Here is a 54,881-nt window from a genome sequence, read left to right as displayed (position 1 = left end):
GGCCCGACCCCTCCCGGCACCGAACCCCCCGAGGGGCCGCGCCCGGTCATGTGACCCACCTGGCGTGGCCCCTGGCAAGGGGCCGCGCCCCACCACCGGGGTGCTCAGCCCGTGACCGGCCATTCTGCAGGATCAGTCCCGGTGATGGCCGTCCAGGTTTCGTCCCCTTCAGCGGGGTGCTCGCGACAAGCGTCCATAATGCGGACCTTGTCGCCCGCGCGAGGGGTCCATCCCCCATGTCCAGGGCGATGCCAAGCCCCTCGATCGTCCACCGCCAGGTTGTGGAGTGAGGTGGCGAGGCCGGGGACCCCCTCGAACTGCAGCCGCGTGTCCGCGTGCTCCATCGCCGCGGACGGTTCCTCCCGCACGCCGCGGATCGCATCCGCGAGACGGACCCCGCGCCCTCGTCCACCGGCGCTCACCTCCAGCCCGTTGCCCTTGATGACTGATCGCGTCGCTACGAAGAACGCGACACCGGGCACGGCGGCCAGGAATAAACACCTGTTTCGGTCCTGTTAAGATGGCGATTCATCCCATGATTAGATGAGTGGAGGACATCGCCCGCCATGAGCGTGCTCGCCCAAGAGTCCAGAGGCAGAACAACCCCCCTCGCCTGGCTCCTCGTGCTGGGAATCGTCCTCGCCGCACTCAACCTCCGCACCGCCGTCACCAGCGTGGGCCCCCTCCTCGACCAGCTGTCCGGTGCGCTCGGCATGTCGAGCGTGGGCACCGGCCTGCTCACCACCCTCCCCGTGCTGGCCTTCGCCGGCGTGGGCGTCGTCACGCCGGCCCTCGCCAGGCGGGTCGGCGAGCACCGGCTCCTCCTGCTGGCGCTGCTCACGCTGGGCGTGGGCATGCTGGTCAGGGTGCTGGTCGAGTCCGCGCCGGTGTTCCTGCTGAGCAGCGCGGTCGCGCTGTCCGGCGGGGCCGTCGGCAACGTGCTCATCCCGACGCTGATCAAGCGGCACTTCCCGGCCCGTACCGGGATCATGACCACCGTCTACACCACGGCCCTGGCGACGGGCACCATGCTGGCCGCCGCCGCGACCGTGCCGATCGAGCGTGCCTCGGGGGACTGGCACATCGCGCTCGGCGTGTGGGCGGCCCTGGCCGCCGTCGCCGCCATTCCGTGGCTTGCGCTGCTGCGCAGTGAGCCGGAGCGGGACGCGGGCAGCAGGGATTCGGGCATCCGCCGGATGCTCGGCAGCAGGATGGCTTGGGTGATCGCGGTCTACTTCGGCACCCAGTCGATGATCGCGTACATCATGTTCGGCTGGCTCGCCGCGATCCTCGTCGACGGCGGCTACAGCACCTCGCAGGCCGGGCTGATCCTCGGGGTGTTCACCGCGCTGAACATCCCGGTCTCGGCCCTCGTGCCCGTCGTCGCCGCCCGGTTCCAGGACCAGCGTCCCGTGGTGGTCGGGCTCGTGGTGTTCTACGCGGCAGGGTTCCTGGGGCTCTGGTTGGGGCCGATCTCGTGGGCGATGGTGTGGGCGGTGCTGATCAGCGTCGGGATGGGGTCGTTCCCGCTGGCGCTGATGATGCTGGGCCTGCGCACGCGTACGCCGGAGACCACGGCCGCGTTGTCGGCGTTCGGCCAGAGCGGCGGCTACCTGATCGCCGGTGCCGGGCCGCTGCTGGTCGGCGTGCTGCACGAGCGGACCGGCGACTGGACGCTGCCGTACCTGCTGATCTTCGGCGTGCTCGTCGTCCAGCTCCTCACCGGCCTGTACGCCGGCCGCGACCGCTACCTGGAGGACGAGCGGCCGCTGGGACAATGACGAGGTGATATCCACTGCCGTCACCTTTCCGAGCGGCCGGGTTTCGGGCCGCTCCACGATCGTCGGGACCGTGCCGTCGGGGGACCGGCACGGCCTCGTCGTCGCCGAGACGCCGTTCCACCCCCTCGACCACACCTGGCCCGACCAGCCCGCCGATCGCGGCACGATCGGCGGCGTGCCGGTGGCCGACTGCGTGACCGGGGCGCGATCGAGCTCCGGCGACCTCTTCCTGGGTGACGCCATCCCGGTGCGGCGCGGCGCCGAGGGCTGGGAGTGGCTGGTCGTCCACGTGACCGAGACACCGCTGCCCGTGGGGGCCGAGGTTGAGCTGGAGGTGGACGCCGGATTCCGTGCGGCGCTCTCGGCCGGGCATACCGCCTGCCACCTGGCCGCGCTCGCGCTCAACGCGGCCCTCGCCGGCCGGTGGCGCAAGGAGGCGCCGCTGGACGCGCTCGGGCATCCCGACTTCGACCAGGCGGCCATCACCTCCTCGCGGATCGCCGAGTACGGCAGCGTGGACGTCTACCGCCTGGGCAAGTCGCTGCGCAAGAAGGGGTTCGCCACGGAGGACCTGGACCTCGAGCCGGTCGCTCAGCAGGTGAACGACCGGCTCAAGGCTTGGGTGGCCGCCGACGCGCCCGTCTGGCTCGACGTGCCGGGGCCCGGTCTGACGGCCCGCCGTACCTGGCACTGCGCATTGCCCGAGGGCGAGGCGTCGATCCCGTGCGGCGGCACCCACGTCGCTCGCACGGCGGAGCTGGGCCGGGTCGAGGTCACGCTGTCCCTGGAGGAGGCGGCCCTGACCATGCGCACCACCACCTTCCCCGGCTAGACGCGGACAGGCCGTCAGCGCCTCACCGAGCGGCGATAAATCGTCAGCATATGCTGACAAGCGGTCCGTGTCAGCATATGCTGACGCTATGGAAGTCACCGAACTGGCCGAGGCGGCCGCCGATCACGATCCCGGGGTGGGTCTGGCCGCGGTGGCCGCGCTCAGGACCCTGCTGGAGGAGCTGGAGGCGATGCACGTGTCGAACGCCCGCGCTCAAGGGTGGTCGTGGGAGCAGATCGCCGACTCGCTGGGGGTTCGGCGGCAGACCGCCCATCGTAAGCACGCTCGCCGGACAAGGGGGTAGCACGTTGTTCGCCAGGTTCACCGAAGACGCACGCCGGGCCGTGGTCAGGGCCGGGATCCTCGCGCTCGACGCCGGACGGCCGGCGCTCGACGCCGACCTGATGCTGCTGGGAGTGACCGAGGTACGGCCCTTCACGCTCTCGTCGTTCACCGCGTCCGCACACGACGTGCGGGAGCGGGTGGACGTCGGCGACGCGCGGTCGCTGCTCGCCACGCTGGGGATCGACCTCGACCAGGTGCACCGCCGCACCAGGACCGGCGCCGACACGCCCGCGGCGTGGCGGCTGCGGCGCTCCCGGCTGCGGCCGCTCCTGGTGACGTTGTACGGGCCGCTCGGCGAGATCCCGCTGGCCATGCACGCCAGGAAGGTGATCGAGGTGGCCCAGTGTCGGCCAGGACCGGTCACCGGGGAGCGCCTGCTCTGGGGACTGCTGGCCGACTGCTCCAACGGCGCCGCCAGGATCCTTTGCGACTCCGGAGTCGACCTCCCGGAGTTGGTACGCGAGATCGGCATGCCGGTCCGCCGGGCCGCCTGACGTTCAGCCCGCCGGACTGAGGTGAGCGATCTTCTCCGGGTTGGCGAGAAGGTAGATGGTCTCGATCTTGCCGTCCGCGACCAGCAGTGAGATCACCGTGATCACCTTGCCGTCCACCGAGATCACGATCGCCGGCCCGTTGTTCACTTCGGCCACCCCGAAGGACAGGCCGGCGATCTCCGCCATGCCGATCGAGGCCATGAAGCGGGCGATGCTTGCCGGTGTGTTGATCGACAACAGGTAGCGGCCGACCTTCTCCACGCCGGTGATGACCCGCAGTGCCGCCCTGGCCTTGCCGCCGCCGTCGCTGACCATCGTGACCTCGCTGGACAGCAGCTCGATCAGCCCGTCGAGGTCGCCGTTGGCGGAGGCGTCGATGAACCGCTCGGTGATCCGCCTCCGCTCGCCCCTGTCCACCTCGAAGCGCGGCCGCTTCTCCCGCACATGATCCCGCGCCCGCCGCGCCAGCTGCCTGGTGGCCGGCTCGCCCCGCCCGATGATCTCGGCGATCTCCGCGAACGGCAGGTCGAACGCCTCCCGCAACACGAACACGGCCCGCTCCAGCGGCGACAGCGTCTCCAGGACCACCAGCAGCGCCAACTCCACCGAGTCGGCCAGCTCGGCGTGCTCGGCGGCGTCGGGCTCGGTGCTGATCGGCTCGGGCAACCACGGGCCGACGTACGACTCCCGCCGCGACTTCGCCCACCGCAGCCGGTCGATGGCCAGCCGCGAGGTCACCCTGATCAGATAGGCCTTGGGGTCGTCGACCGTCGTCTCATCCACGCCCGACCAGCGCAGCCACGCCTCCTGGACGACGTCCTCGGCGTCGGCGACGCTGCCCAGGATCCGGTACGCGACTCCGGTCAAAAGGGCGCGATGGTCTTCAAAGGTGGACATGAAACCTAAGACGTACCACATGGCCTTCGGCGTGACACGGGCGCTTCAGGATTCCGATACACTTGGTGATCGCAAGGGGCTATGGCGCAGTTGGTAGCGCGCCTCCATGGCATGGAGGAGGTCTGGGGTTCGAATCCCCATAGCTCCACTCGATTTCTCAAGAGCCACGGCCGCGAGGCCGGGGCTCTTTTCGTCGGGCCTGAAGGCGTGAGGGGTCGGCCGGCGCCGGCCGCAGCGCTCTCGTGAGGGCCGCCCGGTGCTGAGCGAGGCGTCCCCTGATGATCGTGGGTTGACGGGGCATCTCGTAGGCTTCCGGCGTGAAAGAGCCGGCAAAGGTGATCGTGGCCGTGGTGTTCGCGGCTTTCTCGAGCGTTTACGTGGTGGCCGGGTCGCCCCTGGCGCTGGTCACGTTCGGCGTGCAGGTCGCCTTCGTCACACGACGGTCGTGGTGGTTGCTCGCCGTCCAGACCGTCGTGGCGTACGGCTCGGTGCTGGTCTTCGACACCTCCGTCGGGATCCTCGGCTTCGTCGGCGGGGCGCTGCTCCTGACCAGGCTGTGGCCCCTGGCCGTGGGGGTGGCGGGCAGCGCCGCCCGCGCTGCCACTGACGGCGGCGGTGGTGGCGGTCGTCGCGGTCGCGGCCACCTGGCTCGGCCTGCCGGTCCCGCTGACCGTGAACTACGCGATCAGCACGGTCGTGACCGGCCTGGTCGTGTACGGGCTCGTCAGGCTGGCGCAGCTGGCCAGGGAACTGCGCGAGTCCAGGGACGGCCTGGCCCGCGCGGCGGTCGTCGAGGAACGGCTGCGCGCCGCCCGGGATCTGCACGACCTCCTCGGGCACACGCTGGCCGCGATCCTGCTCAAGAGCGAGCTCGCCCGCCGCCTGGAGCCCGCGCGAGCCCGGCAGCAGCTCGACGACGTGCTGACGATGACCGAACGGGCGATGGAGGACCTGCGGACGGTGTCGGGCGGGCACGGGAAGTTGTCGCTGGGCGTGGAGGCGGAGTCGGCACGTTCCGTGCTGGCGGCCACAGGCATCGAGGTCTCGCTCAGCCTCGGTCATTCCGCCCTCGGCCAGGAGGTCGAGACCACGCTCGGCGCCGTGCTGCGCGAGGCCGTCACCAACGTCCTGCGGCACAGCTCGGCACGCCACTGCTCGATCACGACATCAGAGGAGGACGGCGTGGTACGGCTGAGCGTGCGCAACGACGGAGCGCGCTCGTCGAAGGGGCGCCATGGCTCGGCCGGCATCGGCAACCTCACCACCCGCCTGGCGGCTCTGGACGGGCGGCTCTCCGTCTCCCAGGAAGACGGCTGGTTCGAGCTGACCGCCACGGCCCCGACGCTCGCCTGGGTCCCCGCGTCCGTTTAGATCCACCCGGCTTCGGCGGCGATGCGGGCCGCGTCCGTGCGGTTGCGGGCGTTGAGCTTGGCGACGATCGCCGTGAGATAGTTCCGTACGGTGCCCGCGCTCAAGAACAGCTGGGCGGCGATCTCCGGCGCCTCGGCGCCTGCCGCGGCGAGCCGCAGCACGTCGGCTTCCCGTGGTGTGAGCGGATTGTCGGCCAGGTTCCACGCGGTGACGGCGAGCGAGGGATCCAGCACCCGCTCGCCCCGCGCGACCTTCCTGATCGCGGAGGTCAGCTCATCCGGCGGGGCGGTCTTCAGCAGGAACCCATCCACCTGGGACGCGAGCGCGCGGCGGAGGTGCCCCGGCTTGCCGTGCCCGGTGAGCATGAGCGTGCGGCACTCCGGCAGCCGCGTACGCAGCTCGCCGGCCGCGTCGAGGCCGTCCCTCGCGCCCGGCATGTCGATGTCCAGCACGGCCACGTCAGGCCGATGGGTCAGGGCGGCGGCGAGCGCCGCGTCCCCGGAATCGACCGCCGCGACCACCTCGATGTCGGATTCCAGGCTCAGCAGGGTCGCGAGGGCTTCCCTGATGACGTGCTGGTCCTCGGCCAGGAGTATGCGAATCACAAGGTGAAGTTCTACCAGTTTGTCCGGATCATGATGACGTCATGGCCGGATCGTGATCGGCTCTCTGGTGCCGGAAAGCCCAGATCAGCAGGCTTGTCCGCATGACAGAAGCGGTGCGGTTGAACGCGGCGAGCAAGGTGTACGGCAAGGGCCAGAGCGCGGTGGCGGCCCTGCGTGAGGTGTCGCTGGGCATCGAGAGAGGGACCTTCGCCGCGGTCATGGGCCCGTCGGGCTCGGGCAAGAGCACGTTCCTGCATTGCGCGGCCGGTCTCGACCTGCCCAGCTCGGGATCGGTGCGGCTGGGCGGCACCGAGCTGACGGGCATGAACGAGACCGCGCTGACCGAGCTGCGCAGGCAGCGCGTCGGATTCGTGTTCCAGGCGTTCAACCTGGTCTCCTCGCTGACCGTGATCGAGAACATCACGCTGCCGCTCTGCCTGGCGGGTGCGAAGGTGGACCGGGCCTGGCTGGCGGAGATCGTGCGCCGGGTGGGGCTCGAAGGGCGCACCGGACATCGGCCCGCCCAGTTGTCCGGCGGTCAGCAGCAGCGGGTGGCGCTGGCCAGGGCGTTGGTGACCAGGCCGGAGGTGGTGTTCGGCGACGAGCCGACGGGCGCCCTCGACACCATGACCGCGCGTGAGGTGCTGGTCCTGCTGCGCGAGGTCGTCTCCACGCTCGGCCAGACCGTGGTGATGGTCACCCACGACCCGGTGGCCGCCTCGTACGCCGACACCGCGCTGTTCCTGGCGGACGGCAGGATCGTGGACTCGATGAGCACGCCCGCCGCCGAGAAGGTGGCCGAGCGGATGACCAGGCTCGGGGCGTGGAAGTGATGATCTCCATCGCGTTGAGGACGCTCAGGCACCGCAGGGCGGGCTTCGCCGGCGCGTTCGTGGCCCTGCTGTTCGCGGCCGCGCTGGTGACGGCGTGCGGGATGTTGCTGGAGACGGGCTTGCGCGGCTCGGTGGCGCCCGAGCGGTACGCGGGCACGCCGGTGATCGTCGCAGGCGACCAGTTCGTCAGGCAGACGAAGGCCGGCGGGAAGTCCAAGGCCAAGCCGGTCTCCGAGCGCAGGTGGATCCCCGCCTCGATCGCCGAGGAGGTCAGCCGGATCCCCGGCGTCACCAAGGTCGTGACCGAGGTCACCTTCCCCTTTGCCGGCTTCACCGCACACGGCTGGGAATCGGCCCAGCTCACCCCGTTCACGCTGGCCGGCGGCCGGGCACCGAACGCGGCCGGCGAGGTGGTCGTGGACGCCAGAAACGCGACGGCGAAGATCCCCGGCTACCGGGTGGTCGGCGTCACCGCGCAGGCGCTGCCCAGCCAGGACACGATCTTCTTCACCACCCGCGAGGCCCGCCGCCTGGCCGGGCACGCCGGCCTGGTCACGGCGATCGGGGTTTTCCCCCAGGTGGACGTCACCGTCAAGGGCGCGCTCGCCTACACCGGCGACGAGCGCGGCGCGCTGGAGTTCCTCGACGCGGAGAGCGCCAGGGTCAAGCTGATCAGCCTCGGCGGCGCACTCGGTGGCACCTCGCTGCTGGTGGCGATCCTCGTGGTGGTGGGCACGTTCGCCCTTTCCCTTCAGCAGCGGCAGCGCGAGCTCGCCATGCTGCGGGCGGTCGCCGCCACGCCCAGGCAGGTCAGAAAGCTCATCGGCGGTGAGGCGCTGCTGGTCAGCGTGGCCGCCGGGCTGCTCGGCTCAGTCGCGGGGATGCTGGTGGGCTTCTGGTTGCAGGCCAGATTCGTCGCGCTGGGCGCCATGCCGGCGAACCTGCCTCTGGTCGTCAGCCCGTTCCCGGCGCTCGCCTCGGTCGCCGTCACCTTGGTGGCCGCGTGGACGGCGGCCCGCGTCTCCGCCCGCCGGATCACCAGGATCAGGCCGGTCGAGGCGCTGGGCGAGGCGGCGCTGCCCGGCTCCAGGCTGCCGTGGGCGCGGACGGTCGCGGGCGTGGTCGTCCTCGCGGGCGGCGTGGTGCTCACGATCGTGCTCTCCTCCCTTTCCACAGAGGCGGCCGCGAGCCCCGTCACCATGCTCACCGCGCTGGTCTGGACGATCGCGGTGGCCCTGCTGGGCCCGGCGATCGCGCGGGTGGCCGCCGCGGTGCCGCCGCGAGCCGCGGGCGCCGGCGGATACCTGGCGCTGAAGAACCTGCGCGCCGGCACCAGGCGGCTGGCCTCGGTGATCACGCCGCTCGCCCTGATGACCGCGATGACGTGCACGATCCTGTTCGTCCAGACCACCATGGGGCACGCCGGCCAGAACGAGGTGAACGCCGGCCTCAAGGCCGACTACGTGCTCGGCCCCGGCGCGTCCGCCGCGGGCGTTCGCGAGGTGCCGGGTGTCCGGGCGGCCACGGAGGTGCTGCGCACCACGGCGCGGATCGGCCTCGAGAAGTTCAGCGTGCAGGCGGTCACGCCCGACGGGCTGGACCGGACCATGGACCTGGACGTGACCGCGGGCTCGCTGGCCGGGTTCGGCACCACGTCGGCCGCGCTCAGCCGGACCGCCGCCGAGCGTCTGGACGCCGGCGTGGGCGACCAGATCGAGCTGGCCCTCGGCGACGGCACGCCCGCCGTGGTGAAGGTCGCGGCCATCTACACCCGCGGTCTCGGCTTCGGCGACCTCACGCTCTCGCACCAACTGGTCGCGGCACACGTGGACGACCCCCGCGGCACCGTGCTGGTCTCCGGTGGCGACCGCGCGGCGCTGGAGCGCGCGCTGCCCGGCGTGACCGTCCGCGCCCAGGCCGAGGCGGGCGAGATCGGCACGTCCAACGCCGCGGTGAACTATGTCGCGATGGGCCTGATCATCGCCTTCTGCGCCATCGCCGTGGTCAACACGCTGGCCATGTCCACTTCGGCCAGGTCACGGGAGCTCGCCCTGCTGCGCCTGGTCGGCGCCACGCGACGGCAGATCCTGCGGATGTTGCGCACGGAGACGCTGGTCGCGACCGTGGTGGCGGTGGTGATCGGGACGGGGATCTCGCTGGTGACGGTGACGGCGTTCAGCGTCGGGATGACCGGGTCGGCCGCGCCGTACCTGCCGCCGCTCACCTACCTCGCGGTGATCGCCGCACCGGCGGCGTTGGCCCTGATCGCCACCGTCATCCCGGCCAGGTTCGCCCTCCGGGTACACCCGACCGAGGCACTCGGTGCCCGGGAGTGACGTCAGGCGCACGCCTGATCGAAGCCCGAGGGCGGCAGCGCGGCCCCGACCCTCCGCGTCAGGGTCCGGACCTCCGCATCGAGATCGGACATGCTCCGGCGAGAAAGGACCCTAAGCGTCGTACCGGGCCAGCTCCTCGGGCATCGGAGGCTCGAAGATCGTCGCGTAGTGGTCGAGCATCTCGCGGGTGATCGGCGCCGTGCCCCAGTCACCGGCCGCGTTGCGGCTCTCCAGGCGGCGATGCAGCTCCTCCAGCGGCACCGCGAGGTAACGCAGCTGGACGGCCGCGCCCAGAGCACGCGCGCCGAGCCGCATCGCCTCGCGTTCCGCACGCGACCAGAAGCCGTACTCCAGGATCACGGTCTGGCCGAGTCGCAGCAGGTCCTGCGCGTGCCGCCAGAGTTGCTTCTCCAGCCGGTCGCGGGCCGGCTCGTCAAAGAGGCCGAGGCCGAGGTGGAACAACCATTCGTCGGGGCAGAGACGGACCGCGGGGAGTTCGGCGGCCAGTCGCCGGGCCAGCGTGGTCTTCCCCGAGCCGGGCAGTCCGCACAGCAGGATCAGCCGTCCCGGCGGTGTCGTAGGCACTGGCTAGGCCGACAGCAGGCGGCTGAGCGTGCGGGGCAGCTCGTCGCGGTTCTGCGCGGTGACGGTGATCAGCTCCGCGTCGACACGCGACTTCAAGGCCGGCCGGCTGCGCTGGTGGATGGTGGCCACGACGGGGACGTCGGCGGCGAAGAGCGTGACGCACCGGGGCATGAACGCGGGTGACAGCAGCTCCATCGGCCCGATCTCGTCGATGAGCGCGACCGCGCCCTTCGTGGTCAGCGCACGCTCCATGGCGGGCAGCGCGATGCGTTCGAACTCGAGCACGTTGACGCCGTACTGCCCGACCCGCGGCCCGGACACCCACGAGACGTGGGCCATGACCGCCTTCTCCCCGTCGAACTCCTCGATCGTGAAGCCGACCCGGTGGCCGTGCTCGCGTATCTCGTCGCTGACGAACCCGCGCACCGGCACGCCCGCCTCCCGCAGCAGCTCGGCCAGGCGGCGGATCACCGTGGTCTTGCCGGTGCGGGGAGGAGCGGTGAGCAGGATGTGCGGGTGCGACACGGGTCAAGGATGTCAGACCGGCCGCGTGCGGGTCAGCACCTCGAGGTAGTGCGGGTTCCGCATGATGCCGAGGATGTTGCCGAACGGATCCACTACGGACGCGGTGATGAACCCCTTGCCCTCACCCTGCTCGGTGATGGGCTGGTACTCCTGGGCCCCCATGCTGAGCAGCCGGTCGAACGCGGCCTGCAGGTCGTCCACGTGCCAGTACATGATCGAACCCGCGGGCCCGGACGTCGCGCCCCCGGGGGCGAAGCGGCTGTTGATCAGGCCGAGCTCGTGCTGGTAGTCGCCGAGGCGGAACTCGGCGTAGGCGCCCGGGACCTGGTAGTACGGCTCGATGCCGAGCAGCTCGGCATACCAGTTCTTGGCCGCCTCGAAGTCGGCCGCGTAGAAGTTGAGCGTCGCGAAGCCCCGCAGCATGTCGGTTCCCTTCTCCGGTTCCTGATACGGCGATTCTTCCAGCCAAAGTGCTCACCGAATGAGCACTTTCATCGGCCAGAGCGGCACGCTCGCGGCGGATCCAAAGGGGACGGGCCGGAGGTTCTCACCTCCGGCCCGTTTCTATTTGGAGCGGTCAGTGACGACCGCCGAGGGTCTTGCGCCAGTGGAAGCCGCCGGGCAGGTTGACCGACAGCGTACGGCGGCCGTCCGCCGTCCGCGTCACCCGGAACAGCCGGTTACCCCAGCTGTGCCCCACACCGCCGCGGGAGAGGTTCAGACGGAACGGCCCGAGCTTGATCGACTTTCGGTAGCCCCAGCCCATCGCATTCACTCCTCGTGTGAGATCGCGAGAACCTTCAGCTACCCCGACAAAGCGCGATATATCGGGTTTAGTAATGCCGGTAGTACTTGCGCTTGCCGAACGTCTTACCGACGTGGAAGCCCCCGGGCAGGCGCAGGGACACGTGCCGGCGGCCGTCGGGGGTGGCCGTCACGTGGAAACGCCGGTTGCCGAAACTGTGGCCGACTCCGTGTCTCGACAGGTTGATCCGGAACGGTCCTACCTTGATGGACTTGTTGTAGTGCCAGCCCATGTCCCTCCTTCGGTGCTCATAGAGAAGAACGACCGTCCGGTCCGCCGAGTTCCGCCAGGGTCTCCAGCGCGGGAGAGCTCCAGATGCACGTCCACTCCGGGACTGGCCCAACCTTTCCGCAGGGAAGCGGATCTTACGGTTGGTCCGGTCATTCGTCGTACGGTAGGGGAGCTCGCTCCAAGGGAAGGACCTCCAGTCATGATCGTGATCGCCCATCTGAGCGACATCCACATCGGCGCCACCCCTGGCAGCGTCGACCGTGCCAACGCCGTGATGCGCTATCTCGACGCGGTGCCCGGCGATCTCGACGTCGTCCTCGTCACCGGCGACATCGCCGATCACGGGGTCGCGGAGGAGTACGAGGAGGCCCGCAAACTGCTCACCTCACGGCATCCCGTCCTGGTCGGGCCGGGGAATCACGACGTGCGGGAGGAGTTCCGCCGGGTGCTGCTCGGCGCGTCCGATCCCGGCGGCAGGCCGATCAACCAGGTCTACCGCAGCTCCAAGGCGGTCTACGCGATGTGCGACTCCTCCATCCCGCCCCGCCAGAACCCGGGGCATCTGGACGACGAGACGCTCGCCTGGCTCGAGGGCGTGCTGGAAGGGGAGCGCGAGCTGCCGGTGTTCGTGGCCTTCCACCATCCGCCGGTCGTGTTGCACAGCCCGATCGTCGACGCCATCAGGTTGCATCGGCACGAAGCCCTGGAGTCGTTGCTCGCCCGGCACCCGAACGTGGCCGCCGTCCTGGTCGGTCACGCCCACACGGCGGCGGCCACCACCTTCGCCGGACGTCCGCTGCTGGTCGGGCCGGGGGTCATCTCGACACTGAAGTTGCCGTGGGAGGAAGGAGGCACGTCCACGGACACCTGCGCCGACTACGACGTGCCTCCGTCGATCGCCTTCCACGTCTTCGACGACGACGGCCGCATGACCACCCACTACCGGGTGATCATGTAGCCGCGGGCGGCGCCGTCCGACCGGACGGCGCCCCCGCGTCACCGTTCCGTGAGCGTCACGAACGTCACCGAGTGGGCCGGGAAGTCGTAGGTGAAGGACGACGAGAAGCCGTTCGCCCGCCACTCCACCGGCGCCACCCGCTCCGGTTCCGCGATCGAGTTCATGTCCGATGGCGTCCCGGTCAGCGATGTGACCTTGGCCGTGGGACGGACCCGGAGCCCGCCGAGGTCAACGGTGCTGCGGACAGCCGTGTCCTGGGCGTTGACGACCTTGAGCGTCACCGTGTCGCCGTCCCTGGACACCACCTCGCCAGGCCCCGAGGCCCACCGCGCCCTTGATGTCCTCCACCGGCCTGGCCTCGGCCTCGAAGGTGCTCGGCACCACCCGGTCGCCGACGTTCGTGGAGAACAGCCGCTGCACGTAGTAGCTGGGCGAGCCGTACGCCTGGTCGTTGTCGAACCAGATGAGGTCGGGCGTCCAGTCCACGTAGTCCACGTTGGCCAGCAACGGCGCGTACGAGGCCATCTCGACCACGTCGGAGTTGCCCGTCATGTACGACGCCTCCGACAGCGCGTTGTGGAACGTGTTGCCCCGCGAGGCGTACTCGCCCACGAACACCTTCGGCCCGTTGCGGTCATAGGAGTCGTACCGGTGGTTGTTGGCGAGGAACCAGGCGGGGTTGTTGTAGTAGTGCTCGTCGACCAGGTCGGCCTTCTGGTCGCGGGCGAACTGCCACATCCGGTCGAACCAGGCGCCTCCCGACGTCTGCCCCGAGTTACTGATGATCTTGATGTCCGGGTACTTGGCCCTGACGGCGTCCGCGAACTTCGGGTAGTTCGTGAAGAACTCGGGGTAGATCTCCTCGTTCCCCAGCCCGATGTAGTCAAGGCCGAACGGCTTGGGGTGCCCGAGCGAGGCCCACTCGTCCCCGGTCCGCGCCAGCTTGATGATCTCGGCCGACGAGCCGGGCCGGGCCGCGAAGTTCGAGGTGAACGCGGCTCCGGCCTCGGTGGCGGTCTCGATCACCGGGCCGCCGGCGAAACCGACGTGGGCCAGCCCGGCGCGTACGTAGTTGTCCCAGTCCTGCCAGGCCAGCAGGCCCGCGCTCTGGTAGTCGAGCGTGACCGGCGCGCTGAGCTTGGTGACCACCTCGAAGTCGCCTGCGGGGACGTCGACGAGGAAGAGGTTCCTGGCGTTTTTCGTGCCCTGATGGGTGTCGCCGGTCAGGGTGTCCACATGGAGCGTGCTCGCGGACACCGACCAGCGCGAGTCGTCGGGCGACAGGACCGTCCAGTCCGCACCCAGCGTGGTGCCGTCGAACTGGTCGACGACCGCGCCTTCCGGGATGGGCTCCGCCAGCGCGGCGGCCGGCGGCGGCGCCAGCAGGCCTGCCATGAGCAGCGCGGATAAGGCGATGCGCATCATGAGTGGGGGGCTCCTGAGGTCTTGTTAGCGCTAACAATTTAGTGAGCGTTAACAACTGCGATGCGCGACAAGTTAAGGACTGCCATGTGGGCACGTCAAGTGGCCGCCGAGATGGATCTCCCGGCGAAGCGAGGACATCCATCTCGGCTCGCCGAGCGGAGCTCGGGGAGAGAGCTCGCGTAACCCGACCGTAATCCGGCGACCTCTTGACGAGACCCGTTGTTAACGTTCACAGTCGTGGCCAAGCCAGGAAAGGAGTATGGCAGTGGGACCTACCCTGGGGCGTCGCCTGCCGGTGATGGCCGACGTGGCCAAGGAAGCCGGGGTGTCGCATCAGACGGTCTCGCGCGTGCTCAACGATCACCCGAACGTGCGTAGCGAGACCCGCACCCGGGTGCTCGAAGCGATCGACAAGCTCGGCTACCGCCGTAACCTCGTCGCCCGCGCCCTGGTCACGAAACGGTCGAGGACGCTCGGCGTGGTCAGTTTCGACACCACGCTGTACGGCCCGGCCAGCACGGTGTACGGCATCGAGCAGGCGGCCAGGTCGGCCGGCTACTTCGTCAGCATCGTCAGCCTCAAGTCCATCGACAAGGGCGGCGTCCGCGACGCCCTCGACTACCTGGCCGACCAGGGAGTGGACGGGGTCGTGGTGGTCGCGCCGCAGCGCTCGGCCGCCCAGGCCCTGGCCGACCTGCCGCTCGGCATCCCCACCGTCGCCGTCGAAGGCGGCCAGGCGGGGGAGGTGTCGGTGGTCTGCGTGGACCAGATCGCGGGCGGCAGGCTCGCCACCGAGCACCTGCTGTCGCTGGGCCACGAGACGGTCTGGCATGTCAGCGGCCCCTCCGACTGGCTGGAGGCCGAGGGTCGCGTGGCCGGGTGGCGGGCCGCGCTGGAGCAGGCGGGCCGCGAGGCCCCGCAACCGCTCGCCGGGGACTGGAGTCCGCGCTCGGGATACGAGGCGGGTCGCAGCCTGGCGCGCATGAAGAACGTCACCGCGGTCTTCGTCGCCAACGATCAGATGGCGCTCGGAGTGCTGCGGGCGTTCACCGAGCAGGGGGTGAGAGTGCCCGGCCAGGTGAGCGTCGTCGGCTTCGACGACATCCCCGAGTCGGCGTACTTCTCGCCGCCGCTCACGACCATCAGACAGGACTTCGACGCGGTGGGAAGACACAGCATCGAGGTGCTCGTACGGCAGCTCGAAGGCGGGCTGGAGGAGCGGCAGCGGCTCGTGGTGCCGCCGACGTTCGTCCCCCGGGTCAGCACGGCCCGGGTCTGAGTCGTACTTGAAGGCAGCAGGCGCCGGCGTCCGGTCTCCGGATGTTAGCGTTCACACCAGAAGGGAAACCCCCCAAGTGTTCAAGAGGATCTCGGCGTTGGTGGTCGTCGGGCTCGCCGCGATGTCGGTGGCGGCCTGTGGCGGTGGCGGCAGCACCACAGCCGGCACCAGCGGTGGCGGCGACAGCACGATCACCATGGGCTTCTCGCAGGTCGGCGCGGAGAGCGGCTGGCGTACCGCGAACACCAAGTCCGTGCAGGACGCGGCCAAGAAGGCGGGCATCGAGCTCAAGTTCTCCGACGCCCAGCAGAAGCAGGAGAACCAGATCAAGGCCATTCGCTCCTACATCCAGCAGAAGGTGGACATCATCGCCTTCTCGCCGGTGGTGGAGTCCGGCTGGGACACGGTGCTCAAGGAGGCGCAGAACGCGAAGATCCCGGTCATCCTGACCGACCGCGCCGTGGACTCCAAGGACACCTCCCTCTACAAGACCTTCCTGGGCTCGGACTTCGTGGAGGAAGGCAAGAAGGCCGGTCAGTGGTTGGTGGAGGAGTACAAGGACTCCACCGACCCGGTGAACATCGTCGAACTGCAGGGCACGACGGGCTCGGCCCCGGCCAACGACCGCAAGGCCGGGTTCGCCGAGGTCATCGCGGCGGAGTCGAAGTTCAAGATCGTCGCCTCGCAGACCGGTGACTTCACCCGCGCCAAGGGCAAGGAGGTCATGGAGGCCTTCCTGAAGGCGCAGCCGGACATCGACGTGCTCTACGCGCACAACGACGACATGGGTCTGGGCGCCATCGAGGCCATCGAGGGCGCGGGCAAGGTGCCCGGCAAGGACATCAAGATCATCACGGTGGACGCCGTCAAGGACGGCATGCAGGCGCTCGCCGACGGGAAGATCAACTACATCGTCGAGTGCTCCCCGCTGCTCGGCCCGCAGCTGATGGACCTGGCCAAGAAGGTCGTCAAGGGCGAGCAGGTGCCGCCCCGCGTGGTGACCGAGGAGACCACGTTCACCCAGGAGCAGGCCAAGCAGGTCCTCTCCACCCGCCAGTACTGATCGCCTGACCAGGCCGATCGCCGCACTGCGGCCGGGGTCCTCGGGAAGCGGACGCCGGCCGGGGTGCGGTGGTGCGGGAGGAGAGAGCGGCGAGACCACCGATACCCCCGCACTTCGCTGGGTCCCTGTCAAAGGACTCAGCCGGAGTGCGGGCGGCGCGTGGCGACCGAGCCGGCCTCACGGAGTGAGGCCATCAACACAGAAAGGGGCGACATGGCAGTTCCCGCGCCGGTCCTGACGATGGGCGGGATCGGCAAACAGTTCCCCGGGGTGAAGGCCCTGGACGGCGTGGATCTGCGGCTGCTGCCCGGCGAGGTGCACGCGCTCATGGGAGAGAACGGCGCGGGCAAGTCCACCCTGATCAAGGTGCTCACCGGCGTTTACCCCGCCGACGCGGGCACCATCGAGCTGGGCGGCGCGCCGGTCGCGTTCGGCAGCCCCCTGGAGGCGCAGCAGGCCGGCATCAGCACGGTCTACCAGGAGGTCAACCTCTGCACGAACCTCTCCGTGGCCGAGAACATCTTCATCGGCCGCGAGCCGCGCCGGTTCGGGCGCATCGACTGGAAGCGCATGCGGGCCAGGGCGAAAAAGCTGCTGTCGCGGCTGGAGCTGAGCCTGGACGTGTCCGCGCCGCTGTCGACGTACTCGCTGGCCATCCAGCAGATGGTGGCCATCGCGCGGGCGATCGACGTCGAGGCCCGGGTGCTGATCCTGGACGAGCCCACGTCCAGCCTGGACGCGGGTGAGGTCGAGCAGCTGTTCAGGGTGATGAGGCGGCTGAAGGAGGAAGGCATCGCCATCCTCTTCGTCTCCCACTTTCTCGACCAGATCTACGAAATTTCGGACCGTATGACGATTCTTCGCAACGGCACACTCGTCGGCGAGTACCTCACCCGCGAGCTGAGCCAGGTCCAGCTGGTCGCCAAGATGATCGGCCAGGAGCTGGCCGCGCTGGAGCGGCTGCACGGCGAGGCCAAGGTCTTCGACCGCCCCCTGATCGAGGCCCGCGAGCTGGGCCGCACCGGCGCGATCGAGCCGTTCTCGATGACCATCCATGAAGGCGAGGTCGTCGGCCTGGCCGGGCTGCTCGGCTCCGGTCGTACGGAGATCGCCCGGCTGCTGTTCGGCGCCGACCACGCCGGCAGCGGCGAGATCGTCGTCAGCGGGTCAGTGACGTCGTTGCGCACGCCACGCGCCGCCATGGGCCACAAAATCGCGTTCTGCTCGGAGAACCGCAAGGCCGACGGACTCATCCCCGACCTCACCGTCCGCGAGAACATCATCCTGGCACTCCAGGCCACGCGGGGCTGGACCAGGCCGGTGCCCCGCGAGCAGCAGGACGAGCTGGTCGGCAAGTACATCAAGGCACTGAAGATCAGCCCGCCCAACCCCGAGCACCTCGTCCGCAATCTCAGCGGCGGCAACCAGCAGAAGGTCCTGCTGGCCAGGTGGCTCATCCTCGAGCCCAGGCTGCTCATCCTCGACGAGCCCACCCGGGGCATCGACGTGGGGGCCAAGACCGAGATCCAGCGGCTCGTGGCGGAGCTGTCCGACGGCGGCATGGCGGTGCTGTTCATCTCCGCCGAGCTAGAGGAGGTGCTGCGGCTCAGCCACAAGGTCGGGGTCCTGCGCGACCGGCGGCTGGTGGCGGAGCTGCCCAACGACGACTCCCTGACGACGGACGTGCTGATGGAGACCATCGCGAGCGGAGCGAGCCAGATGAACGCGAGCGAAGCGAGCAATGTGGACGCGAGCGGAGGGCGAGCCTCATGAGACGCCTGCTGTGGCCGGTCGTGGTCCTCGTGCTGCTGCTGGCGCTGAACGTGTTCTTCACGCCCAGCTTCTTCTCGATCGAGGTCAAGGACGGCCACCTGTACGGCAGCCTGATCGACATCCTGCGCTTCGGCGCGCCGCTGATCCTGGTCTCGCTCGGCATGACCCTGGTCATCGCCACCGGCGGCATCGACCTGTCGGTCGGCTCGGTGGTGGCGATCTCGGGCGCGCTGGCGTGCCTGCAGATCAGCCAGGACACGAGTGTGTTCACGGCCGTGGTGTCGGCGCTCGTGCTCTGCGTGGTGCTGGGGGCATGGAACGGGTTCCTGGTCGCCGCCGTCGGCATCCAGCCGATCATCGCCACGCTCATCCTCATGGTGGCCGGGCGCGGCCTGGCCCAGCTCATCACCGGCGGGCAGATCATCACGATCAACAGCCCGGCGTACAAGGTGATCGGCGGGGGTTACTGGCTGACCGTGCCGTTCGGCATCCTCATCGTGATCGCCGTGCTGGCGATCACCGCGTTCCTGACCCGGCGGCTGGCGCTGGGCATGCTGCTGGAGTCCGTCGGCGGGAACGCCGAGGCCAGCAGGCTCGCGGGGATCCGGGCGCGCGGGATCGTCATCATGGTGTACGCCTTCGCCGCCCTGTGCGCGGGCGTCGCCGGCTTGATGATCAGCTCGAACGTCTCCAGCGCCGACGGCAACAACGCCGGCCTGTGGATCGAACTGGACGCCATCCTGGCCGTCGTGATCGGCGGCACGTCGCTCTCCGGCGGCCGGTTCTCACTCAGCGGCACCGTACTGGGCGCGCTGATCATCCAGACGCTGACCACGACCATTTACTCGATCGGCGTGCCGCCGGAGACCACGCTGCTGTTCAAGGCGCTGGTCGTGACGGCCGTCTGCCTCATTCAGTCCCCGTCCTTCCGTGCGAAGGCGTTCGGCCGGCGCGGGCGCACCGCACCGCCCAGCCCGGCACCCGAGGAGAAGGTGCGAGTGACCGCATGACCACGCTCACGCTCGGCCGGGCTTCGATACCGGCCAAGTACCTCCCCGTCCTGGTGACCGGGTGCCTGTTCGTCGCCATGTTCATGGTGGGCGGCATCCGCTACGAGGGCTTCGCCACCGGGCAGATCATTCTCAACGTCTTCATCGACAACGCCTTCCTGCTGGTGATGGCGGTCGGGATGACGTTCGTGATCCTCACCGGGGGCATCGACCTGTCGGTGGGGTCGGTCGTGGCGCTGTCCACGATGATCTCGGCGAGTCTGATGGCGGGCCCGGGGTGGCCGCCGTACCTGGTGGTGCCGCTCGTGCTGGCCATCGGGTCCGGGCTCGGGCTGGTGATGGGGTACATCGTGCACGCCTTCGACATCCAGCCGTTCATCGTGACGCTGGCGGGCATGTTCCTGGCGCGCGGGCTGTGTTACACGATCGGAACGGACTCGATCCCGATCGAGGACCCCACGTTCACGGCCTTCGCCCAGACGCGGATCGACCTGTTCGCGGACATGTGGATCTCACCGAGCGTGATCATCGCGCTGGTGGTCGTGGCCGTGGCGGCGTACGTGCTGCGCTACACGCGGTTCGGCAGGTCCGTGTACGCCACCGGCGGCAGCGAGCAGTCGGCGCTGCTGATGGGCCTGCCCGTGGGGCGGACGAAGATCACCGTCTACACGATCAGCGGGTTCTGCTCGGCGCTCGGCGGGGTGCTGCTGTCGTTCTACATGCTCTCCGGCTACGGCCTGCACGCCGTGGGCATGGAGCTGGACGTGATCGCGGCGGTCGTCATCGGAGGTACTCTCCTCACCGGGGGCAGCGGTTTCCTGCTCGGCACCGTGCTCGGAGTGCTCGTCCTGGGCCTGATCCAGACGATCATCAGTTTCGAGGGCACGCTCAGCTCGTGGTGGACGAAGATCTTCATTGGATTGTTGCTCTTCGTCTTCATCTTGTTGCAGCGTCTGTTCTCGGCTCGGTCAAGACGCTGACCTGCGGGGAGGCGTTACGGGAAAGTTTCCGTGAGGTTATGGTCGACCGTTGACATACGCTTTGTTAGCGATAACAATCGGCGGAAACGAAACGCGAACTTTGTGCTGATTTGTCATGTTCTGTGATCAAGATCGCTGTTTCATCGGCAGCCGCCGCGTCCAGCGCTGCCGCGACCCCCATCGCAAGGAGATGCATACATGAGGTTGGGACGAATCGGGGGCGTGGTGTCCGCCATCGCGCTCGCCGCGACCATGACGGCCTGTGGCTCCAGCCAGAAGACCGTTGACGCCGAGGCCTCCACCTCGGCGTCGGCCGGCAACGCGGGCGCGCTGATCGGCGTCACCATGCCGACGAAGTCCTCGGAGCGCTGGATCCACGACGGCGACAACGTCAAGCAGCAGCTGGAGAAGCTGGGCTACAAGGTCGACCTCCAGTACGCCGAGAACGACATCCCCACCCAGGCCAACCAGATCGAGAACCAGATCACCAAGGGCGCCAAGCTCCTGATCATCGCCTCGATCGACGGCACTGCGATCACCTCGCAGCTGCAGCAGGCCGCGGACAACAAGATTCCGGTCATCGCCTACGACCGGCTCATCCGCAACAGCCCCAACGTCGACTACTACGCCACGTTCGACAACTTCAAGGTCGGCGTGCAGCAGGCCACGTCCCTCCTGAAGGGCCTGGGCGTCGAGGACGGCAAGAAGGGCCCGTTCAACGTCGAGCTGTTCGGCGGCTCGCCCGACGACAACAACGCCACGTTCTTCTGGAACGGCGCCATGTCGGTGCTCAAGCCGAAGATCGACGACGGCACGCTCGTGATCAAGAGTGGCCAGACCGACTTCAAGCAGGCCGCCATCCTGCGGTGGGACCCCGCCACGGCGCAGAAGCGCATGGAGGACATCCTCACCAAGACCTACACCGGCGGCACCAAGGTCGACGGCGTGCTCTCCCCGTATGACGGCCTGTCCATCGGCATCCTGTCGGCGCTGAAGAGCTCCGGCTACGGCAAGCCGTACCCGATCGTGACCGGCCAGGACGCCGAGCTCCAGTCGGTCAAGTCGATCATCACCGATGAGCAGTACTCCACCATCTTCAAGGACACCCGCAAGCTCGCCGAGCAGACCGTGAAGATGGCCGACTCCGTGCTGAAGGGTCAGAAGCCCGAGGTCAACAACGAGAAGGACTACGACAACGGCAACAAGGTCGTCCCGTCGTACCTGCTCGACCCGGTGATCGTCGACAAGGACAACTACAAGGAAGTCATCATCGGCGGCAACTACTACACCGAGGACCAGCTCAAGTAAGGGCCTTCGCCCCGGGGACGCCTGAGCGTCCCCGGGGCTGCTCTGAGTGAGGGGCATAAATGACCGAGCACATCTTGCGGATGAGCGGGATCACCAAGACGTTCCCTGGCGTGAAGGCGCTGCAGGACGTCAACCTGTCCGTCCGGCGGGGCGAGATCCACGCGATCTGCGGCGAGAACGGCGCCGGCAAGTCGACGCTGATGAAGGTGCTGTCCGGGGTCTACCCGCACGGCGAGTACGAAGGCGAGATCACCTTCGAGGGCAAGCGGTGCGAGTTCCGCGGCATCCGCGACAGCGAGCACGCCGGCATCGTCATCATCCACCAGGAGCTGGCCCTCAGCCCGCAGTTGTCGATCGCTGAGAACATCTTCCTCGGCAACGAGCGCGCCAAGCGTGGCGTCATCGACTGGAACCGCACCAACTACGAGGCCGGCGAGCTCATGAAGCGGGTCGGCCTGCGCGAGAACCCGACGACGCCGATCTCCGACATCGGCGTGGGCAAGCAGCAACTCGTCGAGATCGCCAAGGCGCTGTCGAAGGAGGTCAAGCTCCTCATCCTCGACGAGCCGACCGCCGCGCTCAACGACGACGACTCCGCCCACCTGCTGGGTCTGCTGCGCGGCCTGCGGGACGAGGGCATCACCTGCGTGATCATCTCCCACAAGCTCAACGAGGTCATCGCGATCGCCGACGCCGTCACGATCATCCGCGACGGGCGGACCATCGAGACGCTGGACATGGCGACGGACCAGGTGACCGAGGACCGCATCATCTCCGGCATGGTCGGCCGTGCCCTCGACAACCGCTTCCCGCCGCACGAGTCCACGATCGGCGACGAGGCGCTGCGGATCGAGGACTGGACGGTCTACAGCCCCAGCCAGCCCGGCAGGAAGGTGGTCGACGGGGCCTCGCTCACGCTGCGCCGCGGCGAGATCGTGGGCCTGGCCGGCCTCATGGGCGCCGGGCGCACCGAGCTGGCGATGAGCGTGTTCGGCCGCACGTACGGCGTGCACATCTCCGGCAAGATCTTCAAGGACGGCCGCCCGATCGAGATCCGCAACGTGCAGGACGCGATCAAGCACGGCATCGCCTACGCCACCGAGGACCGCAAGAGGTACGGGCTCAACCTCATCGAGGACATCAAGCGCAACGTGAGCGCCGCCGGGCTCAAGGGCCTGGCCAGCCGCGGCTGGGTCAACGAGAACGAGGAGTACCGGGTCGCCGAAGAGTTCCACCGGAGCATGAACATCAAGGCGCCCAGCGTCAACAGCGTCGTCGGCAAGCTGAGCGGCGGCAACCAGCAGAAGGTCGTGCTCTCCAAGTGGATCCTGACCGAGCCCGACGTGCTCATTCTCGACGAGCCGACCCGGGGCATCGACGTCGGCGCCAAGTACGAGATCTACACGATCATCAACCGCCTGGCCGACGAGGGCAAGGCCGTGCTGGTGATCTCTTCTGAGCTGCCTGAGCTGCTGGGCCTCTGCGACCGCATCTACACCCTCTCCGAAGGGCGGATCACCGGAGAGGTGCCGCGCCAGGAGGCCACGCAGGAACACCTCATGTACTTGATGACCAAGGGACAGGAAAGATGAGTAGCATCACGCCCGCCGACGTGCAGGTCGGCGCCAAGGGCGACGGGGGAGCGCCACGGCAGCCGGGACGGGTGTCGCTCGGCGGACTGTCGCTGAACCTGCGTTCGAGCGGTATCTACATCGCCTTCGCGCTGATCATCGCGCTGTTCTCGGTGCTGACCGACGGCGCGCTGCTCCAGCCGCAGAACATCTCCAACATCATCGTCCAGAACTCCTACGTCCTGATCCTCGCGATCGGGATGATCCTGATCATCATCGCCGGGCACATCGACCTGTCGGTCGGCTCGGTGGTCGCGGTCACCGGGGCGCTGGCCGCCGTGCTCATGGTCAACGTGGGCATGCCGTGGCCGCTGGCGCTGCTCATCACGCTGGTGGCCGGTGGGCTGATCGGGGCCTGGCAGGGGTACTGGATCGCGTACTTCGGCATCCCGGCGTTCATCGTGACGCTGGCCGGCATGCTGCTGTTCCGGGCGCTGACCCTCACCGTGCTCGGCAACCAGGGCATCGGCCCGTTCCCCGACCAGGTCCGCACGCTGGCCAACGGCTTCACCAACGGCTACCTCGGCAACATCGGGCTCGGCCCGCTCGGCGGCGCCGACCTGTTCAGCCTCCTCATCGGCCTGATCGCGATCGCCGGCATGGTGGCCTCGCAGTGGCGCACCCGGGGCGCCCGCAAGGGCTACGGCCAGTCGGTCGAGCCGATGGCGCTGTTCGTGCTGAAGATGGCGGCCGGGGCCGCGCTGATCCTCTTCCTCGTCGTGCAGCTGGCCCGCTTCAAGAACCTGCCGTGGGTGCTGGTGCTGCTGGCGGTGCTGGTGCTGGCGTACTCGCTGATGGCCAACCGCACGGTCTTCGGCCGGCAGATCTACGCCATCGGCGGCAACCTCCAGGCGGCCGTCATGTCCGGCGTGAAGGTCAAGTCGGTGGTCTTCTGGATCTTCGTGAACATGGGCGTGTTGTCGGCGATCGCCGGCGTCATCTTCGCCGGCCGGCTCAACCAGGCGGGTCCCACCGCAGGTAACAGCTTCGAGCTGGACGCCATCGCCGCGGCCTTCATCGGCGGCGCGGCCGTCCAGGGCGGCGTCGGCAAGGTGGTCGGCGCGATCACCGGCGGCCTGATCATGGCGGTCATCAACAACGGCATGTCCCTCATCGGGTCCCCGAGCGAGCAGGTCATGCTCGTCAAGGGCGCCGTGCTCCTGGCGGCGGTCGCGTTCGATGTGTGGACCAAGCGCAGGGCAGGCGCTTCGCGCTGAGTAAGATCCTCTGAGCCCGCGAAAGGAGAGACCGTGACCACCCCCAAACGCCGCCTCCCGGTCATGGCCGATGTGGCCAGGGAGGCAGGCGTGTCGCATCAGACGGTCTCCCGAGTCCTCAACGACCATCCGAACGTGCGGCCCGACACCAGGGCCAGGGTGGAGGAGGCGATCACCCGGCTGGGCTACCGGCGCAACCTGGTCGCCCGCGCCCTGGTCACCAAGCGGTCGCGGACGCTCGGCGTGGTCAGCTTCGACACCACGCTGTACGGTCCGGCCAGCACGATCTACGGCATCGAGCAGGCGGCCAGGACCGCGGGCTACTTCGTCAGCATCGTGAGCCTGAAGACGATCGACACCCACAGCGTGCGCGACGCCGTCGACTACCTCACCGAGCAGGGCGTGGACGGGGTCGTGGTGGTCGCGCCGCAGTACTCGGCGTCTTCCGCCCTGGAGAGCCTGCCGGCCGGCATGCCGGTGGTGGCGGCCGAGGGCACGACGCACCGGGCCGACGTGTCGGTGGTCTGCATCGACCAGGTCGAGGGCGCCAAGCTCGCCACCCGCCACCTGCTGGAGCAGGGCCATGAGACGGTCTGGCACATCAGCGGCCCGCCGGAGTGGCTGGAGAGCGAGGGCAGGCTTCAGGGCTGGCGCGCCGCCCTGGAGGAGGCGGACAGGCCGGTGCCCGAGCCGCTGGCCGGCGACTGGAGCCCGCGCTCCGGTTACGAGGCGGGGAAGAGCCTGGCCGCGATGGACGGCGTCACCGCCGTCTTCGCGGCCAACGACCAGATGGCGCTCGGCGTGCTGCGTGCGCTAGGCGAGCTGGGCGTGCCGGTCCCGGAGCAGATCAGCGTGGTCGGCTTCGACGACATCCCCGAGTCCGAGTTCTTCTCGCCGCCGCTGACGACCGTCAGGCAGGACTTCGACGTGGTGGGCAGGCACTGCATCGAGGTGCTGCTGCGGCAGATCGACGTGGGACCCACCGCGTTCGAGCGACTGGTCGTGAGGCCCAGCTTCGTGGTGAGGTCGAGTACAGCCCCTGCTAGGTAGATGATTGGCATGCCCCCGGAAACCCCCACTGGAGTTCAATGTGAACGCTAACAATTACGTGGTCGGAGTCGACTTCGGCACGCTCTCCGGGCGTGCCGTCGTCGTCCGCGTGAGCGACGGCGCCGAGCTGGGCAGCGCCGTCCACGAGTACACCCACCGCGTCATCGAGCAGACGCTCCCGGACTCCGGCGTGAAGCTGGGCCCGGACTGGGCGCTGCAGTCGCCGCAGGACTGGATCGACGTGCTCAAGATCGCCGTGCCCGCGGCCATCGCCGCCGCCGGCGTCGAGCCCGAGCAGGTCATCGGCATCGGCACCGACTTCACCGCCTGCACCGTGCTGCCGACCACGGCCGAAGGCACGCCTCTGTGCTTCGAGACGCCCGAGCTGCCGCACGCCTGGCCGAAGCTCTGGAAGCACCACGCCGCGCAGCCGCACGCGGACCGGATCAACGAGCTGGCCGCGCGCCGCGGCGAGAGCTGGCTGCCGCGCTACGGCGGCAAGATCTCCTCCGAGTGGGAGTTCGCAAAGGGCCTGCAGCTGCTGGAAGAGGCCCCGGACGTCTACGCCAGGGCCGAGCGCTGGATCGAGGCCGCCGACTGGATCATCTGGCAGCTCACCGGCGTCGAGAGCCGCAACATCTGCACCGTCGGCTACAAGGGCGTCTTCCAGGACGGGAGCTACCCGTCGGAGGATTTCCTCGCCGAGCTCAACCCCGGCTTCGCCGGATTCGTCGGCAAGCTCGCCACCGGCCGGGTGGGCGAGGACGTCAACGGCGTCACGGTCGCCCCGCTCGGCGGGCTCGCCGGCCGCCTGACCGCTCAGGCGGCCGCGTGGACGGGTCTGCCCGAGGGCGTCTCCGTGGCCGTGGGCAACGTGGACGCCCACGTCACCAACGCCGCCGCCGACGCCGTGCGCCCCGGCCAGATGGTGGCCATCATGGGCACCTCGACCTGCCACGTGATGCCCAGCGACCAGCTCGCCGAGGTCCCCGGCATGTGCGGCGTCGTCAAGGACGGCATCGTGCCCGGACTGTGGGGCTACGAGGCCGGACAGTCCGCGGTGGGCGACATCTTCGCCTGGTACGTGGACAACTTCGGCACCGAAGGACACGACCATCTCACCGCGCTGGCCGAGAAGCAGGCCGTCGGCCAGCACGGCCTCGTCGCGCTGGACTGGTTCGGCGGCAACCGCTCGGTGCTGGTGGACCACAACCTCTCCGGGGTGATCGTCGGCCAGACCCTGGCCACCAAGCCCGAGGACGTCTACCGGGCGCTCATCGAGTCCACGGCGTACGGCGCCCGCATGATCGTGGAGACGTTCGAGAAGTCCGGCGTGCCCGTCGAGGAGTTCGTCGTGGCCGGCGGCCTGCTCAAGAACCCCTTCCTCATGCAGATCTACGCCGACGTGCTGCGCCGCCCGCTGTCGGTCATCGGCTCCGACCAGGGGCCCGCACTCGGCTCGGCCATCCACGCGGCCGTCGCCGCCGGCGCCTACCCGGGCATCGAGGCGGCCGCCGCGGCCATGGGCAAGCGCACCGAGGCCGCGTACGTGCCCGACGAGGCCCGGGCCGACGCCTACGACCGTCTGTACGCGGAGTACCGCAGGCTCCACGAGTTCTTCGGTGACGGACGGATGTTGCACACGCTGCGCGCGATCAGGAACGAGGCACAAGCATGAGCCGCGAGGGAGTGGCGACGGCACATGGCGACCGAGCCGCCGAACGGAGTGAGGCAATGAGAAAGATCGTCGCGGACCTCCATGCCGAGCTGGTCCGGTACGACTTGGTCGTCTGGACTGCTGGAAACGTTTCCGGCCGGATCCCCGGCGAAGACCTGTTCGTCATCAAGCCGTCCGGGGTCTCCTACGACGAGCTGACGCCGGAGAACATGGTCGTGTGCGACCTTGACGGCAACCTGGTGGAAGGCGAGCACGCGCCGTCCAGCGACACGGCCGCGCACGCGTACGTGTACCGCAACATGCCCGACGTCGGCGGCGTCGTGCACACCCACTCGACGTACGCCTCGGCCTGGGCCGCCCGCGGCGAGCCCATCCCGTGCGTGCTGACCGCGATGGCCGACGAGTTCGGCGGCGAGATCCCGCTCGGCCCGTTCGCGCTGATCGGGGACGACTCCATCGGCCAGGGCATCGTCGAGACGCTCAAGGGCCACCGCTCAAAGGCCGTGCTCATGCAGAACCACGGCGTCTTCAGCATCGGCAAGGACCCGAAGGCCGCGGTGAAGGCGGCCGTGATGTGCGAGGACGTGGCGCGTACCGTGCACGTGGCCCGCCAGCTCGGCACCCCCCTGCCCATCGCGCAGGACGACATCGACCGCCTGTACGACCGCTATCAGAACGTCTACGGACAGAGGAGCCCGCGTTGAAGATCTGGTTTCTGACCGGCAGCCAGGGACTGTACGGCGAGGACACGCTGCGCCAGGTGGCCGAGCAGTCGCAGCGTATCGCCGAGCAGCTGCCCGTCCCCGTCGAGTGGAAGCCCGTGCTCACGGATGCCGCCGCGATCCGGCGGATCATGCTCGAGGCCAACGCGGACGACTCGTGCGCCGGCGTGATCACGTGGATGCACACGTTCTCCCCGGCCAAGATGTGGATCGCCGGCCTCGACGCGCTGCGTAAGCCGCTGCTCCACCTGCACACCCAGGCCAACGTGGAGCTGCCGTGGAGCTCCATCGACATGGACTTCATGAACCTCAACCAGGCCGCGCACGGCGACCGCGAGTTCGGCCACATCCAGGCCCGCGTGGGTGTGCCGCGCAAGACCGTGGCCGGGCACGTCACCGACCCGTCGGTGGGCGAGCGCATCCTGACCTGGGTACGCGCCGCGACCGGCCTTGCCGAGGTGCGCACGCTCAAGCTGGTGCGCTTCGGCGACAACATGCGCGACGTGGCGGTGACCGAGGGCGACAAGGTCGAGGCACAGCTGCGCTTCGGCGTCTCGGTCAACACCTACGGCGTCAACGACCTGGTCGAGGTCGTGGACGCGGTCTCCGACGCCGACGTGACGGCGCTGGTCAAGGAGTACGCCGAACAGTACACCGTCGCCCCCGAGCTGCTCGGCGAGCGCAACGAGTCGCTGCGGTACGCGGCCAGGATCGAGCTGGGCCTGCGCGGCTTCCTCGAGGCCGGCGGCTACAAGGCGTTCACCACGAACTTCGAGGATCTCGGCGGCCTGCGCCAGCTCCCCGGCCTGGCCGTGCAGCGGCTCATGGCCGACGGCTACGGCTTCGGCGGCGAGGGCGACTGGAAGACCTCGGTCCTGCTGCGCACCCTCAAGGCCATGACCCCCGGTGGCACGTCCTTCATGGAGGACTACACCTACGACCTCACGCCCGGCCAGGAGCTCATTCTGGGCGCGCACATGCTGGAGGTCTGCCCGTCCATCGCGGCCGGCACGCCGTCGTGCGAGATCCACCCGCTGGGCATCGGCGGCAGGGAGGACCCGGTCCGGCTGGTGTTCGATGCCGAGCCCGGGCCCGGCATCGTGGTCGGCCTGGCCGACATGGGCGACAGGTTCCGCCTGGTGGCCAACGAGATCGACATCGTGGCGCCGCCGCAGCCGCTGCCCAAGCTGCCCGTGGCCCGCGCGGTGTGGAGCCCCCGCCCCAACCTGCGGACGTCGACGGAGTCGTGGCTCACCGCCGGTGCCCCGCACCACACGGTGCTCTCCACGGCCGTCGGCCGGGAGGAGCTGACCGACCTCGCCGACATGCTGGGCGTGGAGCTGCTGGTCATCGACGCCGACACCACGACCGAGCGGTTCACCAAGGAGCTGCGCTGGAACCAGGCGTACTACCGCCTGGCCCAGGGACTCTAACCGCGTCTAATCCTCTTCGGCGGGTTTCTTGGGTGCGTTCCTGCGCTGCTCCTCGGCGCGTTCGCGGCAGCGGCGCAGGAACTCCTCGTCGTCGTCCGGGTTGGTGGGGGCGAACCGGCCCGGGCGGTCGTACTCGGGGAACGCGTTGGGCCGCGTGGGCGTCTCGGCCCGTTGCGGCCGGCCCGCCACCAGCCAGATGATCGAGCCGACCAGCGGGAACAGCAGCACGATCACCACCCAGGCGATCTTGGGCAGGTTGCGGCAGAGCGTGTCGGGCGTGGTGATCACGTCGAAGAGGCAGTACAGCCAGAGCACGAGCGTGACCAGGCCGATGGCCTGGGACAGATAGAGCACGGCACACCTCCGTCAGCGGCTCATGAAACTAGCGGCACCCGGCCGGGCTGACAAGGTGCGCGCTGTGGGAAGGTAAAGCCGTGACGCTGACCAACTGGGCGGGAAACACCGCATTCCGGGCACGAGACGTCCACCACCCGACCTCGCTCGACGAGCTCCAGCGACTCGTCTCGGCCAGTGCCCAGGTGCGGGCGCTGGGGAGCGGCCACTCGTTCAACGACGTCGCGGACACCACCGGCGACCTGGTGATCCTCGACCGGATGCCGGTCGCGGTGGAGATCGACAGTACGGCGGCCCAGGTGCGGGTGCCGGCGCGCATGACATACGCGCGGCTCGCGCCGATCGTGCACCAGGCCGGTTTCGCGCTGGCCAACATGGCGTCCCTGCCGCACATCTCCGTGGCCGGCTCGGTCGCGACCGGCACGCACGGCTCCGGCGACACGATCCGCAGCCTTGCCGCCGCCGTGGCGTCCCTCGACCTCGTGACCGCCGACGGCTCGGTGCTGACGCTGTCGCGCGGCGATGCCGACTTCCCCGGCGCGGTGGTGGCGCTGGGCGCGCTCGGCGTCGTGACGTCGCTGACCCTCGACCTCGTGCCCGCCTTCAAGGTGCGCCAATACGTCCGCGAGGGCCTGTCCACCGACAGGCTCGCCGACTTCGACGAGATCATGTCGAGCGGCTACAGCGTCAGCCTCTTCACCGACTGGCGTGACACCCGCGTCTGGCTGAAGCGCACCGAGGAGCTGACCAGCCCCGACTGGTACGGCACCCGCCCCGCGGACGCCCCGCGTCACCCGCTGCCGACCATGCCGGCCGACAGCTGCACGCTCCAGCTCGGCGTGCCGGGACCGTGGCACGAGCGGCTGCCGCACTTCCGCCCCGACTTCGAGCCGAGCGGCGCGGGCGACGAGCTCCAGTCGGAGCTGATCCTGCCGAGGGAGCACGCGGTCAAGGCGCTGCGCGAGCTCTATGCCATCGGGGACCGGATCCGCCCCGTGCTGCAGATCTCGGAGGTCCGTACGGTCGCCGCGGACGACCTGTGGCTCAGCCCCTTCCGCGGGCGAGACAGTGTGGGCATCCACTTCACCTGGGTCAAGGACCTGGCCGGCGTGCTGCCGGTGCTGGAGCTGGTGGAGGAGACGCTGGCGCCGTTCGATCCCCGCCCGCACTGGGGCAAGTTGTTCACCCGGTGGCCGTCCTCCCCTGAGCGGTTCCGCTCGCTGGCGCGGCGGCTGGACCCAGCGGGCAAGTTCACCAACGACTTCACGCGGATACTGCTGGGGGAGTAGTCCGCCGCAGGCGGCTGCATCGCCGGATGTAGCCGGTCACCGGCCCGCGGGACGATGCCATCGGACCGATCGTCGGCGATCGTAAGGGGCATGACCGATCACCTGTTCAGGTTCGGCACGGTCGCCGGACACGCCCCCGACTGGGCCGGCCTGGCCCGCCGGGCCGAGGACCTCGGCTACGCCACGCTGCTGGTGCCCGACACGCTCGGCACCTTCTCGCCCTTCGCCGCCTGCGCCGCGGCCGCCGCGGTCACGACCACGCTGCGCGTCGGCACGTACGTGCTGAGCGTCGCCAACCGCACCCCGCGCGCCATGGCCTGGGAGACCGCCACCCTGCAGGCTCTCACCGGCGGCCGGTTCGAGCTGGGCCTGGGCGCCGGCCGGCCGGACGCCGAACGGGACGCCGCCGAGCTCGGCGTCCGGTTCGGCACGCCGGGCGAGCGCATCGAGCGGCTCTCGGAGACCGTCGACGCCGTCAAGGACGTGCCGATCCTGATCGCCGCGTCCGGCACCAGGCTGCTCAGGCTCGCCGCGGCCAAGGCCGACACGGTCGCGCTCGGCGTGCCACCGCAGTCCACGGAGGACCAGGTGGCGGCGAAGCTGGACGAGTTGTACGAGCTCGCCGGCGACCGCTTCCACGACCTCGAGCTCGGCATGAACCTCGCGGCCGCCGGCGCCGAGCCGCCCGCCTGGCTCGGCTCGCTCGACGCCACCGCCACCGGGGTGCTCCAGGGGACGCCCGGCGAGATGGCCGACGTGCTGCGGCGGCGCAGGGACCGGCTCGGCGTCTCGTACGTGTCGGTGAACGCCCAGTACCTGGACGCGTTCGCGCCGGTGGTGGAGCGGCTCGCCGGTACCTGACGGAATTCGACAGGTACACCCGGCACGATGAACCCCATGACTGCAAAGGGATCCTTCGACACCGCCGGCTGGGACGCCAAGCCCCCCTACGACGACCGCGACGGCGTCACGCTCGGGCTCGTCACCATGACCAAGACCTTCCATGGAGACCTCACCGGCACCAGCGTCGTCACCCTGATGGTGGCGACCACGCCGGTGGAGAGCTCGCGCTCGTACGTGGCGCTCGAACGCATCGAGGGGACCCTGGACGGCCGGTCGGGCAGCTTCGTCGTCCAGCACAGCGCGGTGAGCGACAAGGGGGAGCAGTCGCTGCGCGTCTCGGTAGTCCCGGACTCGGCGACGGGCGAGCTGCGTGGCCTGCGGGGCGAGATGACCATCGTCATCGGCCCGGACGGCGGGCATTCCTACACCTTCGACTACCGGCTCTGATCCAGTGACGTGCCGACCAGCCGGGACGTCACGAGCGGGTCGCCCGCCGGCACGCGACCGGCCCCCACACCGTCCGTGAACGTCTCGCCGCCGTCGCGAAGTCCGCGGAAACACAACAGGCCATCGGAGTGATCCGATGGCCTGCCCGGGTGGAGCTATGGGGATTCGAACCCCAGACCTCCTCCATGCCATGGAGGCGCGCTACCAACTGCGCCATAGCCCCTTGCCACGTACGAGTTTATCGGACTCGGCGACTCCTAAAGCACGGCTCTGGACATCTCACAAGAGAAGGCCTCCGGCCCAGCCGAGGCGGGCGGCTGGGCCGGCCGGTCGCCTACCTGACCGAGCGGGCCTTGTCGATGAGGGTGGCCAGCTCCGACACCATCGGATCCTCGGAGGTGCCGGCCAGCCGTGTTGCGTGCTCGCCGAGCTGGGGCAGGTCCATGCCGAACGCCTTCTTGTCCCGCAGGTAGACGGCGAACGCCGCCACGACCACGTCCACCTGGAGGCGGACCGGCGTCGCCTTGGCCCACACGTCCTCGGCCAGATCCCCGGCCTGGAGGGACTTACTGGCCTCGGAGGCGGCGCGGGTGTCGGGGTTCTGCCAGCGGACGGTGGCCTGGGCGAGTTGCCCGGAAGCACCGGGCTTGAGGCGGATCGAGTAGAGGGCCGTGACCGAGTGGCCGGGGCCGATCTCGCCGCCGTCCTTGCTGTCGTCGCGGAACTCCTCAGTGGTCAGGGCGCGGTTCTCGTACCCGATGAGCCGGTAGCTCGCCACGACTGACGGGTTGAACACCACCTGCGCCTTGGCGTCGCGCGCCCGCAGGTCGATGGTGGCGGGCAGCTGCGTGGTGAAGATCTTGTCGGCCTGCTCCTGGCTGCTGACGTAGACGGCCAGGCCGTCGCCGTTGTCGGCCAGCTGCTCCATCAGCTCGTCGCCGTACTCCCTGCCGACGCCCACGGTGAGCAGCGCGACCTGCTTGCCCGCATGCTCCTTGACCCGGTCCAGGATCGCCTGCCACGCGGTGCTGCCCTGGTTGGCCAGGCCGTCGGAGAGCAGGATGACCCGGTTCGTGGCGGCGGGGCGGAACGCCTTCGACGCCTCCTCGTACCCGGAGACCAGGCCGGCCTCCAGGTTCGTGCCGCCGTCGACGACCAGCCGGTCCACCGCGCTCTTCAGCTCATCCCTGGCGGTCAGCGGGGTCATCGACGCCAGCACCTCGGCCTCGTCGTCGAACGCCACGATCGAGACCTGGTCGCCGGGCGCGAGCTGGTCGAGCAGCGTGTGCAGGGCCGACTTGACCAGGTCGAGACGCCCGGTCTCGGCCATCGAGCCGGACACGTCGACCACGAACGTGAGGTTGGCGGGCCGCCGCGCCGCCGTGTCGGACGCGCGGGTCTGCAGGCCCACGCGCAGGACGGCCTCGTCGCGATCGGGCAGCTTCGCGCCGTCCACATGCACGGCGAACCCGTCGTCCGGCGGCTGGGCGTAGTCCTGCCGGAAGGCGTTGACCCACTCCTCAGGGCGGATCTCGCCGGGCGCGGGCCAGCGGCCCTCCTGAAGGGTACGGCGGGCGTAGCCGTACGAGGCGGTGTCCACGTCAAGCGCGAACGTGGAGATCTGGGCCGTGGTCGTGTCCTGGTCGGTGTCCTCCTGGATGGGCGACCTCGTGGGGACGGGCCGGGCCGGCGACGCGGCCGGCTCCCGCGCGTGCTGGGGAGCGTTCTCGCTTCTGGACGCCACGCTTCCTGCACCGCCGCAGGCGGCGAGGGCGAGGAGCGCAGCGAGCCCGACACCGACCGCTAAAGGGCGAGTTTTCATCTCAACCACCTCCGCCCCGTACGACGAAGCCGGCTCTTCAGCGGCCGGGCCGGTGACTCAAGCGAGCACAAACCGCGATCGATACGTGATCAGGTGCGACCGGCGGTGCGGCTGAGACAGCTCGCGCCGGTCCCAGACCGGATCACGGTTTCCAAGCCGGGTCCCGTCCGATGACGCCCAGAAACCTTTCCAGCGTGGACGCGTCGTCCGGCACCACGATCTCGTCCCCGAACGCGCCCTGTCGCCGGCCCATCGGCGCCATGTCCCGGGCGAAGGCGAGCAGCCTGGCCGCGGTCTCCTCCGCCGCCGCGTAGTCCCGGCCGGTGGCCTTGGCCAGGTCCCAGCCGTGGGCGACGAGGTCGGTCAGCGCCATGTGGGCGAGCACGGCCTTCGGCAGGCCGCCCATGGCCTCGCTGACGCCCTCCCACGCCTGCGGGCTCTCCCAGGCGTCCAGCATGCGCTCGACGCGCTCGCGGAAGTCACCGGTGTACTCCTTCGGCGGCAGGAACCCGCCGCCGCCCGCGACCGACTCGAACAGGGACGCGCCCCACTCCATGTGGTTGATCAGCTCTTTGACGTCGTACGCGACGCAGGGCGTGGGCAGCTCGAACTGCTCCTCCGGCACGTTCCTGACGAGCTCGATCGTACGGTCGGCGGCGCCACGCAACATCGGCAGCAACTCTTCTCTCATGCGTTACAGGATGCCAGCGCCGCGTCCCCCACCGTGATCCGAATCGCGAGAAGCAACGGCATCGGCGGCCGCTCGAGCACGATGAGGCGATCAGGGTCAGATACGCCCTCACCAGTGCAGCAGGAGCAACTCGGCCGAGAAGCCCGGCCCCAGGGCGAGCAGCGCGGCGGGCGCGTCCGGCCGGCCGCGGGTCTCCTGCAGCACGTGGAGCACCGAGACCGACGACAGGTTGCCGTGCTCACGGAGCGAGCTCCAGGTGACGTCGAGGGCCTTGGGCGGCAGGCCGAGAGCGCCCACGATCTTCTCGATGACCTTGGGCCCGCCGGGATGGCAGATCCAGGTGGCCACCTGGTCCGGGGTCAGGCCGTAGTCGGTGAGGAAGGCCCGGATGTCGGCGGCCAGCTCCTGCTCCACGAAGGAACCCAGCTCCGGATCCAGCACGATGCGGAACCCGTGCTCGCCCACCTCCCAGCCCATGAGGTGCTCGGTCCCGGGGTAGAGGCGGCTCCGGGTGGCCACGACCTCGGGCCCAGGCGGGTGTCCGGTCGCCACCACGGCCGCCGCGCCGTCCCCGAACAGGCCGCTGGCCACGAGGTTCGCGATCGAGGTGTCGTCGCGCTGCACCGTCAGCGAGCACAGCTCCACGCAGACCAGCGCCGCCGCGTGTCCTGGCCAGCCGCGCAGGTAGTCGTGCAGGCGGGCCAGCCCGGACGCGCCCGCCGCGCAACCGAGGCCGAACACGGGCACACGTTTGACGTCCGGCCGCAGCCCCACACGCTGGGCCAGCCGGGCGTCGAGCGAAGGAGTGGCCAGGCCCGTGGTGGAGCAGAACAGCAGGAGATCGACCTTCTCGGGGCGTACGCCCGCCTTGTCGAGCGCGCCCCGCAGCGCCTGCTCGGACAGGTTGAGGGCGATTTCGAGGTACATGTCGTTCGCGCGGGCGAAGGAGTCGAGCTTGGCGTAGTCGGCCAACGGGAGCGCCAGGTTGCGGCCGGTCACGCCCGTCGCGGTGTGGAAGCGCCGCAGGAGCTCCTCGTCGCACTCGGTCAGCCGGGAGAACGCCTCGGTGATCTCCGCCTGGTCATAGCGGTTTTCCGGCAAAACCGTCTGTACCCCCGAAATGTGCATATATCACTCTTGCCGCGGAGAGGGCCCGGCTAACATGCGGGCATGCTGATGCCCGATCCGTCCCGACCCCACAGGGTGGCCGTGCTGGCCTTCGACGGGATGGCGCCGTTCGAACTGGGCTGCGTCGTGGAGCTGTTCGGGCTGCCCCGGCCCGAGCTGGACGTTCCCTGGTACGACCTCAAGGTGTGCGCGGAGACGCTGGAGCCGCTTCGGGTGGTGGGCGGGTTCACCATGCGGGCCGAGCACGGGCTGGATGTGCTGGCCGGGGCCGACACGGTGATCGTTCCCGGGACGAACGTGTACGGGCGCGTGTCCGGAGAGCTGGTGGCGGCGTTGCGGCAGGCGCACGCGCGTGGCGCGCGCATGGTGTCGATCTGCTCGGGCGTATTCGCGCTGGCCGCCGCCGGGCTGCTGGACGGGCGGACGGTGACCACCCACTGGAGGTACGCCGACCTGCTCCAGGAACGTTTTCCCGCCGTGCGGGTCAACCCGTCGGTCCTGTACGTGGACGAGGGGGACGTGCTGACCAGCGCCGGCAGCGCCGCCGGGCTCGACCTGCTGATCCACCTCGTCCGCACCGACCACGGTCCCGGCGTCGCCAACACCGTGGCCCGCCGCCTGGTCGTGCCGCCGCACCGGGAGGGCGGGCAGGCGCAGTTCATCGAGGCCGCGGTCACACCGGTCGAGGACGACGACGCGGTGGCCAGGGCGATGTCGTGGGCCATGGACAACCTGGCCCGGCCGATCGCCGTGGCGGACCTGGCCGGTGTGGCGAACATGTCGCAACGGTCGTTCATCCGGCATTTCAAGCGGCAGACCGGCACCAGCCCGCTGCGGTGGGTGATCTCCCAGCGGGTGGCCGCCAGCCTGGCGATGCTGGAGTCCACGGCGGCGCCGGTGGAGGAGATCGGGGCGGCGGTCGGGTTCGAGAGCCCGGTGACCTTCCGGCACCATTTCACCAAGACCATGCGTACGTCGCCGTCGGCGTACCGGAGGGCGTTCAGCGGGGTGAGCGTGCGCTCGGGGTGAGCCGCCAGAGCGACGTCACCTCGGCCGCGCGGGCCGCGTGCAGCGGATCCGCCGCGTCCCTCGCCCGGTTGTGGCGCGGCGCGACGTCCCGGCGGCCGGCCACCCGCAGCCCCGCATGCTCGAACGAGCCCAGCAGCTCGTCCCGGCTGCGCAGCCCCAGATGTTCGGCCAGATCGGACAGGATCAGCCAGCCCTCGCCCTCAGGCTCGAGGTGCTCGGCCAGCCCGTCCAGGAACCCGCGCAACATCCGCCCGCCCGGATCGTAAACGGCCTGATCGAGGGGGGAGATGGGGGTGGCGGGCAACCACGGCGGATTGCACACGACCAGCGGCGCCCGCCCCGGCGGGAACAGGTCGGCCCGCACGATCTCCACCCGGCCGTCCAGTCCCAGCCGCATGACGTTGTCCTCGGCGCAGGCCACGGCTCGCTGCTCCAGGTCGGTGGCCACGACGTGCCGGACGCCACGCCTGGCGAGCACGGCCGCCAGCACGCCCGTGCCGGTGCCGATGTCGAAGGCCAGCCGGTCGGCGGGAAGCGGCGCCTCGGCGACCAGATCGATGTACTCGCCCCTGATGGGGGAGAACACGCCGTGGTGCGGGTGCACGCGGGCGCCGAGCGCGGGGACGTACACGCCCTTCTTGCGCCACTCGTGGGCGCCGATCAGGCCGAGCAGCTCGCGTAACTGGCCCACGCCTGGAGGCGCCTGCGGCCCGTACACCTCGGCGCAGGCCTCCCGCACGTCCGGCGCCCTGGGTAACGGCACCACGTGGCCGGCGTCGTACGGGATGAGCAGCATGCCGAGCGTGCGGGCGCGCTGCGACTGGGCCTGGCGGTGGCGGTGGAACCCGGCGCCCGGGGCGGCGGGTTTGCACCGGCGGCCCATGGCGCTCAGCAGTTGACGCGCGTTCTGGAAGTCGCCGCGCCACAGGAGGGCGGTGCCTTCGCAGGCCAGGCGGTACGCGGTGGCGGCCTTCATCCGATCGTCGGCGATCACGACACGCTGTGGCGGCGGCACTCCCAGCGCCGAACGCCAGACCGCCGACCGCTCCCGCCCCGCGTCGGTCCATCGGATCATCAGGACTCGACCGTTTCACGTACCGGGCCGAGGGGCCAGCCATTTTTCCTCGGGGCCGTACTCTTGCGTGCGTGAGCTTCGCCGGCACCCCTCGACCTCGTCCGCGCTGGCACCATGCGCGGACCGATCTGGACGACTTCGCCATCGTCAGCTTCCGGGTGGATGCCGGGGCCCTGGCCGGGCATCTTCCTGAGGGGTTCGCGCCGATGGAGATGGCGTTCGACGACGGCCCGGGAGCTCTCGTCTCCGCGGTCGCCTTCAAGGACCAGGACTTCCATTTCCGTTTCCTCCCGCAGGTGAGGATGAATTGCGGCCAGATCAACTACCGGACCTACGTCACCGCCCACGGCAAGCCGGGCGTCTGGTTCTTCGGCACGGCCCTCGACCACCCGGTCGTCGCGATCCCGCAGCACCTCTGGGGCATGCCGTGGCGGCGGGACGACATCCGCATCGAGGCGGACTGGGAGGCCGCCCCCGCCCGTTGGCGGCTGACGGCCGGGGACGCCGGTTGCGAGGCCACCGAGCTCCGCCGACCGCCTGCCTTCCTGGAGGGTTTCATGGACGAGGACGGCTGGCTCGAGCTCCTCACCCACCCCACCCAGGGCTGGTACCAGCGGCGCGACGGGAAGGTGGGCGCCTACAGCATCTGGCATCCGGTCATGCGCCCTCGCTATTTCGCCGCCGCCGACGCGAGTTTTCCGGTTTTCGAGCGCCTCGGTCTGATCGCGCCGGACACACGGCCGCATTCGATCCTGGCCCAGCCACGGCTGCACTTCGACATCCACACCCCGCCCCGCCGCTACCGCCCGGGCAGCTGACTCGGCCGACCGGTTGACGCCTTAGCGGCGCTAAGCTACGTTCTGTCCATAGAACTTAGCATCGCTAAGGGGGGAACGTGGACAGCGCGGTCATCTCGTACAGCACAGGGAGGGTCACCTCGGCCGACGGCACGACGATCGGCTATCGGCGCCTCGGCAGCGGCCCTGGTCTGATCCTCCTGAGTGGGGGCTACCTCGCCGCGCAGCACTACATGGAGCTGGCGGAGGCCCTCGCGAAGACCTTCACGGTGTACGTGCCCGACCGGCGCGGACGCGGGCTGAGCGGCCCGCCGGGAGAGCATTACCGCATGGCCACGGAATGCGAGGACGTCGAGGCGCTGCTGGCCGGCACCGGCGCGCACCTGGTGTTCGGCCACAGCTCCGGTGGCCTGATCGCGCTGCAGGCGGCTCTGACGCTCCCGGCCATCCATAAGGTCGCCGTGTTCGAGCCGGCGCTCTCCATGTACGGCGCCTTCTCGATGTCATGGGTGCCCCGGTTCGAGCGCGAGCTCGACCAAGGCGAGCTGGCGGCGGCGATCGTCACCTTCAGCAAGGGGACGCGGGCCAACCGGTGGGTCGATCTGCTGCCGCGACGGCTGGTCGTCGGGATGATCAACCTCTACCTGCGGAAAGAGCCGAAGAACGTCCGGCCGGGTGAGCAGTCCCTGGTGGAGCTCATCCCGCTGCAGCGCCTCGACGTGCAGATCTTCCAAGAGATGGCGACCGGCGCAGGCTACGCCGGCCTGCGTTGTGAGGTGCTCCTGATGGACGGCGAGAAGACCCCGCCCCCCATGCACAACGCGATCGAGGCCATGCATCGCGCGCTGCCGCAGGCGAAGCGCGTCGCCTTGCGCGGCGTCGGGCACGAGGCGCCGGTCAACCACCGCGGCGTCCCGGAACGTGTGGCCGCAGAACTTCGGGAGTTCTTCACGCGTCGATCATAGCAATATAGAACTGATGTTCGTATAATGATCGATATGGAACTCACCCCGGAGGAACTACCCGAACTCTGGCGGCCGCCGATCGTGGAGGGCGCCGGCGCGGCACGCTACCTGCTGGCTTGGAGCGACGACGCCGAAGGCGCGCGATGGGGCTTCCTGCTCTGGCCACCCAGGACGCCCCCGGCGGCCGACGGCACGGAACACGAGGGGCAGGCGCGCTGGGTGCGCTGGCAGGACATCCGGCCGGTCGCCGGCGAGGACTACAGTGCCGTGCCCTTGGCGGATCGGCTCCTGTGACCTCTCCCCTGTCAAAAATTCTCTGACTAAGGTCAGAGAATGGACACTTCAACGATCGCACGGGTGCGCCGGTTCCAGCGGAACGTGACGCAGCGGATCGGCGCGCTCGACGACAGGTTCCTCGCCAGGGACCGGCCGCTCGGCCAGGCGCGGGTGCTCTGGGAGATCGGCGTGACCGGCATCGAGGTGCGCGCCCTGCGCGCGCGGCTGGAGCTCGACTCGGGATACCTGAGCCGGTTGCTGCGCGCGCTGGAGGCCGACGGGCTGGTCGTCGTCGACGACGGGGGCGGCTCCGACGGGCGGGTCCGCACGGCCCGGCTCACCCCGGCCGGCATCGCCGAGCGGGAGGAGCTCGACCGCAGGTCGGACGAGGCCGCAACGACGATCCTCGATCCGCTCTCCGACCGGCAGCGTGACCGCCTGGTGGCCGCCATGTCGGAGATCGAACGACTGCTCCTCGCCCCGGCGATCGCCATCGAGGTGCTCGACCCGCGCCATCCACACGCCCGCCACTGCGTCCGGGCGTATGTCGAGGAGCTGGCCGGCCGATTCGACGGCGGCTTCGACCCGGCACGCGGCGTCTCCGCCGGCGACGACGAGCTCCGGCCGCCCGCCGGGATCTTGCTCGTCGCCACGCTGCGTGCCGAGCCGATCGGGTGCGTGGCACTCAAACTGCACCCCGGTGGCGGGTACGCCCACCTCAAACGGATGTGGGTGGACCCGGCCACCCGAGGGCTGGGGCTGGGACGCAGGCTGCTCGCCGAGGCCGAGGGCCGGGCGGCGGCGAGCGGCCTGCGTACGGTGCGGCTGGAGACCAACCGGTCGCTCACGGAGGCCATCGCCCTGTACCGGTCGGCCGGGTATCGGGAGGTGGCGCCGTTCAACGACGAGCCGTACGCTCACCACTGGTTCGAGAAGCGTTTCCAGGAGCCGGCGGGTTGAAGCGGTGGTATCCGGGAGCCGTCCAGTCCGGCGCGACGGTTCCGGCGACGTGCGCGTACTCGTCCAGGTCGAACCGCACGAGCCGCTGCGCCCCCGGCACGTCCCCCGGATCCCAGTCCACCGTGGCCCGTCCGGTCAGATGCAGCGTCTCCCCGCCTTCCCAGTCCACGAACAGCAGCCCCGCCGCCGGGTTCACCACCAGGTTGCCGAGCGTCATGTACATCGAGTTCCCCACGTAGTCGGGGAACGTCAGCGACTTCGGCCCCGTGACGTGGACGAAGCCCGGGTTGCCGCCGCGGTGCGACACGTCCGCACCGAGCCCCTCCACGCCGGTGGCGATGAAGAACGTGTCCGCCGTCCCGATCCACTCCTGGTGACGGGCCAGGAGCGCGGTCCCGCCGCCGAGCCTCACCGGTGTGGCAGCGGGCTCGGTGGTGGGCTCGCGGGTCTGGATGTACTTGGGGCAGTTCGAATACACCTGCTCCGTCCATATCACCAGCGCATCCCCGGCATGGACGGCGGTGCCGTTCACGCGCATCCTGCGGCGCGTGTGCGGCTCGATGGCCAGAAGCCCGATGTCCCGCTCCTGGACGAACAGGCCGTCGAGGGGTGGACCGGGCAGGGCGCGTACCACGATCGTGCGGTCGTCCTCGGGAGAGGCGAAGCCGGGCGGGCCGGTCATCACGCCGCTCCAGAAACGGCCCTGGTCGTCGGCCGCGCCCACCACCAGCATGTGCTGCGCGCGCAGGAAGGCGGCCGCCACGTCCGGGATCTCCGGGCGGGTGCGCGAGCTGCCGCGCTCGTCCCCCTGCACTCCCGCCCGCCGCTGTACGGCGATCTCGCCTGGATGTCGCATTAGAAGAACCCGCACGTCGGCGCGCCGGATGTGGGCGCGGGGCGGTCGCCGGCGCCGTCCGGGGCGTAGATCTCCAGGCGGATGCCGTCGGGGTCCTCGAAGAACAGGCCGCCCGAGGAGGCGCCTTCGCCGTGCGGCACGACGCCGTCGTGGTGCAGGGTCGCCCCGATCTCCTTGATGACCGCCTCGGCCTCCCTCACCGCGGCGAGGTCGGCGACCTGGAACGACAGGTGGTGCAGCCCTGGGAGGGCGGCGGCGAAGCGGCCCGCGCTCTGCTGCCAGAGGGTCAACACCAGCGTGCCGTCCTGCGCCAGGAACGCGTAGCGCCGCTCGTCCTGCTGCGACTCGCCTGCCACCGTGAAGCCGAAGACCCGCTGGTAGAACTCCTTGGACTTGTCGAGATCGGTGACGTTGAGCCCGATGTGCCCGGTCTGGAATGACATTCCGCACTCCTCCATGATCTAACGGATACATGGCCAATTAGCCGTTAGAAGCACTATAACGGCAAATTGGCCATGCAAGCGTTAGAAGGAGGTCATTTCTTGTGCTCCCGGTAGTGCCTGGCCGCCCGCGCGCGGTTGCCGCAGGCTGTCGAGCACCACTCCTGACGTGGGTGTTCCTTGATGAAATAGAGCACGCAACGCGGCGCCTGGCAGGTGCGCAACTGCGTGCGATCCGGCCCCGCCAGGAACTCCACGGCGGCTCTCGCGAGCGCCCCTCGTACCCGTGTGGACGGCTCCGCCTCCACGGCGGGCGCGGTGACGAGGGCCGGCTGCCCGTTCCAGGACAGTTGCGGAGCACGCGGCGCCGCCAGGGCGGTGGCGTTGACCAGGGCCAGCGACCCCCCGAACGCGGGCAGGTCGGCCGCGTCCGCCCGGCTCGGCGGCTCCGGGGCCACGGCCCTGGCGAACAGGGCGCGCACGGCCTGGCGCAAGCGTACGGTCTCCTCGCGCCCCTCCTCCGTGGCGGTGAAGCCGGGGTCGACGTCCAACTCGGCCGCGTGCTCGCGTACCCAGGCCGTCATGGCGTCCACGTCGGCCAGGAGATCGATCAATCCAGAACGCTCGGCCCTGATCGTGCTGACGAAATCAAGGGTCAGGGACATGCTCACAATCTAATGCGTGCGGGCACCCTGACCCGTGAGAGTCCAGATGAGCAGCACCGCCATGCCCGCGAGCGGCATCACGCCTCCCTTCGGCGCATGACGAGGTATGCCGCGAGCAGGCCCAGCACGACGATGCAGGTCAGGTCGAACACGATGCCGGACGGCGCCAGGCCGGCCCGGATCGCCGGGTTCGGCAGCATCAGTGTCAGGAACGTGGACTTGCCGGCTACGGCGGCCAGCGCCGCCCCCAGCCGGACGGGCGGATGGAAGGCCGCCCACGTGAGGGCCGCGCCCAGGAGGAGTTGCAGCATGCCCCGGTGCTGGAGCAGCGCCAGCGTCGTGGGCGGGGGGTCGGACACGCCGTAGTTCCAGTCGAGGATGCCGGCGTTGACGATGGCGACCGCGGGAAGCGCGGTGATGACGCCCATGAGCGCGAGGACGATGCGGGCGGCGGGCTCGATACGGGCGGGCAACAACATGGAAGGCTCCCGTCAAGCGACAATATCCGTCAGTATAACTGACGACCTGTGGAAGACTCGACGGGCTTACATTGGACGGCGTGAGCACGACGCGCGGCGCGGCAGACCGCATCTCCACGGCCACCGGATACCTGCTCGTGCGCCTGGGCGACCTCGCCAGGCAGCGCATCGAGCAAGAGCTGGCCCGGTGGGGGGTCACCGGCAAGGAGCTACGCGTGCTGGCGTACGCGCACGGCGCCGCCATGTCCCAGCGTGAGCTGACCGCGCTGGCCCGCATGGACCGGACCACGATGACGGCCGTCATCGACAAGCTGGAGGAGCTGGCGTACGTGCGTCGCGCCCGCAACCCCGCCGACAAGCGCAAATACGTCATCACGGTGACCGATGAAGGGGCGCGCGTGGTGGCGGAGTCCCTGGAGCACATGGCTAAGGCGGAGGCCGAGTTCCTGGGGCCGCTGACGCCCATCGAGCGCTCGCTGCTCAACAACATGGCCACCCGCCTGTACGCCGCGCACGACCCCGATTGTGCGTGATCCGCAAATTTGCGTACTAGAAAGTTTCGTCCTAGCCTGATCGCGTGAGCGGGTTGAGGGAGCGGAAGAAGCAGGCGACGCGCGAGGCCCTGATGACAGCCGCGCTCCGGCTGGCCCTGGAGCGCGGGCTGCAGAACGTGCGGGTCGAGGACATCGCCGCCGAGGCCGGGGTCTCGCCCCGGACGTACAACAACTACTTCTCCAGCAAGCACGAGGCGATCATCGCCCGTCACGTGGACCGCGTCAGGCGGTCGGTGGCGGCCCTGCGCGCCAGGCCGCCGGAGGAGCCGTTCTGGGAAGCGCTGACGGAGGCCGTCGTCGAGCCGTGGGCGCAGGGGATCGGGGGCCCCGGCGCGGCGCTGGATCCGGAGGTCCTCGCGAGCACCAGGATGCTGGCCGACGAGCCCGCGCTGCGGGCCGAGGCGCTGCAGGCGGTGTTCGCGTCAGAGGACGAGCTGGTCGCCGCCATCGCCGAGCGCACCGGCACCGACCCGGTCAGGGACCTCTACCCCTCCCTGGTGGCCGTCGCCGTGACCGCGGTGGTGCAGGCGGCCATCGAGCACTGGCTGCGCTCCGACCCTCCCGTGCCGTTCGTGCCGCTGCTGCGTGACGCCCTGCGCGCACTGGCCGCCGGGCTGCCCGTCCCTTGAGCGCGCTAGGGGATGGTTCGGCGAGTGTCTGGAGGTGGCGGCGTGGCGTCAGGATCATCAGCTCGGGCGTCATCCGGTCCGTGTGGCCGTCGAAGTCATGCCTGACCGAGCCGATGGCCGGCCCGGCCTCCTCGGCCACGCTACGCAGGGACGCCTGCTCGAAGCCCGCGCGCCGCACGACGCGGAACACCGCGACCACGACTCGTCCCTGCGGGCCTGCGGATCGACCACCTTCGGCGGGTTGTGGATACGTCGTGGTCAGGCGGATGAGGAGCGAGCCGCTCGTCGCGAAGGATGCCTACGTGCCGCCGGCCGTGCTGGTCGCGATCGGCGTGCACGCCAAGAACCGCGTCCTGTGGCAGCGCTGCACCGTGAAGACGCTGGTGGTGTGGCCGGCAACGTTCGCCGTCGGCGTGGGCGTGGGGTGCGCTGGCGATCACGATCCGCGTACGCGGCCCACGCCGGCCACGATGCCGGGCCTGATGAGGTCGTACGAGCCGTCCGCGGAGGCGTCCGGGGCCCAGTCGGCGACCGGCACGATGCCGGGTCCGAGCAGGTCGAGGCCGTCGAAGTAGCCGGCGATCTCGTCGAAGCCGCGCCGGGCCAGGCCGCCTGGGGCGGTGCTCGAATAGACCTGCTGGCTGGCCGCGGCGTCGTTGTCCGTGGCGTTGCCGGCGTACAGGTGCGACAGCACCAGATAGCCGCCCGGGCGCAGGCGCTCGCGGACGCGCTCGACGATCCGGCGGGCCTCGGAGTCGTCCGGGATGAAGTGCAGCACGGCGACCAGCAGGACCGCGTACGGCTGGGACAGGTCCAGGTGCTCGGCCACCTGCGGGTCGTCCAGGATCGCGTCCGGGTCCTTGAGGTCGCCCGCCAGCGCGATGACGTCCAGGTCCCTCGCCAGCAGCGCACGGGCGTGGACCAGGACGATCGGGTCGTTGTCCACGTAGACCACGCGCGAGCCCGGACCGTGCCGCCGCGCGACCTGGTGGACGTTGTCCTGCGTGGGCAGCCCCGCGCCGATGTCGATGAACTGGCGCACGCCCGCCTCGGCGAGCATCCGCACGGCCCGGCCGAGGAAGCCGCGGTTGGCCAGGGCGATCTGGCGGGCGTCGTTGCCCATCTGCCGGCCGATCTCGATCATCTTCTCGGCCGCTTCGCGGTCGGAGGCGAAGTTGTCGCGGCCTCCGAGGTAGTAGTCGTACATGCGGGCGACACTGGGCACGCTCGGGTTGATCCCGGCGGGTACGCGGTCCGCCTCGGTCATGTGCCGACCCCTCCTTGTCGATCTTCCTGGCGCCGATTGTAGGGGCCTATGGGAGAATTTGGGCAAGGTTGTGGTCAAGCGCGGCGGAACGTGTGCCGGTAGGCCAGCGGCGCCACCCCCACCGCCGCGTGCAGGTGCTGGCGCAGCGAGACCGCCGTGCCGAACCCGGCCCGCCTGGCCACCTCCTCCACCCCGAGGTCCGTCGTCTCCAGCAGGTGCCTGGCGTGCTGCACCCGCTGTCCGGTCAGCCACTTGGCCGGGCTGACGCCGGTCTCCTCGCGAAAACGCCTGGTGAACGTGCGCACGCTCATCCTGGCGTGCTCGGCCAGCGCGCTCAGGTCGAGTGGCGTGTCGAGGTTGGCCAGCATCCACTCGCGGGTGGCCGCGGTGCCCCCGGCGGCCTCGTGCGGAAGGGGGCGGTCGACGTACTGCGCCTGGCCGCCCTCCCGCCACGGCGGCATGACGCAGCGGCGGGCGGCGCGGTTGGCCACCTCGCTGCCGTGGTCGCGCCTGATCACGTGCAGGCACAGGTCCATCCCCGCCGCCACCCCGGCCGAGGTCAGCACGTCGCCGTCGTCGACGAACAACACGTCGGGGTCCAGCTTCACCTCCGGGAACAACGCGGCGAAGCGCGCCGCTTCGCGCCAGTGCGTGGTGGCCGGGCGCCCGTCGAGCAGGCCGGCCGACCCCAGCACGAACGACCCCGTACAGATCGACATGATCCGCGGGCGGCCCTGCAGCGCCGCGTGCAGGGTGTCCGAGATCGTGCCGTCCTTCAACGCCCCGCCCGCGTGGATGCCGGGCACCAGGACCGTGCCGGCCGTCTCCAGCACGTCGAGGTCATGGTCGGGCAGCACGCTGTAGCCGGCCGAGCAGCGGACCGGCTGCCGGCCTTCGGAGCAGGTCACCACCTCGTACAACTTCTCGCCGTCCGGCGTCTCGGCCGTCCAGAACACCTGGCCGGGGACGCCGAGGTCGAGCGGGGCGAAGTGGTTGAGCACCACAACGGCGACGCGATGAGGCATGGCCTGATTCTTTCACATATTGGCTTTCCGGCCACTCGCTGCCATGTAAGGAGATAAAGCAGGATTGGCGAATGACGTTGAGGACCACCCCCGCGGCCCCCACCCGCCGCAGGCTCCATCGGGCCTGGTTCGTGGCGGCCGTGGCCTTCGTGGCGATCCTGGGCGCCGCCGGGTTCCGCGCCACCCCGGGCGTGCTGATCACCCCTCTGCGGGAGGAGTTCGGCTGGTCCACCGGCACGATCTCGCTGGCCGTGTCGATCAACCTGGTGCTCTACGGACTGACCGCGCCGTTCGCCGCCGCCCTGATGGACCGCTTCGGCATGCGGCGCGTGGTCGCGATCGCGCTGCTGCTGATCGCCCTGGGCAGCGGGTTCACCGTCCTGATGACGGCGAGCTGGCAGCTGCTGCTGCTCTGGGGCGTGTTCGTGGGGCTCGGGACGGGGTCGATGGCGCTGGTGTTCGCAGCGACCGTGGTGGACCGGTGGTTCGTCAGGCACCGCGGGCTGGTCACCGGCATCCTCACCGCGGGCGGCGCCACCGGGCAGTTGATCTTCCTGCCGGTCCTGGCCCACCTCGCCGAGGGGCCGGGGTGGCGGGTCGCCTCCCTCGCCGTGGCGGGGTCGGCGCTGGCCGTGGTGCCGTTCGTGTGGTGGTTGCTGCGCGACCACCCGGCGGACGTGGGCACGACAGCGCTGGGCGCGGCGCATGGCGACCGAGCCGCCTCACGGAGTGAGGCAAATCAACACAGCGAGGGAGTGCCGTCGTCTGGAGGAGGAGCGACGCAGGAGCGACGGGGGAAGACGGCGGCATATGGCGACCGAGCCGCCTCACGGAGTGAGGCAAATCAACACAGCGCGGAGCCGGGCATGGTGCTTCCCCAGCCGAGCAAGGTCAACGCGGCCGTCCGGGCCGTCACCGTGCTCGTCCGGGCGGCGCGGACGCGGCCGTTCTGGCTGCTCGCGGGCGGCTTCGCGATCTGCGGGGCCAGCACGAACGGACTGGTCGGCACCCACTTCATTCCCGCCGCTCACGACCACGGCATGGCCGAGCCCGTCGCGGCCGGGCTGCTGGCGGTCATCGGGATCTTCGACATCGCCGGTACGATCGCCTCCGGCTGGCTCAGCGACAAGATCAATCCCAAGATCCTGCTCGGCGTCTACTACGGCCTGCGCGGGTTGTCGCTGATGGTGCTGCCCAGCCTGTTCGCGGCCACGACCGAGCCCAGCATGCTGATCTTCATCGTGTTCTACGGCCTGGACTGGGTGGCGACCGTGCCGCCCACGGTGGCGCTGTGCCGGCGGATCTACGGCGCCGACGGGGCCGTGGTGTTCGGGTGGGTGTTCGGCTCGCACCAGATCGGCGCCGCGTTCGCGGCCGTCGGCGCCGGTCTCACCCGCGACCACCTGGGTGCTTACGACCTCGCCTGGTACGGCGCCGGCGCCCTCTGCCTCCTCGCCGCGGGCATGTCCCTGGCGATCGGGCATGCTAGGACTCGATGAACGAGCTTTTTGTGTTGCCGCTTGTGGTCAGGATCGAGCGGATCGCACCCCCGGAGCGCACCGACGCGCTGGAAGCCGCCGCCATGGCCGTGCTGAGCCTGCTCGACGACCCGGGGGAGTGGGCCGCCGAGTTCCACGCCTGGCAGTCCACCGGCAAGATCCGCAAGGTCGTGCGCCGGGCCAGGGGCGCCGAGTGGCGCCGCGCGATCGCGCTGCCCGGGCGCACCGTCGAACACCGCACGGCGGAGGTGCGCGTGCACCCGCCCGTGCCGCTCGACGGGTGGCCGAAGGACCTCGCGCGGCTCCAGGTGGGCGGCACCGAGCTGGCCGACACCGCCGATCCGCCGCCGGCCGAGCCGCCGATCCTGTGGGCCAACCCGGACCTGGACATGTCCGCGGGCAAGGCCATGGCCCAGTCCGGGCACGCCGCCCAGCTCGCCTGGTGGGCCAGCGACGCGGACGAGCGGGCGGCCTGGCGGGACAACGGCCTGGCCGTCTCGGTCCGCACGGCCGCCGCGGACGACTTCCGCGCCAAGGTGGCCGCCGGGTTGCCCGTGGTGCGCGACGCCGGGTTCACCGAGATCGAGCCGGGCTCGTGCACGTTCGTGGCGGACGCGCCCTGGCTGTACGGCCGGGTCGCTAGATCGTGAACACGTCGGCCAGCACGCCGCCCGCCGGAGTGATCCGCGCGGGTGACGGGCTGTCGTACACGACCATGAGCCTGCCGTCGTCCAGCCGCGCCAGGCCTTCCGGATGGTCGCAGCCCACGCCGTAGGGCAGCTCCACAACGAGCTCCAGCTCGCCCTTGGGCACGACGCCCTGCCGCTGGGCCGGCCGCCAGCGCACGATGCGCACCGGGCCGTCGAGGTCCATGGTCGGGCCGGTGAGCAGCAGCAGCGAGTCGCCGTCCGGGCACAGGTCCCGCACCCCCAGCCCGTCCAGGTCCAGGAAGTGCTTGCGGTACGGCTCCCGTACCCGTAGCCGCCGCCGGCCGGAGTCCTCGAGTCGCCGGAGCTCGAGCTCCAGCACCACCGCCCAGCCCCGCAGGACCGGGCCGCGCAGCCCGATGTAGACCTGCTCCGAGACGACGGCGATGCCCTCGACGTCGAAGCCGTTGTCCTTGCCCGGCAGCGCCAGGAACGGTCCCAGATGCCGGTCCTCACGCAGGAGCGCCGTGAGGTTGTGCCCGCCAGCCAGGATCGCTCCGGGCCCGGGGATCTCGTCGTGCAGCGGCAGGCGGGCCAGGATGAAGCGGTTCTCCTCCCTGACCACCGTGGCGAGCCGGTCGGCGGCCTTCTCCGGGTCCCTGGACTTGACCCGCTTGCGCTTGAGGCCGTGCGAGCCGACCAGCCAGAGGTAGCCGTTCGCCCGGGCCATGCCCTCGATGTCGGCCTCGTCGTCCGGGCCCGCGGGCAGGTCGACGTAGTCGGCCAGCCGGTACGTGCGCTGGTCCCCGAAGTGGTCGCCCGACCACGTCAGATGTTCGAAGGTCGCGGTCTCGTCGCCGGCGATCCAGAGACCGCTGGAGCTCTGTCGGATTGCCGAGAGATTCGTGTGTGTTTGAGACGCTTGCGAGGCGTGGTCGAATCGCAGCTCCACCTGTTCCACGAGGCCATGATTGCACTTCGGTAGCTTCTCGAGCGTAATGGCGGGATATGTCGTACGCTCCCGTCGTGCTCGATGGGGAAGATGAGATCAAGGGTTCCCGAGTGAGAACCGTCAGCAGGCCTGGAACCCCTGTTTCTCCGCCCAGACGCTCCCGCATCGGTGACCTCCGCATGCGGGATGTGTACCGGGGGCTCGCTGTGGCCGCCGCCGTCGTGGCAGCCGCCGCGGCGCTGGTGGTGGTGCTCCCGTCGGAGCCGGACGAGGTCGTCACGCGGCCGGTAACCGCGCCGCCGGCCGCGCCGTCCTCGTCCGGCCCCGCCCTATCGATCAGCCCTGCCGTTTCGGCCAGTCCTGCCCCAGCGGAGGCCCCTGCGGAGGCCCCTGCGGAGCCTCCTGTGGACAGAGGCACGCCGACGCCCGGCACGACCCTCGCGCCCGGCTACACGGCCATGGAGGCCCTGTACGCCGACCCGCGCGTTCCCCGGCTGACCGGCGAGTTCAAGCGCATGTCCCTGCCGTCGCCGTCCCGGCGCGTCCTCGAGGACAAGCGCACCGGCCTGGCCGTGCCCAGACTCCCCAAGCCGTGGAAGGCGTACGGGCCGGCGCCGTTCAGCACCAAGCAGGTGCTCCCCAAGACACGCGGAACGAGCCTGCGCGGCATGGTCGTCTCGTGCCCGCTGCCGATCATGGAGCAGGACTCCGCGCGTGACACGGCACTGCTGGCCGCCCGCTGGACACTCAACCACCACCCCAAGGGCGCCAAGATCAGCTGGCTCGCCTCGCAATCCGTCAGGAACGGCTGGATGCTCGTCTACCGCGTCAGCCACGGCGACCATACGTCGCGCGCGGCCGTCGTGATCATGGACGGGGGAATGAGCAAGCCTGGTCTGGTGTTCGTCACAGTGCCTGACATGCAGCGCAAGCAATGGCGTGACATCGGCCGCGTGGTGTCCGGGGTGCGTGTTCTAGGCTAGAAGGATCATGGTTGCGGCGATATGGGGAGTGACGCCGTGGAACGCTCTGGACCGCCGCAGGCGCCGGACAAGGGCAAGGGCAAGCCGCCCTGGCGCTCGGAGGGGCTGCCCGGGGGCAAGCCGAAGATCAATTGGTGGCGATTCGTCGTCACCCTGCTCGTCGTGTACGCGGCCTTTTTCGTCGTGTCGTCGTTCGTCGACAGCGGATCGGTCGAGACGATCTCGTACACCGAGTTCACCAAGCAGGTGAACGCCAAGAACGTCAAGGACATCTACGCCCAGGGCCTGTCGGTCGAGGGCGACTTGAGGGCGGCGGCGAAGAACCCCGAGAGCGGTGAGTCGTACACCAAGTTCGCCACCGAGATCCCGGCCTTCGCCAACACCGACCAGCTCGACCAGCAGCTCGCCACCGGCCAGGTGGAGATCACCTCCCAGCCGATCACCCGCGGTTTCTTCTCCAACCTGCTGCTGTCGCTGCTGCCCGTGCTGCTGCTGGCCGGACTGTGGATCTGGATCATGCGGCGCGGGGCCAGCATGATGGGCGGCGGCCTGGGCGGGCTCGGCAAGTCCAAGGCGGCCAAGCCGGTCGAGGCCGCGAAGGTGCGGGTCACGTTCGAGGACGTCGCCGGCATCGACGAGGTCGAGAACGAGCTCGTCGAGATCGTCGACTACCTCAAGGACCCTGACAAGTACCGCAGGCTCGGCGCCAAGCTGCCCAAGGGCGTGCTGCTCGCCGGCCCGCCCGGCACCGGCAAGACGCTGCTGGCCAGGGCGGTCGCGGGCGAGGCCAAGGTGCCGTACTTCTCGGCCTCCGCCTCCGAGTTCATCGAGATGATCGTCGGCGTGGGCGCCTCGCGGGTGCGCGACCTGTTCGAGGAGGCGCGCAAGGTGGCGCCGTCGATCGTGTTCATCGACGAGATCGACGCCATCGGACGCGCCCGGGGCGGCGCCGGCGGCATCGGCGGCCACGACGAGCGCGAGCAGACGCTCAACCAGATCCTCACCGAGATGGACGGCTTCTCCGGGGCCGAGGGCGTGATCGTCATCGGAGCCACGAACCGTCCCGAGATCCTCGACCCGGCGCTCCTGCGTCCGGGACGCTTCGACCGTACGGTGCAGGTGGGCCTGCCCGACGCGGCCGGGCGTACCGCGATCCTGGGGGTGCACACGCGCGGCGTGCCGATGGACGGCGAGGTCAGCCTCGACCAGCTGGCCAAGACCACGCCCGGCATGACCGGCGCCGACCTGGCGAACCTGGTCAACGAGGCCGCCCTGCTCGCCGCCAAGCGCGGCAAGGAGAAGGTCACGATGGCCGACTTCGCGGACGCGCTGGAGAAGCTGCAACTCGGCGCGGCCCGCAGCATCGTGATGCCCGAGGACGAACGCGTCAGGACCGCCTACCACGAGGCCGGTCACGCGCTGCTGGGCATGCTCCAGCCGGGCGCCGACCCGGTCAGGAAGATCTCGATCATCCCGCGCGGCCGGGCGCTCGGCGTCACCCTGTCCACCCCGGACACCGACCGGTACGCCTATGACGAGCCGTACCTGCGTGGCCGCATCACCGGCGCGCTCGGCGGCATGGCGGCCGAGCAGGTCGTGTACGGCGTGATCACCACCGGTGCCGAGAACGACCTCGAACAGGTCACCATGATCGCCCGCGGCATGGTCGGCCGCTGGGGCATGTCGGAGAAGATCGGCCCGCTGACCATCCTGCCCAACGACGGCCAGCAGCCGCAGGCCTCGCCCGTCACCCTCGCCATGGTCGACGAGGAGGCGCGGCGCATCGTGGACGAATGCTACGAACGCGCCGTCCAGGTGCTCAACGGCAACCGCGACAAGCTCGACGGCATCGTGGCCGCCCTGCTGGAGCACGAGACGCTCGACGAGGCCGGGGCGTACGCCGCCGCCGGCCTGACCAGCCGGTCCACGGTGGCCATCGAGCAGTAGTTTTCCCGAGAATTAGTACAAGCCGGGCATTGGCTCGATGCGGTCTCGGGAAGCTCTCCCCCGACAACGATCGGGGGAGAGCCGTGACGCTGCACGACGAGCTTCTCGAGCAGCTCGGAGAGCCGGGTGTCGAACAGGTGGCGGGGATGCTCGGCACCGACCCGGACCAGGCCCGCGACGTCGTCCAAGCCGTGACCGGCATCATCGTCGGCGGTCTGGCCCGCAACGCCCAGCATCCGGACGGGGCCGAAGCGCTGCGTGCGGCGCTGGAGGATCACGTGGACGCCGACCCGTTCAACGGCGACGTGGCCTCGCTGACCCGCGACGGGCACAGCATCCTCGGGCACGTGCTCGGCGGCCAGGGGACCGAACAGGCCGCGGCCGGGCTGGCGCGGCTCGCCGGGATCGACACCGGCGCCGTCATGAAGCTGCTGCCGCTGATCGCCCCCATGGTGATGTTCCTGCTGGCGGACCGGGCGGAGCGCCATGACATGGATGCCAAGGCCGTGGCCGACGACCTGGACAGGGAGCGGACGGCGGTGCCCGGCAGGGAGGCCCTCGACGGGCTGCTGGCGAACATCTTCGGCAGCGCCGTGCCGGGCTGGCCGTACGTCGGCAGGGAACTCGCGGCCGACGGGTCGCACGGCTCTTACGGATCGTACGGGTCCTACGGCGAACTCGAGCCGGGACCGTCCGGTGAGTGGGAGCAGGGGGAGTCGGCCCCGGGCAGGTCGAACTCCGACTGGTGAGGACCGGTAGGCTGGTGCGGTGATCGTTCTGGCCTCTGCTTCCTCCGCCCGGCTGGCCCTCCTGCGCAGCGCCGGCCTCGACCCCAAGGTGATCGTCAGCGGGGTCGACGAGGACGCCTACACCGCGCACAGCCCCGCCGCGCTCAGCCTGGTGCTGGCCAAGGCGAAGGCGGAGGCGGTGGCGAGCGGGCTCGACGAGGGGCTGGTCATCGGCTGCGACTCGATCCTGGAGCTCGACGGCCGCCCGTACGGCAAGCCGGCCTCCGAGGAGGAGGTCGTGGAGCGGTGGCGGCTCATGCGGGGCCGCACCGGCCGCCTCGTGACCGGCCACTGCGTGATCGACGTCCCGACGGGCCGGCAGACGGCGGAGGTGGCCACGACCGTGGTGCGCTTCGGCCAGCCGTCCGACGAGGAGATCGCCGCGTACGCCGCCAGCGGCGAGCCGCTCCATCTGGCCGGGGCGTTCAGCATCGACGGGCGCGGCGGGTGGTTCGTCGAGGGCATCGAGGGTGACCACGGCAACGTGCTCGGCATCTCGTTGCCGCTGCTTCGCGACCTGTTCGCGGAGCTGGGCTACGCGGTGACCGCCTTCTGGCGCTAGCCTGCCGGGCATGCGATCAGTGCGTGACTTCACCTCCGGCGTCGGATTCTTCGTCCAGGGGTTCGGGTGGGTGGCCAGGAACGGGCGGTGGTGGGCGTTCGGGCTGATCCCGGCGCTCGTCGCGTTCGCCATCTACGTGGTGGCGCTGATCTACCTCGGCACCAACGCGTCCGAGTTCGCCGCGTTCCTGACGCCGTTCGCGGACTCGTGGAGCTGGCGGGAGCTGTTCCGGGCGCTGGTGGGGATCGCGCTGGTGCTCGCCGGGCTGGCCGTGGCGGTGCTGACGTTCGCGGCGGTCACGCTGGCGATCGGGGAGCCGTTCTACGAGAAGTTGTCGTCGGCGGTGGACGTGCTCGAGCGCGAGGAGGAGCAGCCGTTCTGGCGTACGCTGCCGCGCTCGATCAGGGACAGCCTGGTGACGCTGTTCTATGTGCTGCTGTTCACGGTGCCGCTGTTCTTCCTGGGCTTCGTGCCTGTCCTCGGGCAGACCGTGGTGCCGGTGGTGGGGGCCGCCGTGTCCGGATTTTTCCTGACAGTTGAGCTCACCACGCTGGCCCTGGAGCGGCGGGGCATGGCCCGCAAGCAGCGCTTCGCGCTGCTGCGCGCCAACAAGGCGAGTGCGCTGGGGTTCGGGGTGGCGGCGTTTCTGCTGTTCCTGGTGCCGTTCGTCGCGGTGATCGCGATGCCGGCCGCAGTGGCGGGCGCCGCGCTCCTCGTACGCGACCGCCTGGCCCCCACCCAGCCC

At 69.9% G+C, this 54,881-nt stretch carries 59 protein-coding genes and 2 tRNA genes; 38 read left to right on the top strand and 23 right to left on the bottom strand.

Annotation, left to right across the window (positions count from 1 at the left end; translation table 11 throughout):
• The first annotated feature begins 566 nt into the window (after positions 1–566).
• The 4 genes from ETD86_RS15505 to ETD86_RS15490 all read left to right on the top strand — a co-directional run bounded on the left by ETD86_RS15505 (position 567) and on the right by ETD86_RS15490 (position 3,452).
• Positions 567–1,781: a CynX/NimT family MFS transporter gene (locus tag ETD86_RS15505; RefSeq protein WP_138666850.1), complete on the top strand. Its 1,215-nt coding sequence runs from the start codon at positions 567–569 to the stop codon at positions 1,779–1,781.
• Positions 1,782–1,785: 4 nt separating this feature from the next.
• Positions 1,786–2,613 (top strand): alanyl-tRNA editing protein, encoded by an 828-nt coding sequence (locus tag ETD86_RS15500; RefSeq protein WP_138666849.1) that lies wholly within the window; start codon positions 1,786–1,788, stop codon positions 2,611–2,613.
• Between the two features lie 88 nt (positions 2,614–2,701).
• The gene (locus ETD86_RS15495) at positions 2,702–2,917 is read left to right on the top strand and encodes a helix-turn-helix domain-containing protein (protein WP_138666848.1); all 216 of its coding nucleotides are present in this window, start codon (positions 2,702–2,704) and stop codon (positions 2,915–2,917) included.
• 4 nt (positions 2,918–2,921) lie between these two features.
• Positions 2,922–3,452, top strand: coding sequence for a Clp protease N-terminal domain-containing protein (locus tag ETD86_RS15490; RefSeq protein ID WP_138666847.1), 531 nt, complete (start codon positions 2,922–2,924; stop codon positions 3,450–3,452).
• 3 nt (positions 3,453–3,455) lie between these two features.
• Here the strand turns inward: ETD86_RS15490 and ETD86_RS15485 are convergent, their stop codons facing one another.
• Complete coding sequence (locus ETD86_RS15485; RefSeq protein ID WP_138666846.1) at positions 3,456–4,349, bottom strand: RNA polymerase sigma-70 factor; 894 nt, start codon at positions 4,347–4,349, stop codon at positions 3,456–3,458.
• Positions 4,350–4,424: 75 nt separating this feature from the next.
• Between ETD86_RS15485 and ETD86_RS15480 the strand changes: the two genes are divergently transcribed.
• Positions 4,425–4,497: transfer RNA gene (locus ETD86_RS15480), tRNA-Ala, on the top strand.
• A gap of 225 nt (positions 4,498–4,722) precedes the next feature.
• Here the strand turns inward: ETD86_RS15480 and ETD86_RS15475 are convergent.
• Positions 4,723–4,953, bottom strand: a complete 231-nt coding sequence (locus tag ETD86_RS15475; RefSeq protein ID WP_138666845.1) for a hypothetical protein — start codon at positions 4,951–4,953, stop codon at positions 4,723–4,725.
• A 14-nt stretch (positions 4,954–4,967) separates the two neighbouring features.
• Here ETD86_RS15475 and ETD86_RS15470 point away from each other — a divergent pair, with 14 nt between their 5' ends.
• A complete protein-coding gene (locus ETD86_RS15470) occupies positions 4,968–5,720 on the top strand; it encodes a sensor histidine kinase (protein WP_170223092.1) in 753 nt (250 codons plus the stop codon).
• Here the strand turns inward: ETD86_RS15470 and ETD86_RS15465 are convergent.
• Entirely contained in the window at positions 5,717–6,325 is a 609-nt protein-coding gene (locus ETD86_RS15465) for a response regulator transcription factor (RefSeq protein ID WP_138666843.1), read from the bottom strand. The two genes, ETD86_RS15470 and ETD86_RS15465, sit on opposite strands and share 4 nt — an antisense overlap.
• A 101-nt stretch (positions 6,326–6,426) precedes the next feature.
• Between ETD86_RS15465 and ETD86_RS15460 the strand changes: the two genes are divergently transcribed.
• Positions 6,427–7,158 (top strand): ABC transporter ATP-binding protein, encoded by a 732-nt coding sequence (locus ETD86_RS15460; RefSeq protein ID WP_138666842.1) that lies wholly within the window; start codon positions 6,427–6,429, stop codon positions 7,156–7,158.
• A complete protein-coding gene (locus ETD86_RS15455; RefSeq protein ID WP_211370055.1) occupies positions 7,158–9,494 on the top strand; it encodes an ABC transporter permease in 2,337 nt (778 codons plus the stop codon). The genes ETD86_RS15460 and ETD86_RS15455 overlap by 1 nt, the downstream gene beginning before the upstream one ends.
• 111 nt (positions 9,495–9,605) lie before the next feature.
• Here ETD86_RS15455 and ETD86_RS15450 read toward each other — a convergent pair whose 3' ends face one another.
• The 5 genes from ETD86_RS15450 to ETD86_RS15430 form a co-directional block, all read right to left on the bottom strand.
• Positions 9,606–10,079 (bottom strand): P-loop nucleotide/nucleoside kinase family protein, encoded by a 474-nt coding sequence (locus tag ETD86_RS15450; RefSeq protein WP_138666840.1) that lies wholly within the window; start codon positions 10,077–10,079, stop codon positions 9,606–9,608.
• 3 nt (positions 10,080–10,082) lie between these two features.
• The gene (locus tag ETD86_RS15445; protein WP_211370051.1) at positions 10,083–10,604 is read right to left on the bottom strand and encodes a nucleoside-triphosphatase; all 522 of its coding nucleotides are present in this window, start codon (positions 10,602–10,604) and stop codon (positions 10,083–10,085) included.
• Between the two features lie 12 nt (positions 10,605–10,616).
• Positions 10,617–11,027, bottom strand: coding sequence for a VOC family protein (locus ETD86_RS15440; protein WP_138666839.1), 411 nt, complete (start codon positions 11,025–11,027; stop codon positions 10,617–10,619).
• Between the two features lie 154 nt (positions 11,028–11,181).
• Positions 11,182–11,370, bottom strand: a complete 189-nt coding sequence (locus tag ETD86_RS15435) for a DUF4236 domain-containing protein (protein ID WP_138666838.1) — start codon at positions 11,368–11,370, stop codon at positions 11,182–11,184.
• A 67-nt stretch (positions 11,371–11,437) separates the two neighbouring features.
• Entirely contained in the window at positions 11,438–11,641 is a 204-nt protein-coding gene (locus ETD86_RS15430; protein ID WP_138666837.1) for a DUF4236 domain-containing protein, read from the bottom strand.
• Positions 11,642–11,839: 198 nt separating this feature from the next.
• Between ETD86_RS15430 and ETD86_RS15425 the strand changes: the two genes are divergently transcribed.
• Positions 11,840–12,598: a metallophosphoesterase gene (locus ETD86_RS15425; protein ID WP_138666836.1), complete on the top strand. Its 759-nt coding sequence runs from the start codon at positions 11,840–11,842 to the stop codon at positions 12,596–12,598.
• 38 nt (positions 12,599–12,636) lie between these two features.
• On the opposite strand, the gene ETD86_RS59105 is transcribed toward ETD86_RS15425, so the two are convergent.
• Both ETD86_RS59105 and ETD86_RS15415 read right to left on the bottom strand, forming a co-directional pair.
• Positions 12,637–12,879, bottom strand: coding sequence for an alpha-L-arabinofuranosidase C-terminal domain-containing protein (locus tag ETD86_RS59105; RefSeq protein ID WP_281286912.1), 243 nt, complete (start codon positions 12,877–12,879; stop codon positions 12,637–12,639).
• Entirely contained in the window at positions 12,827–14,023 is a 1,197-nt protein-coding gene (locus tag ETD86_RS15415) for an alpha-L-arabinofuranosidase C-terminal domain-containing protein (RefSeq protein WP_138666834.1), read from the bottom strand. Before ETD86_RS15415 ends, ETD86_RS59105 begins: the two co-directional genes overlap by 53 nt.
• Before the next feature lie 298 nt (positions 14,024–14,321).
• Here ETD86_RS15415 and ETD86_RS15410 point away from each other — a divergent pair, with 298 nt between their 5' ends.
• From ETD86_RS15410 to araA, 12 genes are all read left to right on the top strand, one after another.
• Positions 14,322–15,302, top strand: a complete 981-nt coding sequence (locus ETD86_RS15410) for a LacI family DNA-binding transcriptional regulator (RefSeq protein WP_138666858.1) — start codon at positions 14,322–14,324, stop codon at positions 15,300–15,302.
• Between the two features lie 76 nt (positions 15,303–15,378).
• Positions 15,379–16,365 carry an ABC transporter substrate-binding protein gene (locus ETD86_RS15405; protein ID WP_211370050.1) on the top strand — a complete coding sequence of 329 codons (987 nt, stop codon included), beginning with the start codon at positions 15,379–15,381 and terminating at the stop codon, positions 16,363–16,365.
• A 213-nt stretch (positions 16,366–16,578) separates the two neighbouring features.
• A complete protein-coding gene (locus tag ETD86_RS15400) occupies positions 16,579–18,138 on the top strand; it encodes a sugar ABC transporter ATP-binding protein (protein ID WP_138666833.1) in 1,560 nt (519 codons plus the stop codon).
• Positions 18,135–19,148 carry an ABC transporter permease gene (locus ETD86_RS15395; RefSeq protein ID WP_138666832.1) on the top strand — a complete coding sequence of 338 codons (1,014 nt, stop codon included), beginning with the start codon at positions 18,135–18,137 and terminating at the stop codon, positions 19,146–19,148. The genes ETD86_RS15400 and ETD86_RS15395 overlap by 4 nt, the downstream gene beginning before the upstream one ends.
• Complete coding sequence (gene yjfF, locus ETD86_RS15390; RefSeq protein ID WP_138666831.1) at positions 19,145–20,128, top strand: galactofuranose ABC transporter, permease protein YjfF; 984 nt, start codon at positions 19,145–19,147, stop codon at positions 20,126–20,128. The genes ETD86_RS15395 and yjfF overlap by 4 nt, the downstream gene beginning before the upstream one ends.
• 198 nt (positions 20,129–20,326) lie before the next feature.
• Positions 20,327–21,436, top strand: a complete 1,110-nt coding sequence (gene chvE, locus ETD86_RS15385; protein WP_138666830.1) for a multiple monosaccharide ABC transporter substrate-binding protein — start codon at positions 20,327–20,329, stop codon at positions 21,434–21,436.
• Between the two features lie 59 nt (positions 21,437–21,495).
• Positions 21,496–23,028 (top strand): multiple monosaccharide ABC transporter ATP-binding protein, encoded by a 1,533-nt coding sequence (mmsA, locus tag ETD86_RS15380; RefSeq protein WP_138666829.1) that lies wholly within the window; start codon positions 21,496–21,498, stop codon positions 23,026–23,028.
• Positions 23,025–24,284, top strand: a complete 1,260-nt coding sequence (mmsB, locus tag ETD86_RS15375; protein WP_211370049.1) for a multiple monosaccharide ABC transporter permease — start codon at positions 23,025–23,027, stop codon at positions 24,282–24,284. Before mmsA ends, mmsB begins: the two co-directional genes overlap by 4 nt.
• Before the next feature lie 33 nt (positions 24,285–24,317).
• Positions 24,318–25,334, top strand: a complete 1,017-nt coding sequence (locus tag ETD86_RS15370; protein ID WP_425465637.1) for a LacI family DNA-binding transcriptional regulator — start codon at positions 24,318–24,320, stop codon at positions 25,332–25,334.
• A 58-nt stretch (positions 25,335–25,392) separates the two neighbouring features.
• A complete protein-coding gene (araB, locus tag ETD86_RS15365; RefSeq protein WP_211370052.1) occupies positions 25,393–27,012 on the top strand; it encodes a ribulokinase in 1,620 nt (539 codons plus the stop codon).
• Positions 27,009–27,716: an L-ribulose-5-phosphate 4-epimerase gene (locus ETD86_RS15360; protein ID WP_425465636.1), complete on the top strand. Its 708-nt coding sequence runs from the start codon at positions 27,009–27,011 to the stop codon at positions 27,714–27,716. The genes araB and ETD86_RS15360 overlap by 4 nt, the downstream gene beginning before the upstream one ends.
• Positions 27,713–29,167 carry an L-arabinose isomerase gene (araA, locus tag ETD86_RS15355; protein ID WP_138666826.1) on the top strand — a complete coding sequence of 485 codons (1,455 nt, stop codon included), beginning with the start codon at positions 27,713–27,715 and terminating at the stop codon, positions 29,165–29,167. Before ETD86_RS15360 ends, araA begins: the two co-directional genes overlap by 4 nt.
• Positions 29,168–29,173: 6 nt before the next feature.
• On the opposite strand, the gene ETD86_RS15350 is transcribed toward araA, so the two are convergent.
• A complete protein-coding gene (locus ETD86_RS15350) occupies positions 29,174–29,521 on the bottom strand; it encodes a PLD nuclease N-terminal domain-containing protein (RefSeq protein WP_138666825.1) in 348 nt (115 codons plus the stop codon).
• An 80-nt stretch (positions 29,522–29,601) separates the two neighbouring features.
• Here ETD86_RS15350 and ETD86_RS15345 point away from each other — a divergent pair, with 80 nt between their 5' ends.
• The 3 genes from ETD86_RS15345 (at position 29,602) to ETD86_RS15335 (ending at position 32,100) form a co-directional block, all read left to right on the top strand.
• Positions 29,602–30,810, top strand: a complete 1,209-nt coding sequence (locus tag ETD86_RS15345; protein ID WP_138666824.1) for an FAD-binding protein — start codon at positions 29,602–29,604, stop codon at positions 30,808–30,810.
• A 90-nt stretch (positions 30,811–30,900) separates the two neighbouring features.
• Positions 30,901–31,671, top strand: a complete 771-nt coding sequence (locus ETD86_RS15340; RefSeq protein WP_138666823.1) for an LLM class flavin-dependent oxidoreductase — start codon at positions 30,901–30,903, stop codon at positions 31,669–31,671.
• A 36-nt stretch (positions 31,672–31,707) separates the two neighbouring features.
• On the top strand, positions 31,708–32,100 hold the full coding sequence (locus ETD86_RS15335; protein WP_246147922.1) for a DUF3224 domain-containing protein: 393 nt from the start codon (positions 31,708–31,710) through the stop codon (positions 32,098–32,100).
• A gap of 150 nt (positions 32,101–32,250) precedes the next feature.
• Here the strand turns inward: ETD86_RS15335 and ETD86_RS15330 are convergent.
• The 4 genes from ETD86_RS15330 to ETD86_RS15315 form a co-directional block, all read right to left on the bottom strand.
• A tRNA-Ala gene (locus tag ETD86_RS15330) sits at positions 32,251–32,323 on the bottom strand.
• A 111-nt stretch (positions 32,324–32,434) separates the two neighbouring features.
• Positions 32,435–33,844 carry a vWA domain-containing protein gene (locus tag ETD86_RS15325; RefSeq protein WP_246147921.1) on the bottom strand — a complete coding sequence of 470 codons (1,410 nt, stop codon included), beginning with the start codon at positions 33,842–33,844 and terminating at the stop codon, positions 32,435–32,437.
• 220 nt (positions 33,845–34,064) lie between these two features.
• Positions 34,065–34,613, bottom strand: a complete 549-nt coding sequence (locus ETD86_RS15320; RefSeq protein WP_138666820.1) for a TIGR03086 family metal-binding protein — start codon at positions 34,611–34,613, stop codon at positions 34,065–34,067.
• Between the two features lie 108 nt (positions 34,614–34,721).
• Positions 34,722–35,741, bottom strand: coding sequence for a type III polyketide synthase (locus tag ETD86_RS15315; RefSeq protein WP_138666819.1), 1,020 nt, complete (start codon positions 35,739–35,741; stop codon positions 34,722–34,724).
• Between the two features lie 42 nt (positions 35,742–35,783).
• Here ETD86_RS15315 and ETD86_RS15310 point away from each other — a divergent pair, with 42 nt between their 5' ends.
• Positions 35,784–36,770 (top strand): helix-turn-helix domain-containing protein, encoded by a 987-nt coding sequence (locus ETD86_RS15310; protein ID WP_138666818.1) that lies wholly within the window; start codon positions 35,784–35,786, stop codon positions 36,768–36,770.
• Here the strand turns inward: ETD86_RS15310 and ETD86_RS15305 are convergent.
• Entirely contained in the window at positions 36,742–37,845 is a 1,104-nt protein-coding gene (locus ETD86_RS15305) for a methyltransferase (RefSeq protein WP_138666817.1), read from the bottom strand. The genes ETD86_RS15310 and ETD86_RS15305 overlap by 29 nt on opposite strands.
• A 71-nt stretch (positions 37,846–37,916) precedes the next feature.
• Here ETD86_RS15305 and ETD86_RS15300 point away from each other — a divergent pair, with 71 nt between their 5' ends.
• The 4 genes from ETD86_RS15300 to ETD86_RS15285 all read left to right on the top strand — a co-directional run bounded on the left by ETD86_RS15300 (position 37,917) and on the right by ETD86_RS15285 (position 40,843).
• Entirely contained in the window at positions 37,917–38,663 is a 747-nt protein-coding gene (locus ETD86_RS15300; RefSeq protein WP_170223090.1) for a DUF2071 domain-containing protein, read from the top strand.
• Between the two features lie 77 nt (positions 38,664–38,740).
• Positions 38,741–39,607, top strand: a complete 867-nt coding sequence (locus ETD86_RS15295; protein ID WP_138666815.1) for an alpha/beta fold hydrolase — start codon at positions 38,741–38,743, stop codon at positions 39,605–39,607.
• Between the two features lie 33 nt (positions 39,608–39,640).
• Positions 39,641–39,901, top strand: a complete 261-nt coding sequence (locus ETD86_RS15290) for a hypothetical protein (protein WP_138666814.1) — start codon at positions 39,641–39,643, stop codon at positions 39,899–39,901.
• Between the two features lie 39 nt (positions 39,902–39,940).
• Positions 39,941–40,843: a bifunctional helix-turn-helix transcriptional regulator/GNAT family N-acetyltransferase gene (locus ETD86_RS15285; RefSeq protein WP_138666813.1), complete on the top strand. Its 903-nt coding sequence runs from the start codon at positions 39,941–39,943 to the stop codon at positions 40,841–40,843.
• Here the strand turns inward: ETD86_RS15285 and ETD86_RS15280 are convergent.
• The 4 genes from ETD86_RS15280 to ETD86_RS15265 form a co-directional block, all read right to left on the bottom strand.
• Positions 40,782–41,699: a pyridoxamine 5'-phosphate oxidase family protein gene (locus ETD86_RS15280; protein WP_170223089.1), complete on the bottom strand. Its 918-nt coding sequence runs from the start codon at positions 41,697–41,699 to the stop codon at positions 40,782–40,784. The two genes, ETD86_RS15285 and ETD86_RS15280, sit on opposite strands and share 62 nt — an antisense overlap.
• Entirely contained in the window at positions 41,699–42,142 is a 444-nt protein-coding gene (locus ETD86_RS15275) for a VOC family protein (RefSeq protein WP_138666812.1), read from the bottom strand. The genes ETD86_RS15280 and ETD86_RS15275 overlap by 1 nt, the downstream gene beginning before the upstream one ends.
• A gap of 92 nt (positions 42,143–42,234) precedes the next feature.
• Positions 42,235–42,804 (bottom strand): CGNR zinc finger domain-containing protein, encoded by a 570-nt coding sequence (locus tag ETD86_RS15270; RefSeq protein WP_138666811.1) that lies wholly within the window; start codon positions 42,802–42,804, stop codon positions 42,235–42,237.
• Positions 42,805–42,881: 77 nt separating this feature from the next.
• Entirely contained in the window at positions 42,882–43,283 is a 402-nt protein-coding gene (locus ETD86_RS15265; protein WP_138666810.1) for a hypothetical protein, read from the bottom strand.
• An 80-nt stretch (positions 43,284–43,363) separates the two neighbouring features.
• Here ETD86_RS15265 and ETD86_RS15260 point away from each other — a divergent pair, with 80 nt between their 5' ends.
• Together ETD86_RS15260 and ETD86_RS15255 are read left to right on the top strand one after the other, a co-directional pair.
• On the top strand, positions 43,364–43,816 hold the full coding sequence (locus ETD86_RS15260) for a MarR family winged helix-turn-helix transcriptional regulator (protein ID WP_170223088.1): 453 nt from the start codon (positions 43,364–43,366) through the stop codon (positions 43,814–43,816).
• Positions 43,817–43,860: 44 nt separating this feature from the next.
• Positions 43,861–44,466 carry a TetR/AcrR family transcriptional regulator gene (locus tag ETD86_RS15255; RefSeq protein ID WP_246147920.1) on the top strand — a complete coding sequence of 202 codons (606 nt, stop codon included), beginning with the start codon at positions 43,861–43,863 and terminating at the stop codon, positions 44,464–44,466.
• Positions 44,467–44,902: 436 nt separating this feature from the next.
• On the opposite strand, the gene ETD86_RS15245 is transcribed toward ETD86_RS15255, so the two are convergent.
• Both ETD86_RS15245 and ETD86_RS15240 read right to left on the bottom strand, forming a co-directional pair.
• A complete protein-coding gene (locus tag ETD86_RS15245; protein ID WP_138666808.1) occupies positions 44,903–45,733 on the bottom strand; it encodes an SAM-dependent methyltransferase in 831 nt (276 codons plus the stop codon).
• 74 nt (positions 45,734–45,807) lie between these two features.
• Positions 45,808–46,758 (bottom strand): GlxA family transcriptional regulator, encoded by a 951-nt coding sequence (locus ETD86_RS15240; RefSeq protein ID WP_138666807.1) that lies wholly within the window; start codon positions 46,756–46,758, stop codon positions 45,808–45,810.
• Positions 46,759–46,829: 71 nt separating this feature from the next.
• Here ETD86_RS15240 and ETD86_RS15235 point away from each other — a divergent pair, with 71 nt between their 5' ends.
• Together ETD86_RS15235 and ETD86_RS15230 are read left to right on the top strand one after the other, a co-directional pair.
• A complete protein-coding gene (locus tag ETD86_RS15235) occupies positions 46,830–48,257 on the top strand; it encodes an MFS transporter (RefSeq protein ID WP_138666806.1) in 1,428 nt (475 codons plus the stop codon).
• Complete coding sequence (locus tag ETD86_RS15230; protein WP_138666805.1) at positions 48,254–48,907, top strand: peptidyl-tRNA hydrolase; 654 nt, start codon at positions 48,254–48,256, stop codon at positions 48,905–48,907. Before ETD86_RS15235 ends, ETD86_RS15230 begins: the two co-directional genes overlap by 4 nt.
• Here ETD86_RS15230 and ETD86_RS15225 read toward each other — a convergent pair.
• On the bottom strand, positions 48,897–49,865 hold the full coding sequence (locus ETD86_RS15225) for a DUF3616 domain-containing protein (protein ID WP_246147919.1): 969 nt from the start codon (positions 49,863–49,865) through the stop codon (positions 48,897–48,899). The two genes, ETD86_RS15230 and ETD86_RS15225, sit on opposite strands and share 11 nt — an antisense overlap.
• Before the next feature lie 170 nt (positions 49,866–50,035).
• On the opposite strand from ETD86_RS15225, the gene ETD86_RS15220 reads away from it, so the two are divergent.
• The 5 genes from ETD86_RS15220 to ETD86_RS15200 all read left to right on the top strand — a co-directional run.
• The gene (locus ETD86_RS15220) at positions 50,036–50,839 is read left to right on the top strand and encodes a hypothetical protein (RefSeq protein WP_138666804.1); all 804 of its coding nucleotides are present in this window, start codon (positions 50,036–50,038) and stop codon (positions 50,837–50,839) included.
• Between the two features lie 36 nt (positions 50,840–50,875).
• Positions 50,876–52,786: an ATP-dependent zinc metalloprotease FtsH gene (gene ftsH / locus ETD86_RS15215; RefSeq protein ID WP_138666803.1), complete on the top strand. Its 1,911-nt coding sequence runs from the start codon at positions 50,876–50,878 to the stop codon at positions 52,784–52,786.
• 83 nt (positions 52,787–52,869) lie between these two features.
• Positions 52,870–53,535 carry a DUF937 domain-containing protein gene (locus ETD86_RS15210; RefSeq protein WP_170223086.1) on the top strand — a complete coding sequence of 222 codons (666 nt, stop codon included), beginning with the start codon at positions 52,870–52,872 and terminating at the stop codon, positions 53,533–53,535.
• 19 nt (positions 53,536–53,554) lie between these two features.
• Entirely contained in the window at positions 53,555–54,136 is a 582-nt protein-coding gene (locus ETD86_RS15205) for a Maf family protein (RefSeq protein ID WP_138666801.1), read from the top strand.
• 10 nt (positions 54,137–54,146) lie between these two features.
• Positions 54,147–54,881: EI24 domain-containing protein (locus ETD86_RS15200; protein ID WP_170223085.1), on the top strand; the 735-nt coding region annotated here is incomplete at its 3' end.

The sequence above is a fragment of the Nonomuraea turkmeniaca genome (assembly GCF_005889735.1).
GTDB classification, from domain to species: Bacteria; Actinomycetota; Actinomycetes; order Streptosporangiales; family Streptosporangiaceae; genus Nonomuraea; species Nonomuraea turkmeniaca.
This window is presented reverse-complemented; position numbering and strand designations above follow the sequence as displayed.

Excerpts from the sequence above, each read along its gene's own strand:
- ETD86_RS15505 (WP_138666850.1), top strand. The coding sequence starts at position 567 with ATGAGCGTGCTCGCCCAAGAGTCCAGAGGCAGAACAACCCCCCTCGCC.
- ETD86_RS15495 (WP_138666848.1), top strand. The coding sequence starts at position 2,702 with ATGGAAGTCACCGAACTGGCCGAGGCGGCCGCCGATCACGATCCCGGG.
- ETD86_RS15485 (WP_138666846.1), bottom strand. The coding sequence starts at position 4,349 with ATGTCCACCTTTGAAGACCATCGCGCCCTTTTGACCGGAGTCGCGTAC.
- ETD86_RS15460 (WP_138666842.1), top strand. The coding sequence starts at position 6,427 with ATGACAGAAGCGGTGCGGTTGAACGCGGCGAGCAAGGTGTACGGCAAG.
- ETD86_RS15455 (WP_211370055.1), top strand. The coding sequence starts at position 7,158 with ATGATCTCCATCGCGTTGAGGACGCTCAGGCACCGCAGGGCGGGCTTC.
- ETD86_RS15440 (WP_138666839.1), bottom strand. The coding sequence starts at position 11,027 with ATGCTGCGGGGCTTCGCGACGCTCAACTTCTACGCGGCCGACTTCGAG.
- ETD86_RS15435 (WP_138666838.1), bottom strand. The coding sequence starts at position 11,370 with ATGGGCTGGGGCTACCGAAAGTCGATCAAGCTCGGGCCGTTCCGTCTG.
- ETD86_RS15430 (WP_138666837.1), bottom strand. The coding sequence starts at position 11,641 with ATGGGCTGGCACTACAACAAGTCCATCAAGGTAGGACCGTTCCGGATC.
- ETD86_RS15425 (WP_138666836.1), top strand. The coding sequence starts at position 11,840 with ATGATCGTGATCGCCCATCTGAGCGACATCCACATCGGCGCCACCCCT.
- ETD86_RS15415 (WP_138666834.1), bottom strand. The coding sequence starts at position 14,023 with ATGATGCGCATCGCCTTATCCGCGCTGCTCATGGCAGGCCTGCTGGCG.
- ETD86_RS15410 (WP_138666858.1), top strand. The coding sequence starts at position 14,322 with ATGGCCGACGTGGCCAAGGAAGCCGGGGTGTCGCATCAGACGGTCTCG.
- ETD86_RS15400 (WP_138666833.1), top strand. The coding sequence starts at position 16,579 with ATGGCAGTTCCCGCGCCGGTCCTGACGATGGGCGGGATCGGCAAACAG.
- ETD86_RS15395 (WP_138666832.1), top strand. The coding sequence starts at position 18,135 with ATGAGACGCCTGCTGTGGCCGGTCGTGGTCCTCGTGCTGCTGCTGGCG.
- yjfF (WP_138666831.1), top strand. The coding sequence starts at position 19,145 with ATGACCACGCTCACGCTCGGCCGGGCTTCGATACCGGCCAAGTACCTC.
- chvE (WP_138666830.1), top strand. The coding sequence starts at position 20,327 with ATGAGGTTGGGACGAATCGGGGGCGTGGTGTCCGCCATCGCGCTCGCC.
- mmsA (WP_138666829.1), top strand. The coding sequence starts at position 21,496 with ATGACCGAGCACATCTTGCGGATGAGCGGGATCACCAAGACGTTCCCT.
- mmsB (WP_211370049.1), top strand. The coding sequence starts at position 23,025 with ATGAGTAGCATCACGCCCGCCGACGTGCAGGTCGGCGCCAAGGGCGAC.
- ETD86_RS15360 (WP_425465636.1), top strand. The coding sequence starts at position 27,009 with ATGAGCCGCGAGGGAGTGGCGACGGCACATGGCGACCGAGCCGCCGAA.
- ETD86_RS15340 (WP_138666823.1), top strand. The coding sequence starts at position 30,901 with ATGACCGATCACCTGTTCAGGTTCGGCACGGTCGCCGGACACGCCCCC.
- ETD86_RS15335 (WP_246147922.1), top strand. The coding sequence starts at position 31,708 with ATGACTGCAAAGGGATCCTTCGACACCGCCGGCTGGGACGCCAAGCCC.
- ETD86_RS15320 (WP_138666820.1), bottom strand. The coding sequence starts at position 34,613 with ATGAGAGAAGAGTTGCTGCCGATGTTGCGTGGCGCCGCCGACCGTACG.
- ETD86_RS15315 (WP_138666819.1), bottom strand. The coding sequence starts at position 35,741 with ATGCACATTTCGGGGGTACAGACGGTTTTGCCGGAAAACCGCTATGAC.
- ETD86_RS15310 (WP_138666818.1), top strand. The coding sequence starts at position 35,784 with ATGCTGATGCCCGATCCGTCCCGACCCCACAGGGTGGCCGTGCTGGCC.
- ETD86_RS15305 (WP_138666817.1), bottom strand. The coding sequence starts at position 37,845 with ATGATCCGATGGACCGACGCGGGGCGGGAGCGGTCGGCGGTCTGGCGT.
- ETD86_RS15290 (WP_138666814.1), top strand. The coding sequence starts at position 39,641 with ATGGAACTCACCCCGGAGGAACTACCCGAACTCTGGCGGCCGCCGATC.
- ETD86_RS15285 (WP_138666813.1), top strand. The coding sequence starts at position 39,941 with ATGGACACTTCAACGATCGCACGGGTGCGCCGGTTCCAGCGGAACGTG.
- ETD86_RS15280 (WP_170223089.1), bottom strand. The coding sequence starts at position 41,699 with ATGCGACATCCAGGCGAGATCGCCGTACAGCGGCGGGCGGGAGTGCAG.
- ETD86_RS15275 (WP_138666812.1), bottom strand. The coding sequence starts at position 42,142 with ATGTCATTCCAGACCGGGCACATCGGGCTCAACGTCACCGATCTCGAC.
- ETD86_RS15270 (WP_138666811.1), bottom strand. The coding sequence starts at position 42,804 with ATGTCCCTGACCCTTGATTTCGTCAGCACGATCAGGGCCGAGCGTTCT.
- ETD86_RS15265 (WP_138666810.1), bottom strand. The coding sequence starts at position 43,283 with ATGTTGTTGCCCGCCCGTATCGAGCCCGCCGCCCGCATCGTCCTCGCG.
- ETD86_RS15245 (WP_138666808.1), bottom strand. The coding sequence starts at position 45,733 with ATGACCGAGGCGGACCGCGTACCCGCCGGGATCAACCCGAGCGTGCCC.
- ETD86_RS15240 (WP_138666807.1), bottom strand. The coding sequence starts at position 46,758 with ATGCCTCATCGCGTCGCCGTTGTGGTGCTCAACCACTTCGCCCCGCTC.
- ETD86_RS15235 (WP_138666806.1), top strand. The coding sequence starts at position 46,830 with ATGACGTTGAGGACCACCCCCGCGGCCCCCACCCGCCGCAGGCTCCAT.
- ETD86_RS15230 (WP_138666805.1), top strand. The coding sequence starts at position 48,254 with ATGAACGAGCTTTTTGTGTTGCCGCTTGTGGTCAGGATCGAGCGGATC.
- ETD86_RS15220 (WP_138666804.1), top strand. The coding sequence starts at position 50,036 with ATGCGGGATGTGTACCGGGGGCTCGCTGTGGCCGCCGCCGTCGTGGCA.